Raw genomic sequence first — 55906 nt, forward strand, 5'->3', positions numbered from 1 at the left:
CCCTGATTAATGAAGTACCCCTTATTTTCAAAAAGGAGATCTATGCTACTGCCTGTTTATCAGGGGCAGCTATCTTTGTATTATTAAAACTGCTTAATGTTAATGATAATATGAACTCATTTATCAGTGTTGCGGTAATCATTCTGATACGGACATTTGCAGTCAAGTATCAACTTACACTTCCCAAGGTCGGTTCTAAAAAATCAGCTTAAGATTTCCTCTATATCTTTAGCGGTTAAAGATTTAACAAAACTTTCTTCTGTGGTAATCAGAGATTCAGCTACTTTGCGTTTACGGTTTTGTAAGGCAAGGATCTTTTCTTCGACCGTATCTTTAGTGATAAACTTGTAGATAAATACATTTTTATTCTGCCCAATTCGATGTGTACGGTCAATTGCCTGCTGTTCAACAGCTGGGTTCCACCAGGGATCCAGAATAAATACATAATCTGCCTCTGTCAGGTTAAGACCAACACCACCTGCCTTTATTGAGATCAGAAAAAGCTTGATATCTTTATCAGACTGAAACTTCCTCACCACCTCTCCGCGTTTGGATGTAGCCCCGTCAAGGTAGGAGTACGGAACATTGGTCGAATTAAAATATTGCCGGTAGATATCAAGATGCTTTACAAACTGCGAGAACACAAGCACTTTATGGCCTCTGGAAAGCACGTTTTCAAGCGTATGGATTACATTTTCGAATTTTCCGGAATCACCTTCATATCCATCATCGATCATTTGCGGGTGATTGGCAATCTGCCTTAACTTGGTGAGCCCCTGCAATACCTGGATCTGGGATTTTTTGAATGAGCCATCCTCCAGATTCAGCAGAAGCACATTACGATACTCTGATTTGATCTTTTCATAATACTCTTTCTGTTCCTCGCTCATCTGGCAGTAGAATAGGTTCTCGGTTTTTGGAGGCAATTCTGTAGCTACCTGTGATTTGGTGCGTCGCAATACAAATGGTTTGATCAGGGCTTGCAGCCTGGCAGCCTTCTCTTCATCCTTTTTCTTTTCAATCGGTATCACAAACTCTGAATAGAACAAACTCTGGCTTCCCAATAAACCAGGATTGATGAACGACATCTGGGTCCAAAGATCATTGACTGTGTTTTCTACAGGAGTACCACTCAAGATTAATTTATGTTTTGATTTCAGGGCTTTAACCGCTTTGAATGATTTTGAAGACGGATTCTTTATATTCTGACTTTCATCAAGAATAATGTAATTGAAATAAAAGGTTTTTAATGATTCGATATCGACCCTGCAAATTCCATAAGTCGTGAATACTATATCATAGGCTGTAAACCTTTCTACATCCTTGTTTCGGAAACTCCCGGTATGCACATGAATTTTGAGTTTAGGGGCGAATTTTTTGGCTTCATTCAGCCAGTTATAAACCAGTGAGGTAGGCATTATGATAAGAGATGTAGTATGAATACCTTCTTCCTGCTTATCCTCCTTGATCTTTTGCATCAGGGCAAGAGTTTGTACGGTCTTGCCAAGACCCATATCATCGGCAAGGCATCCACCAAAATTATATTTCTTTAAAAAATGGAACCAGTTATAACCGGCTTTTTGGTATGGACGTAATATGCCATTGAATGCTTTTGGAACATCAAATTCTTCAATTTCTTCAAAATCAGCCAATTTTTGAAGCTTTCTGTCCATTGTGACGGTAGCCAGATCACTATTACTAAAATCATTAACTAAACCGATATGATATTTCTTAAGCCTTAGCTGTTTACCACTTTCTGTAAATTGAAGCAGATTACTGTACTGTGCAAACCATTCTTCAGGAATTACAGCAATTTCTCCGGATGGTAGTTTGAACTCCCTGATCTTGTTCAGGATATGATTTTTGAGATCTATGAACGGAATCTGGTATGGTCCGAAATGTACAACGGCATGGATATCAAACCAGTCGTTGTTTTCACGGATCTCAAGATCTAATTTGCTTCTGCCAATCACATACCGTTTTGAACCCTCTGTTTGTTCAAATGAAAAGCCTCTTTCCCCCAACTCATCATGATGCTGATTTAGCCAGTTCATCACACTGAATGAAGATGCTTCTGCATCCTGATAAATAGCTTCCGGACTAAAAACATTCTGAAATAATGATCCGGAAGATTTTAGACCAAGCTCCTGGAGGATATTGATTTTATTTTTTTCCCAGCTTAATGAACGTTTGATCCTATGAAAAATATAATCATTGTCCTTTTTCTCCATTCTGACAGTTACCCTTCTGTCACTTCCTGCAGGGAAGACATAATCGCCATACCTGAAGTAAAGCTGCAGGAGCGGACTTTCAGTTCCGGAATGAAGTAATTTCAAAATCGGAACGGCTTCAAATTTCTCGGTGCGGATCTCAAAACCTTCTGCATAAACGGCATGTTTTTCAATCAAAGGGGCAACAAACTTCTCAAAATATGTTTTTTCTGAGGATTTTGGAATCGAGATATAGCGTTTATTGAGAAAGGGAAGCAGTTTTTTTCCTTCCACATCTTCTTCGAAATAATAAAGTACATCTTCAAGCAGGAGCCAGGCGGGATGATTGCAAATAATCTGTGCATCTTTAAACATAAATTCAATGCGCTGTCCCTGAAATTTAATTGTTGGAAAATATCTTGTTTCAGTAACACTGCGCCTGAAGTGGAATAAAACTGAGGCAGGTTCTGATGCGATAATCAGCTTACGCTCAACCGGCCAGCCTTCTTTACTCATCTGAAACAGATCCTTACCACCGATCAGTCTTAGTGCTTCAACAAGTTTTTTTTCAATTTTTGGCCGGATTACCTCATAGATTTTTTCGTCAAAGATTGTTCTGAAATACTCAACCGGACGAATGGCTTTTTTATGAAAACGTTTAATGATATGACTCTGCTCTATTTCTTCAAGCAGTTTGATCAGTCTGAAATCGGTTTCATCTAAGATGGATGAAAACTCTTCTGCAGTTGTGCTGAACAGGCGCTGATAGGTAAGGGAGAATCCCTCATCAGAGTTCAGTTGTACAACATGTGGTTCGATGAGGTAGCCAAGAAAATCATGCTTGCATATAGAATATACAATTTTGCATGGTTTATTACTGTCAACTCTCAACATAGCTTGTTTGAAAAATATAAGAAAGCTGACTATTAAAAAATTCTAAATCTAAATAGAATTTTCTTTTTTATCCTAAATACCGCAACAAATATGAAATTTTAAAATGGAGGCAATTATTTCGAAAATTTCATAAATAAATGGCCCGACAGATTGTTTTTATTGCCAATATTGAAATTGTACGATAAAGAAATACTTAGGTTTCAATTCTCTGAACCAGATGATGCAGAGGGATGCGGAATCAGATATTAATTGCACCCAGAAAAACAAAGGTAGCCGGTCCTTCTAAAAACACTTCGCTGAAAGAGTTGCCATCGTATTTGAAATCTACACTCAAATCCCCGCCTCTTACTTTGATTGCTGAATGTATTTTACCGCTTAGCCCTTTTTTCTTAGCCATGCTCATAGCAACAGCTGTTACCCCTGTTCCGCAGGCGTATGTTTCATCTTCAACACCTCTTTCATAAGTTCTGACGAAATAGGAATCGCCAAGATCCTCCACAAAGTTGACATTGATGCCCTGTGTTTTATAGGTTTCGTTATAGCGTATATTTTTGCCATCAAGATAGACATCTTTTTTATCAAGATCCTTTACGGGAAGAACATAATGAGGTGAACCGGTATTGAGGATATAGGCTTCCCCATCAGACCGTATGGATTGAACATCAATCATTTGTAAGCTGACCCAGGTTCCTTTTTCTGAAATTTTGGCATAATGCGGGCCATCAACTGCCAAAAAGTTAGTTTCATCATTAATGATTTCCAGGTGTTTTGCAAAAGCCACGATACATCTTCCTCCATTGCCACACATACTCCCTTCGCGGCCATCGGCATTAAAATAAAGCATCTCAAAATCATAACCCTCTTTAAGCTGAAGAACCATCAGTCCGTCTGCACCAATTCCAAAATGGCGATCACAAAGTTTTTTTATGGCCTCAGGTTGATTAACTAAAGGAAATGTTTGATTTCTGTTATCTATGAGGATAAAATCATTTCCGGCGCCCTGGTATTTGAAAAAGTTAAGATGCATATAAATAATGTCATAAAAGCCGTGTTGGCTGCAATGTTCAATCTTATTAATTAAACATTTTATAAATTTCGGTATTTAAATTGAAAATGCCTTGGATTGAGAGGCAGAATTAAAACCAGGGTTAATATCTTTAACATTTTTTAACATAAAATGGATACCCTCCTTTAATGATTTGCGTTTAAGTGGTATTAATTTTGAGTATAGTTTAACATTAAAGAAAAATAGTATAATTAACATATGAAAAAGATAGGTGTAACTTTTTTAGCGGCATGTCTGGGTGGGGCTGTTGCTATCGGATCTTATAAGTTTTTTGAGAGCAGATATGGTGATGGGATGTCTTTTGAAGACAAACAGAAAGTATATTTCACAAATAATCCAGGATCTGTAATCAATTCATCCACCGGTGCTTTGGATTTTACACAGGCTGCTGCTACAGTTACTCCGGCAGTTGTACATATCAAAACTACGTATAACACTAATGCGAGCGGGGGGTATCCCGGCCGTGATCAGATGCAGGATATGTTTGAAGATTTCTTTGGTGGTCGCCGTCGTCAGCAAGGTCCTGCTCAGGGTTCAGGTTCAGGAGTAATTATTTCGGATGACGGATATATTGTAACCAATAACCACGTTGTAGACAATGCCGACAAAATTGATGTAATCCTTCCTGATAAACGTTCACTGGTTGCAAAAGTTATTGGAAAAGATGCAAATACTGACCTTGCCCTGCTTAAAATTGAAGGATCTGGTTTTCCGATCGTAAAACTTGGAAACTCTGATGATGTCCGTGTTGGGGAGTGGGTATTGGCAGTTGGTTATCCATTTGCTCTGAATACTACAGTTACTGCAGGTATTGTTAGTGCTAAAGGAAGACAGATTGGAATTCTCGACCAGGGTATTGAGCCTGATGAAGATGGCAGGCCTCAGGCCAGGACGGCAATCGAATCATTTATTCAAACTGATGCTGCAATCAATCGTGGTAACAGCGGTGGAGCATTAGTGAATACGAAAGGCGAATTAATCGGTGTGAATGCTGCAATAGCTTCACAAAGCGGAAGTTACGAAGGATATGGTTTTGCGATTCCGATTAACCTTGCTAAAAAGGTGCTCAATGATTTCAAAGAGTATGGTTCTGTAAGGAGAGGGTATATAGGTATCAATTTCACCGGGCTTGATGCTGAGCAGTCCAAGCGTCTTGGGGTAAATGAAATCAACGGACTTTATGTGAATGAAGTTTTGCCTGGCGGTGGTGCAGCACAGGCAGGCTTGAAAGAAGGAGATATCATTACCAAAGTTGACGGGAATCAGATTATATCCCCATCTGATCTTCAGGAACGCATTGGTCGTTTAGGCCCTGGTGATAAGGTTCAGCTTTCTTACCTGAGAGATGGAAAGACCTTAACCTCAAGTGTGACTCTGAAAGGTGAAGAATCTGTTAAAACAGCAAAAAATTCATCAAGTGTGGTTACAAAAAATCTTGGGGCAAGCTTTGCCCCTGTATCCGAAGCTGTTAAAAAGAAATATAAGATTAGTTCTGGTGTACTGGTAACAAGCGTTAAATCTGGAGGTTTCTTTGATCAGCTTGATCTTGTTCAGGGGACAATAATTACTTCAATTAATGGCCGTCCAATCAATAAAACAGAGGATATTGAAAGCGCAATTACAGCCGGCAGAAATAATATGGCTACTGTGAATGCCATTAGTCCTGACGGAATGCAGATTAGATATCAGTTTCAGGTGAGGTAAACGTAACAGATTATACCAATGAAAGCCTTTTCAATTAATTTAAAAGGCTTTCATGTTTTTAATATATGCCTATCCAGTTCTTTCCTATGAAAAGCCTTTAGCCGCATCAAAAGGAATATTTAGTTTTGAATAAGGCTTTCTATGCCGGCCCGGGTTCGGGATATAAAACTCCTAATATCTCCCAAAAAAATTTAGATTGTTTCTAAATAGATAAAATCACTTGCTCCCTGACTTGGATCTGCGTGATTTTTAGCATATAATGATAAATTTGCTTCCTGAATAATTAAAATAATTAGAACAAGGTAATGAGCAATTTCGCAAAAACGTTCTCATCCTCATTGGGGAAAAAGCTGGTAATGGCCTTAACAGGCTTATTCCTGTGTACTTTCCTTATTGTGCACTTAGTTGGGAACCTACAGTTGTTTAAGGATGATGCAGGCCAGGCTTTTAATGCCTATGCCTATTTCATGACACATTTTACACCAATCAAGGTGGTTTCTTATTTGTTGTATGCCTCAATTATTATCCATGCACTTTATGCATTAATCATAAGCTTAGGTAATAAAAAGGCTCGCCCAATCGCCTATGCAGTACAGGCTGGGAATCAAAATAGTCCGTGGACCTCACGAAATATGGGTATCCTGGGCACTATTTTGTTGGTTTTCATTGTGGTTCACATGGGTGATTTCTGGTGGAAATACCATAATGCCGACTTGCCATATGCTAAGTATGAGATCAGTCTGGATAACCCGAATGATATTCAGGTTTCAGAATTACCTTATGATGCGAACCGACTCGTGCATTCAGAGATAACTGACTTGCAGGCCGGCAAAAAAATTGTTGTTTCTAAGGATCTTTACAAGATTGTAAACAATGCATTTCAAACCTGGTGGTATGTTTTATTATATGTAATTGCAATGGCCGCATTGTCGTTCCACCTGATTCATGGCTTCAGAAGTGCGTTCCAAACTATTGGCTGGAACAATAACAGGTATTTGCCGCTTGTTCGCTTTATAGGTGTCTGGGTATTTGGGGTCTTGGTTCCACTTGCCTTCGCTGCAATGCCATTATATTTTTTCTTTAAATAGGATTACACAATACCCGGGAAACTGGGGTTAAAATAAATTTCTGAGATGAAATTAGATGCTAAAATACCAGAAGGCCCATTAGCCGAAAAATGGTCTAAACATAAATTCAACCTTAAGCTGGTTAATCCGGCAAATAAAAGGAAATATACGGTTATTGTCGTAGGTACTGGCTTAGCAGGTGCTTCAGCAGCTGCATCACTTGCGGCACTTGGCTATAACGTAAAGGCTTTTTGCTATCAGGATAGTCCACGCAGAGCACACTCAATTGCTGCTCAGGGTGGTATTAACGCTGCAAAGAATTATCAGAATGATGGTGACAGTGTGCATCGTTTGTTCTATGATACGATAAAGGGAGGTGATTACCGCGCCCGTGAAGGTAATGTTTACCGTCTGGCAGAGGTTTCCGTCAATATTATTGATCAGTGTGTGGCACAGGGGGTTCCTTTTGCAAGAGAATACGGAGGTTTGCTGGATAACCGTTCATTTGGTGGTTCTCAGGTATCGCGTACATTTTATGCGAGAGGTCAAACCGGGCAGCAATTATTGCTGGGAGCTTATTCAGCATTGAATCGTCAGATTAACCTAGGAAAAGTAAAGATGTTTACCCGTCATGAAATGATGGATGTGGTAAAGATTGATGGCGAAGCTAAGGGTATTGTTACCCGTGACCTGATCACTGGTGAGATTGAAACTCATGCTGCTCATGCTGTGCTTTTATGTACAGGTGGTTATGGTAACGTATTTTACCTTTCGACCAATGCAATGGGCTGTAACGTAACGGCTGCCTGGAAAGCACATAAGCGTGGGGCATTTTTTGCAAACCCATGTTTTACTCAGATTCACCCAACCTGTATTCCGGTAAGCGGAGATCATCAGTCGAAACTGACCCTGATGTCTGAATCATTGCGGAATGATGGACGGGTTTGGGCACCAAAGACTGTTGAATTAGCACAAAAGCTAAGGAGTGGTGAAATAAAAGTGACCGATTTGAAAGAAGAGGACCGCGATTACTTCCTGGAGCGTAAATATCCTGCTTTTGGTAATCTTGTTCCACGGGACGTGGCATCCCGTAATGCTAAAGAAATGGTGGATGAAGGTCGTGGAGTTGGTGCTTCAGGTATTGCAGTTTACCTTGATTTTGCAGAGGCAATAGGACGTTTGGGAGAGGATGCAGTACGTGCAAGATATGGTAACCTCTTTGATATGTACCAGCAGATCACTGATGAGAATCCATATAAGCAGCCGATGCGGATCTATCCTGCAGTACATTATACTATGGGAGGCCTTTGGGTTGATTATAATCTTCAGACTACTGTAAAAGGACTTTATTGTCTGGGAGAAGCAAACTTTTCAGATCATGGTGCGAACCGTTTGGGAGCATCTGCCCTGATGCAGGGACTTGCTGATGGATATTTTGTTATTCCTTATACTTTAGGTGATTATTTAGCTACTATCGGCCCGAAAGCAGTTGATGTAAAACATCCTTCATTTGAAGAGGCAAAAAAGAACGTTGTCGATAGAGTAAATCAGTTATTATCCTTAAAAGGAACCAAAACAGTGAACGAATATCACCGTGAATTAGGTCATATCATGTGGGAGTACTGTGGGATGGCCCGTACTGAAGAGGGTTTGACCAAGGCAAAAGGGATGATCCGTGAGCTTCGTGAAGATTTCTGGAAAAATGCAAGGGTTTCAGGTTCAAATAATGAGTTTAATCAGAGCCTTGAAAATGCTGGCCGCGTGGCCGATTTCCTTGAGCTGGGTGAGCTAATGATTGATGATGCGTTGAACAGAAAGGAATCATGTGGTGGTCATTTCCGTTTGGAAAGTCAGACCGAAGAAGGCGAGGCATTACGTGATGACGAAAATTACGCCTATGCAGCTGCATGGGAGTATAAAGGTGATAACCAGCCAGAGGTTTTACATAAAGAAGAGCTGGTTTTCGAGAATGTTAAATTATCACAGAGAAGTTATAAATAATCAGATGTGAGACATGAGATATGAGACATCAGAACTTCAGTTCCCATCTCTTATCTCAGACCTCTTATCTCAAATCTCAAAAAAATGAGTAAAAATATGAATTTGACGTTAAAGGTTTGGCGTCAGAAAAATGCCGATACTAAGGGTAAATTCGTTACCTATCAGGCTGATCATGTATCTCCGGATATGTCATTCCTGGAAATGCTTGACGTTGTTAATGAAGACCTGACCAAGAAAGGCGATGATCCGATTCATTTTGATCATGATTGCCGTGAAGGTATTTGCGGAGCCTGTTCACTTCATATCAACGGCAGGCCACATGGTCCGAAGCATGGTATTACTACCTGCCAGTTACATATGCGTTCTTTTAATGATAATGATACAGTTGTAATTGAGCCATGGCGTGCTGAAGCATTTCCTGTAATCAGGGATCTGGCAGTAGATCGTGGTGCTTTTGATCGTATTCAGGCTGCAGGCGGGTTCGTTTCAGTAAATACAGGTGGCGTTCCTGATGCGAATGCGATTCCAATTCCTAAAGTTATTGCTGATGAGGCATTTAACTCTGCAACCTGCATCGGATGTGGAGCCTGTGTGGCAGCTTGTAAAAATGCTTCTGCAATGCTGTTTGTTTCAGCAAAAGTTTCACAGTTAGCTTTGCTACCACAAGGTCAACCAGAACGTTATCGAAGAGTCCAGGCCATGGTTGCACAAATGGACGCCGAAGGTTTTGGAAGTTGTACCAATACGGGTGCTTGTGAAGCTGAATGCCCGAAAGAAATTTCAATAACCAATATCGCAAGAATGAACCGCGATTATTTTACCGCTAAATTAATTAAGCAGGAAGAAGTATAAAGTAATTCTGATATAAAGCAAAAGGCTCAAACGCAATTCTGTGTTTGAGCCTTTTGCTTTATATGAATTATCAATTACGAATTACGGATTCCCGGTTACCTTTAGTAGTGTTGCATTTCAGTTCCTTTTTTTGGTAATAGGAAATGGGAAATAGGGAATGGATCTAAACGCTGCACTATTACCTGTTCTCCATTTCCTATTTCCCAATCGAACCTGTATCAAATCTCAAACTCAATACCCACTACAACTTTGAGTATCCCATTCCCCAATCGGGAAAAATTATCCCATATAATTCCCACATTTTAGTCAAAAAACGCTCTTTTTAGCCTTTCTGGCGCTTGGTCTGCTATTTGTCTATGTATTATCAAACATTGATAAAATTAAAACAGACATAAACAAAACATGAAAAAAGTAATTATAACATTCGCAATTGCAGCAGTATCATTATTAAGTACCAAATCATTTGCACAGACTGCAAATTTGAACATCACCATTTCTGATGTTTTATCATTCAGTGTAACTCAGCCTGCATCGTTGGATGTGAACTTTGATACAGAGACAAAATATACGAATGGTATTACTGCATTGGCAACAGACCACGTGAGTGTAACCAGTTCAAGAGGATATGTGGTTAAGGCAATTGCAGGAACGGTAACAGGTTCGGCAGCAATCGCACCAGGATCAGTAAAGATCACTTCAGCAGTAGGAGCAACAAACAGTGGTAATACAGCAGGTATTACTTACGGTTCAGCAGTAACTTTGCCGGTATCGGGTGGAACAGCAGCAACAGTTATTACAGCAGCAAACACTTCATGGAGTGGTTCAAACTCTACGAACAAATTCAATATTTCTTACCTGATTGGTGCAGGCGGTGCATACGCAGGAAAAGCAACAAGTTTAAATGTGGTACCGGTAGTATATACAGTAACACAACAATAATTTTATGTTTGTTTTTGGTTGAAATGAGGCTCTTCGGAGCCTTTTTTTGTTTTAATAATTATTGAATGCGGTTCTTTCTTTTGCTATGATATAGCGGGATATTGACTTTATTAAATTAATTTTGGCTATACCCTTTTATTTAATATCTGATATATGCGTATAAGTTTTCATGGTGCTGCAAGGAATGTAACCGGGAGTAAGCATTTAATTTCTCTGGATAACGGAATAAAAATTTTACTTGACTGCGGAATGTTTCAGGGCATGGGCGAAGAAACCGATCAGCTAAATGAGCATTTTGGATTCAACCCTTCAGAAATAAATTATCTTATTCTTAGCCATGCTCATATAGATCATTGTGGACTGATTCCCAGAGTAATAGCTCAGGGATTTAAAGGCGAGGTGCTCTGTACCGCAGCAACCATGGATCTTGCTAGGATTTTACTTATGGATTCTGCAAGAATTCAGCAGCAGGATTCAGATTATAGCAATAAGCACCGGAAACGAAAAGGATTGCCTTTGCTTAAACCTTTGTACACAGAAGAAGATGCCATGCACGCATTGCATCAGTTTAAGATTATAAAGTACAATACAGAGCATCAGATAAGCGATGATATCAGTGTTCTTTTAACGGATGTGGGTCATATTATCGGTAGCGCAGCTGTTCACCTTTCAATAAAGGAAAATGCTAAGACAACGCGTTTAACCTTTAGTGGTGACGTTGGTCGTTACGGTGATCTGATTCTCAAATCTCCCGCGACCTTCCCGCAATCGGATTATATCCTTCTTGAATCAACTTATGGGGATAGTTTGCATGAGGATGCTGAACCAGCGGAAAATTTACTCAAAGAGATCATTCATCAGACCTGCATTTTAAGAGGCGGCAAGGTAATTATTCCGGCATTCAGTGTTGGCCGTACTCAGGAATTACTTTATTCATTGAATCATCTTGAAGAGCGGGGAATTCTTCCTGATGTAAAATACTATGTTGACAGCCCGCTATCCATCAAAGCTACAAATGTGGTTAAAAGCCATCCTGAGAATTTTAATAAACATGTTCAGGATGTCATGCTGCACGATGACGATCCTTTTAATTTTAAAAATTTGAGCTTTATTCAGGATACTAGTGCTTCTATAGCTTTAAACACTGATCCGGAGCCTTGTGTAATAATTTCTGCATCCGGAATGGCGGAAGCAGGAAGGGTTAAGCATCACATAAAAAATAATATTGCCGATGAAAAGAATACCATTCTGATGGTAGGATATTGCGAACCAAATTCTTTAGGGGGAAGGTTAATAGCCGGATATAATACTGTGACTATTTTCGGAGAAGAGTTTCCTGTCAGGGCTGAAATAAGGTCTGTTCGATCCTTGAGCGCCCATGGTGATTATAATGATTTGTTACAGTTTATCGCTTGCCAGGATCCATCAAAGGTTAAAAAGATATTTTTAGTACATGGCGAATATGACGTTCAACAAAATTTCGTAGAAAAGATCCTGGCCAAAGGATATAAGAATATAGAGATCCCCGAAAGACATCAGGAATTTATTCTGGATTAAAAGCAGGCCAAATCATCCGTTTTCAAAATTGTTAGATTAATACGATGAAATACCTTTTACTAAGTTTATTTATTTTCTCTGCATTTTCCTGCTACTCACAAACTGTAGTAATCAGGCAGGATCAACAGATTAAAAAGATGGTGGATGAAGTATCTGCACAGAATATAGAGATGATCGTCAGAAAACTGGTGACTTTTGAAACGAGGCATAGTCTGAGTGATACAATAAGTACTGCTACCGGCATTGGTGCCGCCCGAAACTGGATTAAATCAGAGTTAGAACGTTATTCTAAAGCATCAGGAGGGCGTTTAAAGGTCGAATTCGATACGTTTACACAACCTGCCGACGGCCGGAGAATTGCCAGTCCGACTATCATGAAAAATGTTTTGGGAATACTGCCAGGTACAGATCCAGCTGATGACAGGGTATTTATAGTTTCAGGTCATTATGATTCAAGGGCATCTGATGTGAACGATTCTAAAATATTTGCTCCGGGTGCAAACGATGACGCTTCAGGGACTGCTGCTGCTATGGAACTGGCCCGGGTGATGAGTCAATATAAATTTAACAGCACCCTGATCTTTGTAGCCATGGTTGCAGAGGAACAAGGCCTTTATGGGGCAGCGAATCTTGCGAAAAGAGCAAAAGCTGAAAATTGGAACCTGGCGGGGATGATTACCAATGATATTGTTGGTAATACTTATGGGATGGGAACAGGTATTAAGGATAATAATAGTGTTAGAATCTTTAGTGAGGGGGTATCAGTTGCAGAAAGCCCTGAGGAGGCTGCCCGCAGAGTCAGTACCGGTTCTGAGAATGATGGACAGGCCCGGCAATTTGCCCGCTATTTGAAAGAAATTGGGGAAAGATATGTAGATCAGTTGAATGTGAAGCTGATTTATCGCCGCGACAGATATCTGAGAGGCGGTGATCATACTCCATTTTCACAGCTGGGCTTCGCAGGTATCCGAATTACTGAAATGAATGAAGATTTTGACCGTCAGCATCAGAATGTAAGGAAAGAAAACGGTGTGGATTATGGAGACCTCCCTGAATTTGTGGATTATAATTATACTCAAAAAGTAACAAGAATGAATCTTGCTTCCCTTGCAAATCTTGCTCTTGCTCCTCGAGAGCCTTTAAATGTGGGTGTTGTAACCAGCGGTCTGACCAATAAAACGGTACTTAAATGGGAGAATCCTGTTGGAGAGAAACCTGCCGGATATTATGTAGTGATGAGAGAGACTACAAGTCCGGTTTGGGAGAAGAAATTTTTCATTACAGGAACTACAGCCAGCCTCAATTACTCAAAAGACAATTATTATTTCGGAGTTCAATCGGTAGATGCTGATGGACATGAAAGTCTGGTGGTGATTCCGAAGTCGGTTCGTTAATTATCTGACACTACGTTTGTTGATTACAAAATAGCCAATGATGAATGTTATGGCCGCTACAATAAGGCTCACATAAATTTCCTGACTCAGCAGGTCGAACTCCATTTGTTCATTCGTATTATTCAGAACCTGCTTCATCATACTTTGCAATGCAAGCATCGGATGGGTATAAGGAATTGTGAATGCGTATTTCCAGCCCAGATTCGCAGTGATTATTCCGAAAACAGTTAGTACGAATCCTATGCCCATGGGCTTCAGGAAATCGGCCCAAAGCAGGCTAAATAAAAACTGAATGGATAAGATCCCTAGGGAGGCCAGGAAAAGTTTAAGGTGTAATTTGAACAGGATTGCTGAAATATCAAACTGATTGAACTTCAGCTCAGGATTCAGGACATTCAATAAATGCCCTGAGGCAATAATAAAGCTGGCAAACAATGCTAAACAAAGTGCATTTAAAAATACCACATAAATATATTTCGCTGAATAAATGCTCCACTTTGGTATAGGAAGAGAAAACAGGCTTTTCCACATTTCAGCCCGGTGTTCAATATTATTGACAGAAAAGGTTTGGAAAATGATCAGGATTGGAAGAATAAGGCTACCCATCACCCCTAAAAATGCCCCGCTGAATCTGAACCACTGCATTTTGGCAGAAAGAAACATTATTCTATCGGCATGGGTATAAAAACCGGCTGTGATGAGAATACATAAAATCAGCGGAAGTAATATTGCTGAAAGAAAAGCAAGCGTTTTTCTTGTTTTATAGAATTCAGATTGAATTGAAAGTAAGAATCCCTGCATTTTATATTTGAGTAATGGATAGGAATAAATTTTCCAGATTTTGTTTACTCATTGTTAAGCTGTAAACTTTGTGATCATGCTTTACAAGCAAGCTATTTATCTCTGCACTATGATTTTCTGATAGGTAGGGTATGAGAATTGTATCTGATAAAATTTCAGCCTGATAACCATTCCTGCATAAAAGCTCCTTCGAGCTGATCAGATCATTGGTTTGGATCTCTAGCTGTTTCTTGCTTACATTATGCAGTTCCTCAATAGTTCCTTGAAAAAGTAATTTTCCACGGTTTATAATTCCAATATGAGTAACCATTTTCTCGACCTCCGAAAGGAGATGACTTGAAATGAAAACGGTTTTTCCCTGTTCTTCTACCAGTCTGCGGATAAGCTGTCTGATTTCGATGATTCCATTTGGGTCAAGTCCGTTGGTTGGTTCGTCCAGAATCAGCAATTTTGGATCATGCAGAAGCGCAAGGGCAATTCCAAGCCGCTGTTTCATGCCCAGAGAATACTGGCCGGCTTTTTTATCTGCATGTTCCGTCAGATTTACCAGATCTAGCATTTTATGAACCTTTACAGAATGCACCTGTAGCAGCAAGGCCCTGTTGAGTAAATTTTCCCTGCCGGATAGATGAGAATATATTGCTGGTTGCTCAATTAATGAGCCGATTCCTGAAAGTATTTCTACTCGATTTTTATTCAGGTCTTTACCAAAAAGAAATACTTTACCTTCATCGGTCTGGAGCAGATTGAGTAATACTTTAATAGTTGTAGTCTTCCCGGCCCCATTAGGCCCAAGAAATCCGTAAATACTTCCCTCTCTGACACTCAGGGAAACCTGATCAAGAACCAGCTGATTACCAAATCGATAGGATAAATTCCTGGTTTCAATAATCAACTCAGGCCCCATTTATTATTTGAGGACAGTGCTGACAAGGCTCTTGAGTGAAGGTACCTGAAACTTTAATCCGGCGCGCTGTTTTTCAACCGGAATTTCATTATTAAGATTGGAAACCAGTAATCCGATAAGCAGGAATAATGGGACAAGTAACATTATGAATGGAGATACGCAATTGGTTAACTTTTTCATATTTTCCTTTTTTGATAGAACAAATAAATACCAAAAAAAATTCTTGATAAAATCTATTAGACCAAGGGGCAATTTTTACAGACCAACGGTACTTTTTATACATCCTGTTATTGATAGCTTGTATTTGCTTGTTGGCAGATTGATTTGGCCTGTTGGTCGAAACTGAATACTTTAAACCGAGGGAAAAGCTATTTTCGATTATGAATAAATCAATGCGGGTTCTTACTCATATCATTGTTTGGATCGCAATACTACTACTCTTTATGTTTATGGGTAGTAATGGTAAGATTGTGCATAAGACTGTGGTAGTTTTTGTATACTTCGGATTAATTAATATCACGATTTTTTACATTAATTATCTGTTCATACTTCCCACATTTCTGAACCGTAAGAAATATTTGTGGTGTGCAATTGTCATACTTTTTCTGGTACTCATTGCATCTTTTGTGAAATGTGGTTTAGCCTATTATTATTATGATATAATAATTAAGCGCGATTCTGGAAAGCATATTATGGCATTCTGGGACTATTTTATGAGTGCCGCATTTGTAAGTTGTCTATTCATCTTCCTCAGCGCTGTTTTAAAATTCGTAACAGATTGGTTTTTGAATGAAAAAATTAAGAGTAATCTCGAGAATGAAAAGCTGATTTCTGAACTGGCTTTTTTAAAATCTCAGATCAATCCCCACTTTTTGTTTAATTCATTAAATAATATTTATTCACTGGCATATCAGAAATCAGAAAAAACCCCTGAGGCTATTTTAAAACTCTCAGAAATCATGAGGTATATGCTATATGAAAGTAATGAAGATAAAGTGGCTCTTGCAGATGAGATACGCTACCTTGAAAATTATATTGAACTTCAGAAATTAAGATTTAAAGATAATAGTTATATCAAATTTGATATAACAGGGGAGGTAGGGGCGCAAAAGATTACACCTCTGGTACTTATTTCCTTTGTTGAAAATGCTTTTAAACATGGAGTAGCTACTGATAAGGATGTGCCAATAAGTATACTTTTGAACATAGAGCCCGGTAAGATATTTTTCAGGACAATTAACAAAAAGAGCAATCAGAACAAGGACGAAACCGGAGGAATAGGTTTGCAAAATGTTCGCAGGAGGCTGGATTTATTATACAAAGACAATTATGAACTGCATATTCAGGATAAGAATGATATTTATAATTGCGAATTATATCTAAATTTATAGAATGATACGTTGCCTGGTAGTTGATGATGAGCCTCTGGCTTTGGATATTCTTGAGGATTATATCAAAAAAGTTCCATTTTTGACATTGGTAAAAACCACAACCAGCGCTATTGAAGGTTTATCTTTAGTTCAGAGCGGTGCCGTTGATCTTGTTTTTCTAGATGTTCAGATGCCCGAACTGACAGGAATTCAGTTCTTGAAAATAATAAATGGCAAATGCGATGTTATACTCACCACTGCCTATTCGCAGTATGCATTAGATGGATATGAGCTGGATGTAGTGGATTACCTTCTTAAACCAATTGCCTTCGATCGTTTCTACAAAGCAGCCCAAAAGGTTCTTCAGAATAAGGGCAATAATCATTCACCTGTTCCCGAATCACCGGTTGTTCAACAAAACAATCATGACTTTATTTTTGTAAAAACCGAACATAAGATCCAGAAAATATATCTTGATGATATACTTTACATTGAGGGCCTGAAAGATTATATATCCATTTTTACAGGAACAGAAAGGATTATAACTCTGCAGAATATGAAGAAAATGGAGGAGTCGCTGCCACCTAAATCCTTTATCAGGGTTCATAAGTCCTATATCATTTCTTTAGGTAAGATTGAAAGTATCGAACGAAGCCGAATTCAGATTGGGGATAAGACTATTCCTATCGGTGATACCTACAGAGATTATTTCTTTAAACAGATTGAAGACAAGAATATCGGATAGACAGATTTGCTTAATATCAGAGCGCCTTTTTTATAGACTCTTGTGCATAGTTCATAATTTCTTCCATCGATTTGCCTTCAGGTTCCAGGGGTTCCAGAACCTCCCAACTCATTTTTTCGCCAAAACTTAATGGGAATGAACCGTATTGCACAAGTTTCCAGGAGTTCCGGATTACAATAGGTACGACAAGTGCATTGGGAGCCTTTTTCAAAATTGTAGCCACACCACCTATGGCAAAAGGTTTTAATTTACCATCTTTTGATCGTGTTCCTTCGGGGAAAATAACAGTCGACCAATTGTTGGCTTTCATTCTTTCGGCCAGCTTTAGAATTTCTACAACCGCCTGTTTACTGTCCTTTCTGTCAATATTAGCACCACCTCCATATTTCAGATTGAATGAAACACTTGGTATTCCCTTTGTTAATTCAATTTTAGATATAAACTTAGCATGATACTTCCTTAGAAACCAGATAAGCGGTGGAATATCATACAAACTTTGGTGATTGGATATAAAAACAATTGGACGTTGCTCAGGTAATTGGTAGAGATTTTTAAAACTTAATGAACTTCCCAGAAGATAATAAGTACTCACCAGGAAGAAATTCAGCAGGTCGACTGATTTTTTGTGTGCTTCCTGTCCCCCCCAATTATAACATACCCATTGTATCGGATGAAAGAGACAGACAAAAAATCCAAAAAATAAATAGTGTATCGGTGAAAAGATATAGCCTAAAAATTTATTCATATAATTATATTAAACATATGGGAAACCATCAATTAAACCAGTTCATTACTTAAAAACATGATTTTCAACTTTAAAATTGCTGCTACACTTAGTGAATCTGTTATTTCTCCATTTAAAACCATTTGATATGTGGTTTCAAACGGTAATTTACGAACGATCAGGTCTTCGCTTTCTTCCGGACATGATTTGCCAAAGCTGAGTTTTCTTGCAAGATAGATGATACCCAGCTCATCACTCACGGAATTCGATAGATGAATTTTTTGAATCTCTATCCATTCTTCTGCTTTAATTCCTGTCTCTTCCAAAAGTTCCCTTTGGGCACTTAAAAGCGGATCATTATTAAGTAAACCACCTCCTTCCGGGATTTCCCAGCTGTATTGTTTCAGGGGAAAGCGATACTGTCCAACAATCCAGGTATTATTTTCCTCATCCAGCGGGATAATACCAATAGCGAGGTTTTTAAAATGTACTTCACCGTAAATTCCATTCCCGCCACCCGGGTTAATTACCTGATGTTCAGTTAGACTAATCCATGGATTTTCATAGATCTTTTCACTCGAAAGGGTTTTCCAGGGGTTTAAGCTCTGATTTTTCATCAGTATCTAATTGTTATATGTACCACATTTGCGGGATTGCATAAACTTATACTCATTGCGCTGTGTAAGTGGTAAGCTCGTCCAGGTTTCATCGATACAATATTAAACAAAAAAGCCTTCTTTCTGTAAAGAGAGAAGGCTTTAAAGTGTAATTATTGGGTATTAAGCCAGGTTGAATGCTTTTTTAACCTGATCAATATAATCCAGTTTTTCCCAGGTAAACAGCTCCACTTCTAAAGTTTTACTATCTCCGTTATTTCCTAAGAATGTTTTAGTTACCACTTCACTTTGACGTCCCATATGGCCGTAAGCTGCGGTTTCAGAATAAATTGGATTACGAAGCTTTAAGCGGGTTTCGATTCCGTATGGAGTCATATCAAAAATAGCTGAGATCTTTTGTGCAATCTCACCATCGTTAAGTCCAACTTTAGCAGTTCCATAAGTATCAACAAATATTCCCATTGGATCTTTAACACCAATGGCATAAGATACCTGTACCAGGATTTCACTGCAAACTCCTGCGGCAACCAGGTTTTTAGCAATATGGCGGGTTGCATAGGCTGCTGAACGATCCACTTTTGAAGGATCTTTTCCTGAGAATGCACCACCACCATGTGCGCCTTTACCACCATAGGTATCAACAATGATCTTACGACCTGTTAATCCTGTGTCTCCATGTGGGCCACCTATCACAAATTTTCCTGTAGGATTGATGTGATATTTGATCTCATCAGTGAAAAGTACCTGAAGCTCTGGTTTAAGTTGTGCTTTTATTCTTGGAATTAAGATAGAGATGATATCCTCCTGAATCTTTTTCTGCATGTTTACTTCTGTATCGAAGTCATCATGCTGAGTGGATACCACGATCGCATCGATGCGAATTGGTCTGTGATCATCACTATATTCAATAGTTACCTGTGATTTCGCATCCGGACGAAGATATTTAATTGCAGAATTCTCTCTGCGAAGTGCAGCAAGTTCTGTTAATATCTTGTGTGCCAGATCTAATGCCAATGGCATATAGTTATCAGTTTCGCCTGTAGCATATCCAAACATCATTCCCTGGTCACCTGCACCCTGATCTTGTTTTTTAACTCTGTCTACTCCCTGATTGATATCAGCAGATTGCTCATGAATTGCAGAGATAACACCACAAGAATCAGCCTCGAACATATATTCAGATTTGGTATAGCCAATTTTACGAACCACTTCACGGGCAATTCTTTGCACATCAAGGTAAGTTTGCGACTTAACTTCACCAGCTAATACAACAAGACCTGTTGTAACTAAGGTTTCACAGGCAACTTTTGAATCAGGATCCCAGGCTAAGAAGTTATCAATTAATGCATCTGATATCTGATCAGCCACTTTATCCGGGTGACCTTCTGATACTGATTCGGAGGTAAATAAATAAGGCATAGAGTTTTAATTAATATTTAAAAATAAGAGATTTCGTAAAATGCAGAAAGCAGATGGAGTGTTTTGATCGATGTAAAAACCAGCAGAATGTTTTAGCACTTTTTTTTACGTGGTTGCAATCAACGCAAATCGATCCACTTTTTTGCAAGGCAAAAGTAGGATAAATATTATGTTCTAGAAAATTTAAGAGTATTTTTGGAGTTAAAATCTAAATTTAATTGAAAAGAAAAATTTTATTCGTTATCAATCCGATTTCAGGTGGAAAAGCCAAATATAATTTCCCTGAAAAGATTGATAAATATCTGGATAAGAGCAAATTTGATTATGAATGTGTCTTTACAGAATATCATGGTCATGGATCTCTGCTTGCAGCTGAAGCGATCAGAAATGGGGTAGATATACTGGTTGCAGTTGGAGGTGATGGGACCATAAATGAGGTAGCAACTGAAGTTGAGGGAACTGACAAGTTAATGGGTATTATACCGTTCGGATCAGGGAATGGCTTGGCCAGATCTTTAGGTATTCCTCTTGGTGATGTTCAGGCTATAAAAAGAATAAATAAGCTTCATGTAAGTAAAATTGATTCCGGTACTTTTAACGGCAGAAAATTCTTTAATATGGCTGGTATCGGTTTTGATGCACAAATCAGTGCTCGTTTTGCTGAAAATGTTAAGCGCGGCCTTAGTAGCTATGTTAAAATAGCTTTCTCAGAAGTTTCCAATTATCGTTCACAGAATTATCATCTTAAAATAGATGGAAAAGAATATGAGCACAAGGCCTTTATGATTAGTGTTGCAAACTCATCTCAGTATGGGAACAACGCGCACATCTCTCCTTTTGCATCCTTGAATGATGGTTTGTTGGATATTTGTATCCTAAGACCATTCCCGTTATATAAATTTCCTGCAATAGCACTTAGAATGTTCAGAAGGAATTCTCATAAATCAAATTACCTGAAGATAATTCAGGGCAGTAATATCACTATTAAGAGAGAGTGTGATGCGGCTGTTCATCTGGATGGAGATCCCTTTAATATGGGGACAGTACTGAGTATTGGAGTTAACCCAGGTTCTTTAAATATCCTTAATTAATTATGTCTAAAAAGAATAAAGGTCTTCAGGGGGTTGTATATTCTACTGAGCCTGATTTTGGTTATATTTCCGATGATCCTGAAATCCTTGAAACTCCCGAACCCCGGCTCCAGGATTTGAGAGTGCAACTCGACAGGAAACAACGCGGTGGTAAAGCGGTTACACTGGTTACGGGTTTTGTTGGAAAGCAAGCAGATCTCGAGCAGCTTGGTAAAAAGCTTAAACAGAAATGCGGGGTTGGCGGATCTGCAAAGGATGGTGAAGTTATTATTCAGGGAGATTTTCGTGAAAAGGTTTTGGCTTTACTTTTGACTGAGGGTTATAAAGCTAAAAAATCCGGGGGCTGATTGGAGCCTTTATAGTATTGAAATTAAGGGCTTTATGCCTTAGTGTTAAAGTTACAATTAGCTGATTTTGAGACAGTTTTATTGTAATGATGAAAATTTTACTCCGTACCTTCGTAAAAATCTTGTTATAAAAGGATATGGATACCAATAAAATTTCGGCCGAAAGGTTAGATCTTGCATACCTGAAACTTAAGCAGGAAAAATCAGTTTATTATCAATTATCCCCGGCAGCTCTAATTGAACAGGCTATCCTGAACGGAGAGGGTAAACTTGCTGAAAGCGGGGCTTTTGCGGCAGATACCGGTGAGTTTACCGGCAGGTCTCCTAAAGATCGTTTCATTGTTTACGACGATATTACCTCAGATACAGTGTGGTGGGGAGATATTAATATCCCGATGAGTCCTGGTAATTTCAATTCCCTGTATACCAGGGTGAGTAACTACTTGTCTGATAAAGATATTTATGTTCGTGATTGTTATGCATGTGCTGCCGAACAGTACAGAATGGATATCAGAATAGTTTCTGAAACTGCCTATCAAAATCTATTTGCAAATAATTTATTCCTTAGAGCAGAGCAGGTAAATCCTGCTTCTCAGCCTGAATGGACTATTATTACTGCGCCCGGATTTTTGGCCGAACCTGTAAGAGACGGAACCAGACAGCATAATTTCTCGATCATAAATTTTTCAAGCAAGATCATTTTGATCGGTGGAACCGGTTATACAGGAGAGATAAAGAAAGGAATATTCTCTGTTTTGAATTTCATCTTACCTCTGCAGCACCAGGTTCTTTCAATGCATTGTTCTGCCAATATGGGCAAGAAAGGTGACACTGCTCTGTTTTTTGGTCTCTCAGGTACCGGCAAAACAACTCTTTCTGCAGATCCTGACAGGGCACTTATTGGTGATGATGAGCATGGTTGGGATAAGGAGACAGTATTTAACTTTGAAGGTGGTTGCTATGCCAAATGTGTAGATTTAAGCCAGGAAAAGGAACCCCAGATTTTCAATGCTGTAAAGTTTGGGGCATTATTGGAGAATATTATTTTTTTTGAGAATACAAGGAAGGTTGATTTTAGCAACACACATAAAACAGAAAACACAAGGGTAGCTTATCCCATTGATTATATTGATAATGCCCTTATCCCTTCAATAGCATCCGGGCCCAGGAATATCTTTTTTTTGACGGCTGATGCATTTGGAGTGCTGCCTCCGATATCCCGATTAAGCAGATCGCAGGCTATGTACCATTTTATCTCGGGTTATACAGCCAAAGTCGCCGGTACAGAAGCTGATGTTGCTGAACCCCAGTTGACCTTTTCAGCTTGCTTTGGAAAGGCCTTTTTACCCCTTCATCCGGCTAAGTATGCAGCGCTTATGGGAAAGAAAATAGTTGAAGGAGATGTAAATGTATGGCTAATTAATACCGGATGGACCGGTGGGGCATATGGAATTGGTACAAGAATGAAGCTTTCATATACCAGAGCAATGATCAGCGCTGCCTTAAATAACGATTTGAATTTAGTTCAATATGAACAACATCCGGTCTTTGATTTGGCCATGCCCTTGTCCTGCCCCGGTGTCCCTTCAGAAGTTTTAAACCCGCGTAATACCTGGAATGATAAACAAGCCTATGATCAGAAAGCTTTAATTTTGGCACAGGCATTTGTATCAAATTTTAAACAATATGAGGAATACGCTGATAATGAGATAATTAGTGCTAATCCTAAAGTATTTTTAAATGTTTAGCATTTAAAATCCTTCAGCAAATTTGCAATTGCAATAAAAAATAGTTTTCATTGTAAAATGATTATCGGGTTTTGATGATAATCATTTTTTAGAACGGCACGTTTCTTGCCACATTCTAGGGATGGCTTTGACAGGATTGAATAAATAGGATTAATAAATTCACAAAAAATTTTTTATTAACTCGAAAATTATATTTTTGTTATCCCGATTAATTGGGAGACAAGTAAATGATATTTTTAAAAATGATAGAAAATTAACATTAACATAAAAACACCAAACAAAAAATCAATTAACTTATATTATCTAATCAACAACTAAAACTAAATTTTAAAAAAATGGCGAACGCACCAAAACCAACAACAGCTAAGAAAGAGAGCTCTGGTTCAAGCATTTTTGCAAGTCTATCTATTGTGATGTGTATTCTTGTCGGAGTACTGTTATGGAAATTCGTAATGGGAGATCCTTCTAATTTTGAAGGTGGAGATCCTGAGAACGGACACCCACTACCAGGTAACTACTTCGGGATGGTTTATAAAGGAGGATATGTTGTACCAGTACTGATGGGTTTATTCCTTATGGTGATCGTATTTTCATTCGAGCGTTTCTTTGTTATCGGAAAAGCAACTGGTAAAGGAAATGTTGACCAGTTTGTAAAAAAGATTCAGGGATTCATCGGTGCCGGTAATATTGATTCAGCTATTTCAGAATGTGATAAACAAGCAGGTTCTGTTGCGAATGTTATCAAATCGGGATTGAAGAAATACAAAGAAATGGAAGTTGAACCTAAGATGGATACTGAGCAGAAATGTCTTGCAATCCAGAAAGATATTGAAGAAGCAACTGCTTTAGAGATGCCTATGCTGGAGCAAAACCTGACAGTTATAGCAACTCTGGTATCAATCGGAACTTTGATGGGACTATTGGGTACGGTAACAGGTATGATTAAGGCCTTCGCGGCATTGTCAACTGCAGGTTCTCCGGATCAGGCAGCTCTTGCAAATGGTATTTCTGAAGCCTTGATCAATACTGCAACTGGTATTGCTACTTCTGCTTTGGCAATTATTATGTACAACCTATTTACTTCTAAAATTGATAAACTGACATATGCTATCGATGAGGCAGGTTTCTCTATCGTTCAAACATATGCAAGTACTCATAAATAATAGTTATTGAAAATTTATTCCGGGTTTTATGGAAAACCCGGAATATTTTCATCTCTATAGTAAATAGTTAATAATTAAAAAATAAGCAATGCCTAGAATTAAAGTTGCCAGAAAGAGTACAGCTATCGACATGACAGCAATGTGTGATGTGGCGTTTTTGTTGCTTACCTTCTTTATCTTAACAGCAACAGCGCGCCAGCCTGAACCGCTTCCTGTCGATACTCCTGCATCGACAGTAAAGTTTAAATTGCCTGATTTGGATATAGCAACGCTGACTATTGGTCAGAAAGGTAAAGTATTTTTTGGAGTACCAGGTCAACCTATCCGCAAGCGGACTCTTGAATTGATGGGCGAAAAGTATCAGATCCAGTTTACAGAGGAAGAAAAGACTCGTTTTGCAGTAATGGAAAGTTTTGGGGTTCCGATTGGTAATCTGAAACAGATTATTATGATGAAAGGTGACGACCGGAATAAACCTGGATTGCAGCCTGGAATCCCTACAGATTCAGTAGGTCTGCGCCCATCTGAATTACATGACTGGTTATTATCGGCCCGTTATGCTACCAAAGAGCTTAACAATGTTGATATGCGTGTCAGTATTAAAGGTGATTCAAAAGAAGAATACCCTTCAATTAAGAAAATATTGGGAATCCTTCAGGATCAGAATATAAACAAATTTAGTCTGATCACCTCATTGAGGACAGGCGAGGAATAATCGTATCATTAATATAAAACACGATGGCAGAATTAGACACCTCCGGCGGGGGTAAGAGTAAAGGTGGTAAAGTTAGAAGTAAAAAGCAATCAACACGTGTGGATTTAACCGCAATGGTGGATTTGGCTTTCCTTTTGATCACTTTCTTTATGCTTACCACTACACTGGCTAAACCTCAGGCAATGGATTTAGCCATGCCTGATAAGGAAAAACAAGATCAGCAGGAATTAACGATCGCTGATAACAGAACAATGACCATACTTCTTGGTGCAAACAATCGTCTGGAATGGTATATGGGACTTGTTGATAAACCTCTGACTCCTCCCCAGGTTGATAACTATGGAAGAAATGGAATCAGAAAGGCCCTGGTTGAGAATGCTAAAAAGGTTATAGCAGCAACTGGGGATCCAAGTAAAGGATTGATCGTATTAATTAAACCGAGTGATCAGTCAAATTATAGAAATTTTGTAGACATCCTTGATGAGATGAAAGTTTCAAATATCGATAGATATGCGATCGTTGAAATCTCTGATCCTGATATTGAATTATTGAAGCGCGATGGTATCTACAAATAGTTTTTTAATAAATATTAACCCTTTAAAGAATTAAATATGTTAGGGTCTAAAATAGATTTATTCAACCCGCAATGGCTGGATGTTGTATTTGCCGGGAGAAATAAAAGCTATGGAGCTTATGAGTTAAGGAAAGGTAATTCCAAGACGACAAGCCGAGCAGTGATTATTGGCTCTCTGCTATTTATAACATTGGTTTCATTGCCATTGATTATCAGGTATATCTCCGGAATACTGCCGGAAGAAGAGAAAGTCAAGATTACTGAAGTAGTTTTGGCACCTCCACCTCCAATTAACAAGGAAGAATTGCCTCCGCCTCCACCGGAGCCGCCTAAACCTAAAATTGATCAGGTTAAATTCCCACCCCCTGTAGTTGTTCCTGCGGAGCAGGTAAGGGATGAGGAACCTCCAACGGTTGAAGAACTGAAGGTTGCTGATCCTGGTCAGAAAACAATTGAAGGTGATCCGAATGCAGATATCGTGATTGATGAGCCAGTAGGTGAAGCACCTAAAGAAGTTGCTGTCATCGAGGATAACAGTATTAGGGATTTTGCAAGCGTAGAAGTACTTCCTGAATTTCAAGGTGGTATGGCCGGATGGGGAAAATATCTTCAGAAAAATCTGAAATATCCTCCAATGGCGCGTGAAAACAACATAACTGGCCGTGTAATTATGAGCTTTGTGGTTGAGAAAAATGGTCAGTTAACAGATATCAAAGTATTAAGAGGTATCGGTGGCGGATGTGATGAAGAAGCTATAAGGGTATTGAAAAATGCACCGGCTTGGAAGCCAGGTATACAAAATGGTCGTCCGGTTCGTGTTGCTTACACTATGCCTATCTTCTTCCAGTTGGCAGGACAATAATTGTCTATGTCTTTCTCTAAAGAAGAAAAGAAAATACAGAAATCGCCCGCAAAGCGATTTCTGTTTATTTTAGGGCTCGGGATGTTCGCTCTTTACTTTGCACTGGGGGTCGCGATTATCTTCTGGAAAGATTTTCCAATTAATCTTGATTTCGGTTACAGAATAGCTTTTGCATTACTTCTGATTATTTATTCTTTTATCAGGTTTGTGCGATTACTGCGCTCTTAATGGTTAGTATGAAAAGAATCAGGTATATTTTTACGGCAGGTTTTCTGTGCGTTCTTTTTTCATGTCAGAATAATACCGCTTCAGTTCAGCAATCATATACAAGTGGTTATGAGCAAATTTTGGTTGATGAGTCGTTTGCACCAATCATTGAGGATCAGGAGTATTTGTTTGAAAGCACCTATGCAGATGCTAAGCTGGATCTGGTAATGAAATCTGAAAATGAATTATTAAATTTGTTTTTAAGCGATAGTATTCAGGTAGCAGTTTTATCCCGGCTTTTGACTCCTGAAGAGACTAAACATTTTGAGGGACGAAATATAAAGATTCGTATTAATCGCTTTGCGATAGACGGTATAGCACTAATTACAAAGAATCCTTCAAAAGATTCTACTGTTCTTGTTGAGGATATCATCAAAGTTTTGAAAGGCACAGATTCAGCAATTCAGAGTTTGGTGTTTGATAATGCAAATTCGAGTACAGTGAGATACTTTAAGGAATTAGCAGGCGTTAAAGAACTTCCGGTGGAAGGTGTTTATGCGCTTAAATCCAATGCTGAGGTAATCAGGTATGTTCATGAGAACCCCGGATCAATTGGAGTAGTAGGTGTCAACTGGATGGTACAGCCTCCAACTGATCTCGAGAAGATTGTTGAAGGTTTGAAAATATTGGGAGTAAAGAATTTAGATGGGCAGGCAGGATCTGATGCCTTCTATAAACCTACTCAAAATGACATTGCATTGGGATTATATCCTTTAACAAGGTCATTGTACATAATTAACTGTGAAGGTGGTGCAGGTTTAGGCACAGGTTTTGCATCATTCATTGCAGGTGAACGTGGACAAAGGGTTGTACTTAAATCCGGACTTTTGCCGGATAGCATTCCTTCACGGGAGATAAATATTGTAAACTAAATTAAAATTGTAACATGATGAACAAGGCAGTAAAAATAACCTTGGGGTTGATATTAGTTGGTTCAGCAGTTTTTGCTCAGAGTTTAGCTGATGCCCGTAAGGCAATTGATGCGGAACAATACCAGAAAGGAAAGGCTATTTTAAATACCTTAACCAGTGCTGATCCTACAAATGCTGAAAACTTTTTCTTTTTGGGTAATTTGTATTTAACAACCAGCCCTATCTATGTCCGACCTGACTATATTGATTCAGCGAAAGCAGCATTTAGTAAAGGGATTGCAGCTGATGAGAAATATGCATTAAATTATGTCGGTTTAGGCGCGGTGGATCTTGCAAATAATGGCAATCCAAAAGCAAATTTTGATAAGGCGATTGAGCAAACTAAAAGAAAAGATCATGAAACCGATTTGTATATCGGAAGGGCATATGTCCATGCTCCTAAGCCAATGATTGCGGAAGGTTTGGTTCATCTGGAGAAAGCAAAATTGCTGAATGATAAAGATGCCCAGCTATTTCTCGTCTTGGGAGATGCTTACCGCGAACAACAAAAGAACGGCGAAGCCTTTAGTGCATACAGAAGTGCTTTTGAGCTTGATAAAACTTTTTTAAGATCTAAGGTTGAATTAGGCAAAATCAACAAGTTGTCTAAAGCCTATCCAGAAGCAATCGAAGAATTTAACAGTGTAATTGCTCTTGATGCAACATACGGACCAGCTTATCGTGAATTGGCTGAGACCTATTTTGGCTGGGCCTGGACATCTCAAAAGGAGTATGCTGGTCGTATTCAGCAGGCATTGCAATATTATGAGAAATATATGGATCTGACGGATCGTTCATTGGAATCCCGTTTACGTCATGCAGACTTTTTATTCCTGGCGAAAGACTTTAAAGCGCTTGAGGCTGAAGCCAATGAAATGGCGAAGCTTGATAAAGTAAATCCAAGGGTTTTGAGATATCTGGCTTATTCTGCTTTTGAAAATGGAAATTTTGAATCTAGTGCTCAGGCTCTTAAAGATTTCATTTCAAAGGTTGAGCCTGGCCGTTTGATCTCTCAGGATTATCTATACCTGGGGAGGGCCCAGATGAAGGATACCACCAAGCTTGATGAAGGTATGTTAAATATAACTAAGGCAGTTGAGATGGATTCTACTAATGCAGCTGTTATGAGTGAGGTGGGACTTGAGTTATTCAAGGCAAAAAAATATGAAGATGCTGCAAAAGCATATGAAATATCTATTTTGAATCCTGAAAGAGCTCTTCTCGATTATTATTACTTAGGTTCATCATATTACTTTCATTATGGGGCATTAAAAAATGCTAATTTGAGCCCTGAAAAGGACCTTTTGGTGAAAGCCGACAGCGCATTTAGCTATCTGGTTCAGCGTTCTCCAACCACACAGATTGGCTGGCAGTACAGAGGGCGTATCAATCGTTTGCTGGATGATGAAAACGATAGTCAGGGTCTGGCGGTGCCGTTTTATTTAAAATATATAGAATTGGTAACAGTTGAAAAGCCTGAACTTGCTGCAAAGAGTGCTGCAGGTCTTATTGAGGCATACAATTACCTTGGTTCTGTTGCAGCCAGAAAGGATGGAGACAACGTAAAAGCCAAGGAATACTTTGATAAAGTTCTTGCTTTAGACCCTGCTAATGTCACTGCGACACAGGCAGTGAAAGCAATAGACGGAAGTAAGTAAAAAATTCATTAATATTTAGAGAGAAGTCCCTGAACATTGTTTAGGGACTTCTTTTTTTTTATATTTGCCCAGCAAAAAAGAACAATGGAATCACAAAGTACTGCCGTAAACTATCTCCCCATCATATTTCAAATGCTTGTTGCTCTTGGCTTTGTGGGTCTGACAATGACTATTACCCATTTGGCGGGTCCTAAGCGTAAAACGAAAGATAAACTGGTTGCTTTTGAGTCTGGTATAGAGTCAATTGGAAATGCGCGCCAACCTTTTTCCATTAAGTATTTTTTAGTCGCAATTCTTTTCGTTCTTTTTGACATAGAAGTTATTTTCATGTACCCCTGGGCTGTTAACTTCCGCGATTTTGGAGTTAATGGTTTGCTTGAAATGTTTGTATTTATGGGCACACTTTTGCTTGGGTTTATTTATATAGTGAAGAAGAAGGCATTGGATTGGGAGTAGCGTTTAGACTGTTTCTAAATAATGGTTTAAACAATTGAAAACATTAAATTTCTTAAATTTGGGCTCATTTTAGACTTGTCTGAATTGGGCTTTTTCGTTTGAAGAATTATGACTGAAGTAAATTTAGTAGAAGCGCCTCCGGGTCTTGAGGGATCAGGTTTTTTTGCTACCTCCATGGATAAGGTAGTTGGATTGGCCAGATCTCATTCGTTATGGCCATTACCTTTCGCAACTTCCTGCTGTGGAATTGAATTTATGGCAACCATGGGATCGCACTACGATTTCGCCCGTTTTGGATCAGAGAGGCCCAGCTTTTCACCACGTCAGGCAGATCTTTTGATGGTTATGGGAACTATTGCCAAGAAAATGGGGCCAGTATTGAAGCAGGTTTATCTTCAGATGGCAGAACCACGCTGGGTTATTGCAGTAGGTGCATGCGCCAGCAGTGGTGGAATATTTGATACTTATTCGGTGATGCAGGGGATTGATGAGATTATTCCGGTTGACGTTTACGTTCCGGGTTGCCCGCCAAGACCGGAAGCAATAATCGATGGGTTTAATAAAATACAGGAACTGGTAAAAAATGAGTCACTTCGCAGGAGAGACTCGCCAGAATATAAGGAATTATTAGAAAGATACGGAATCCAGTAATGGGCAAACTCAATAATCAGCAAGTTATACAAAGTTTAACATCTGCGTTTGGGGACAGGATTTCTGTTCCTTCAGAACCTTATGGGTTTTTAACTTTTGAAACTTCTGCTGAAAATATCAGCGAAGTGCTTCGTTTTCTAAAGGAAGATAAGGAGCTCAAATTTAATTATCTAACTGACATAACCGGTATACATTATCCTGAACAGAAGCTTTCAATTGGTGTAATATATCATTTGCACAGCCTGTCAAATAATATAAGGGTCAGGATTAAAGTTTTTATTGATGGAGATGCACCTCACATCCCAACTGCCACTAAGCTTTGGGAAGGTGCTAACTGGATGGAACGTGAAACTTACGACTTTTTCGGAATCATATTCGATGGGCATCCGAATCTGGTAAGAGTTTTAAATGTTGATGATATGACGGTTTTCCCGATGCGTAAAGAACATCCACTGGAAGACCCGAATCGTGTTGATAAAAAGGATTATTTCTTCGGAAGATGACGAATCACCCCATATTCACAGATAACGACCCTCAGAAGGAAACGTTTATATTAAATCTCGGTCCAACCCATCCGGCGACGCATGGTGTTTTTCAGAATGTTCTGGAAATGGATGGAGAACGCATTATTAGTGGTGTTTCAACCATCGGCTACATTCACCGTGCATTTGAAAAAATTGCTGAACACCGTCCCTTTTATCAGATCACCCCGCTTACTGACCGTTTAAATTATTGTTCCTCACCGATCAATAACATGGGATGGCATATGACAGTTGAAAAATTGCTCGGTATTGAAACCCCCAAGCGGGTTGATTACCTTAGAGTGATTGTTATGGAGCTTGCCCGTATTTCTGATCATTTAATATGTAATGGAATTTTAGGGGTAGATACCGGCGCATTTTCAGGCTTTCTCTACCTGATGGAAGAGAGAGAACATATTTATGAAATATACGAAGAGATTTGTGGTGCCAGGCTTACCACTAATATCGGCCGTATCGGCGGATTTGAGCGGGATTTTAATGATATCGCCTTTGCCAAAATCAAAAAATTCCTTGTCAAATTCCCACCTATTCTGAAGGAATTTGAAACCCTGTTTAACCGGAACAGAATCTTTATTGAGCGTACCTCAGGTGTTGCTGCAGTAGATCCTGAAACCGCACTCAACTATAGCTGGAGCGGTCCGATTTTAAGGGCAACCGGTGTAGATTATGATGTGAGGGTAAATGAACCTTATTCTTCTTATCAGGATTTTGATTTTGAGATCCCTGTAGGTACAAGTGGCGATGTTTACGATCGTTACATTGTACGTAATGAGGAAATGTGGCAGAGCCTGAGAATTATTGAGCAGGCATTACAAAAGATTGAGAAAGAACCAAAGGGTATTTTTCATGCAGATGTACCTGAATTTTATCTGCCTCCAAAAGAAGAGGTCTATAATAGTATGGAAGCTTTGATCTACCATTTCAAAATTGTGATGGGTGAGATTGATACTCCCAAAACTGAGGTATATCATGCAGTTGAGGGGGGTAATGGCGAACTTGGTTTCTACCTGGTTAATGATGGAGGACGTTCTCCTTACCGTCTGCACTTCAGAAGGCCAAGTTTTATTAACTACCAGATGTATGCTCCAATGAGTGCCGGAATGTTATTATCCGATGCCATTATCAATATGAGTAGCTTGAACGTAATCGCAGGAGAATTAGATGCTTAGTGTAACTGAACATAAGGAAATTGAATTTTCATCACAACTGATTAAACAGTTTGATGAGATTGTAACACGTTATCCTCAAGGAAAACAAAAGTCAGCATTGTTGCCTGTGCTTCATTTGGTTCAGGCAGAATACGGCTGGGTAAGTCCGGAGGCAATGGATAAAGTAGCAGCCTATCTTCAGATAAAACCAATTGAGGTTTATGAAGTTGCCACTTTTTATACGATGTTTTTTCTCCGTCCACAGGGCAAATACGTTCTGGAAGTATGCCGTACCGGGCCATGTTGTCTGGTTGGCGCCGAGAAGATCATGACTCACATTGAAAAAACTTTGGGAGTTAAAGAAGGTGAAGTGACAGCAGATGGAAAGTTCAGCTGGAGAGGGGTAGAGTGTCTGGCGGCCTGTGGTATGGCTCCGGTTTTACAGATCGGCCCTGAATACACTTTTTATGAGCATTTAACAGAAGAGAGTGTAGATAAATTGATTGAAACATTAAAGAATAAGATATGAGAAATGAGGTGTGAGAAATGAGATATGAGACTGAGTATATTCTTACGGCCGGGTCTCCCATCTCCCATCTCCCATCTCTCATCTTGATTTAACATGGCGCGCAAGTTATTATTAGAGAATATTAATGTACCAGGAATTCATACTTTCGATGTTTATCGTCAGAATGGAGGATACCGTTCAGTAGAAAAGGCCTTAAAGACCATGACTCCTGATGCTGTAGTTGAAGAAGTGAAAACTTCCGGACTACGCGGACGTGGTGGTGCCGGCTTCCCCACAGGTATGAAGTGGAGTTTTTTGGCCAAACCCGAAGGCCGTGAGCGCTATTTGGTTTGTAATGCAGACGAATCTGAACCGGGAACATTTAAAGACCGTTACCTGATGACTCATATCCCTCATCTTCTTATCGAAGGAATGATTGTTGCCAGTTTCGCTTTAGGGGCAAAAACATCCTATATCTATGTGCGGGGCGAAATGATGCCCCAGATCAGAATTCTGGAGCGCGCAATTGCTGAAGCAAAGAGTGCCGGTTTCCTTGGAAAAAATATTTTGAGCTCAGGTTATGATCTTGAATTATATGTTCAACCCGGTGGCGGAGCTTATATTTGTGGTGAAGAAACTGCGCTGATCGAATCTCTCGAAGGCAAACGTGGTAACCCTCGTATAAAACCTCCTTTTCCTGCAATCTCAGGTGTTTGGGCTTGTCCAACAGTAGTAAATAACGTAGAAACAATAGCCGCAGTAGTTCCTATTATTAATGATGGTGGCGAGGAATATGCAAAGATTGGTAATGGCAGAAGTACAGGAACAAAGCTGATTTCTGCTTCTGGTAATCTGAAAAAGCCGGGTGTTTATGAAATTGAATTAGGTGTACCTGTCGAAGAGTTTATTTATTCTGATGAATATTGCGGCGGTATCGCAAATGGAAAAAGATTGAAAGCTGTTGTTGCAGGAGGTTCTTCGGTACCAATTCTTCCGGCTAATCTTATTCTCAATACTGTTAATGGTCAGCCTCGCTTGATGAGTTATGAATCTCTTTCTGATGGGGGCTTTCAAAGCGGAACAATGTTAGGTTCTGGTGGGTTTATTGCTTTTGATGAAGACCAGTGTATTGTTAGAAATACCTGGAATTTCTCGCGCTTCTATCACCATGAGAGTTGCGGACAGTGTTCCCCATGCCGTGAAGGAACCGGCTGGATGGAGAAAGTGCTTCACCGTCTGGAATATGGTCATGGAAAAATGAGTGATATCGATCTTTTGGTAGATGTTTCTAAAAAAATCGAAGGAAATACAATTTGTCCGTTGGGAGATGCTGCTGCCTGGCCTGTTGCCAGTGCGATCCGCCATTTCCGTGATGAATTTGAATGGCATGTCAGCAATCCGAAGGAAGCAATGGAGCGGAATTATGGTTTGGCAAAGTATGCAGACCCCTTGCCAAAATTAGAAGAAGTGGCAAGTCAAAATTGAAAAGTCAAAAATTTGGACGGAAAGCCCTTTGATATTAAGCACAGGTTTTGAATTTTAAACAATGAGCGATAAAGTTAAAGTTACAATAGACGGGATCACGGTTGAAGTAGAACCGGGTACAAGTATTCTCAATGCTGCGCGTCAGATTGGGGGAGATATTGTACCTCCTGCTATGTGCTATTATTCTAAACTGGAAGGTAGTGGCGGAAAATGCCGGACTTGTCTGGTTAAAGTAAGTAAGGGTTCTGAAAAGGATCCCCGACCGATGCCAAAGCTGGTCGCATCCTGCCGTACCGGGGTAATGGATGGAATGGAAGTGCAGAATATCACTTCTCCTGAAGTGATTGAAGCAAGAAAGGGCGTAGTTGAGATTTTACTGATCAATCATCCGCTCGATTGTCCGATTTGTGATCAGGCCGGAGAATGTCATTTACAAGATTTGTCTTTTGAGCATGGTGTAGGTAATACGAGATATGAATTTGAGCGCCGTACTTTTGATAAGATCGATATCGGTGATAAGATACAGTTACATATGACCCGTTGTATTTTATGCTACAGATGTGTTTATGTTGCAAATCAGATCACTGATAACCGCGTGCACGGTATTTTAGGCCGGGGTGATGCATCAGAAATTTCAACTTACATTGAAAAAGCCATTGATAACGATTTTTCGGGTAATGTAATTGATGTTTGTCCGGTAGGAGCACTAACTGATAAAACATTCCGTTTCAAGAACCGGGTTTGGTTTACAAAACCTGTGGATGCTCATCGCGATTGCCCTACCTGTAAAGGAAAAGTAACTCTTTGGTATAAGGGAGATGAGGTTTTAAGAGTTACAGGCCGTAAAGATCAATATGGTGAGGTTGAGGATTTTATTTGTAATACATGCCGTTTCGAAACTAAAAATACCAGCAGCTGGATCATTGAGGGGCCGCGTCATATCGCGCATACCTCAGTAATATCCTCTAATCATTATGAATTTGTTCCATTACCCGTGATTAAAGAGAATCCGGTTTTAATTGAAGCAAACAAAGTAGAATTTGAACGAGCAACCAAGATCTGATGGAACTAGCATTTATAATTGAGAAATTCGCTTTAATCCTGGTCATATTCCTGATCAGCCTTACAGTTGCAGCCTACTCTACACTTGCAGAAAGAAAGATCGCAGGTTTCCTTCAGGATAGGGTTGGGCCCAACAGAGCCGGACCCGGAGGAATGTTTCAGCCGCTTGCTGATGGACTCAAAATGTTTTTCAAAGAAGAAATCATTCCTACTGATTCAAGTAAAGCACTTTTTATTCTGGGGCCATCGCTTGCATTGTTTACATCATTTCTTGGAAGTGCGGTAATTCCATGGGGTCAGGATATTGAGATAGCCGGACGCCAGGTTAGTTTGCAGATTACCGATATCAATGTTGGAATGCTTTATATTTTCGGAGTTGTTTCACTGGGTGTTTATGGAATTATGATTGGAGGATGGGCTTCAAATAATAAATTCTCCCTGATGGGTGCTGTAAGAGCTGCATCCCAAAGTATCAGCTATGAAATTCCAATGGGTCTATCTATTATTGCGTTGCTTATGGCCACCAATACCTTGAGTATGAAGGAAATAGCCGAGCAGCAGCATGGTATTAACTGGAATATTTTTTATCAGCCTCTGGGATTCATTATTTTCCTTATTTGTTCTTTTGCTGAGACCAATCGTACTCCCTTCGATTTACCTGAATGTGAGACCGAACTTGTAGGTGGTTACCATACCGAATATTCAGGCTTCAAAATGGGTGCATACATGTTCGCAGAATATCTGAATATGTTTTTGGCTTCAGCAGTAATGTCAACATTGTATTTTGGGGCTTATAATTATCCGGGAATGGATTGGGTTAATGAAATGACCGGTCCTGTAATCGGACCACTGCTGGGAATGGCCGTCCTGATGCTGAAGATATTTGCATTCATCTTCCTGTTTATGTGGGTGAGGTGGACAGTACCGCGTTTCAGGTATGACCAATTGATGAATCTTGGCTGGAAAATATTAATTCCTTTGGCAATAGCCAACATAGTAATTACCGGTATAGTAATTACTATTATTGATAAATTATAATCGGTCTGTAAACGACTGATTTACTATAAATAAAAACCCTTTTAGGAGGATTTAGGGTCTATGGAACCATTAAGTAACAGAAAAAAAGTTTTAGAACAGAAACCAATGAATTTCTGGGAGCGATTATACCTTCCGGCAATTTTTCAGGGGATGGGAATAACTTTCAGACATATGTTCAAAAAGAAGGAAACTATTTTTTATCCTGAGGTTGAACGCGAATTTTCTGAGAACTGGAGAGGTATGCACTCTCTTAAGAGGGATGAACAAGGTCGTGAGCGTTGTACTGCCTGTGGACTTTGTGCACTTTCATGTCCGGCGGAAGCAATTACAATGATTGCTGCCGAGCGTCAGAAGGGTGAAGAAGCTTTATATCGTGAAGAGAAGTATGCTGCAGTTTATGAGATCAATATGCTTCGTTGTATTTTCTGCGGATTGTGTGAAGAAGCTTGTCCGAAAGAAGCAATCTATCTGGATGGCCCGATCGTTCCTGCAGATTACCTGAGAAAGGATTTCATCTATGGTAAAGACAAGCTGGTTGAAGAGCCTATGAAGCTTCAGCAGGACTAATATTTTTAAAATTGAGGTAGCCGGAGCCTGTAATTATTTCGGTAGAAATTATACCTTTGCCCAAATTCGGAGCAAAGATTAAATTACTGTATTAATGAGTATATCTCTTTTTTATTTTGTTGCTTTCTTAACCATATTCTTCGCCCTTTTGGTGATATTTTCGAAGAATCCGGTGCATAGCGTGCTTTATCTCATTGTCACATTTTTTACATTTACCCTGCACTACATCATGCTCAATGCACAGTTCCTTGCTATTGTGAACTTCATTGTATACATGGGTGCGATAATGGTACTCTTCCTTTTTGTCCTCATGCTGCTTAACCTGAATGAGGGTTCAATCGGTTCGAAATCCAACCTTCTTAAAATGGTAGGCATCATTGCAGGTATGTGTCTGGTTATAACATTGGTTGGCTCGGTAAAGGCATTAAATGCTTCCGATCCCCTGGTTCTGCAAACCCAGGATCTTGGCCTTGTAAAAAACCTCGGAAAGGTATTATTCAGCAAATTCCTTTTACCATTTGAGATATCATCTATTCTCTTACTTTCTGCGATGGTTGGAGCCGTTCTATTAGCTAAAAAAGATATAAAACAGGGATAGATCATGGAAAATGTAACTCAGGCAATTCAAGGTGTTCCTTTAAATCACTATATCCTGTTAAGCACGATTATTTTTGCGATTGGTGTAATTGGCGTGCTTATCCGCAGAAATGCAATCGTGATTTTCATGTCAATTGAATTGATGCTTAATGCTGTGAATCTTTTACTTACTGCATTCTCGGTTCATCATAATGACCCCTCAGGGCAGGTATTTGTATTTTTTATAATGGCATTAGCGGCTGCTGAAGTGGCAATCGGTCTGGCCATCATTGTGATGGTTTACCGAAACACCAATTCAACGGATGTTAATATTTTGAATAAACTTAAGTGGTAATCCTTTACTGAGGCTCAGTCGACAGGCATGAGAAGGTGTATAATATGATAATTAGCATATAGTAATGATAAATTTAGTCTGGTTAGTTCCTTTATTTCCACTTTTAGGTTTCCTCATCAACGGGTTAGGCCGTAATACTTTGCCTAAGGCTGTTGTAGGTTTCATAGGTTGCCTTACTGTACTTGCCTCTTTTGCGGTTAGTTTGGGGATATTCTTTGAACTGAATTCAGCAGAAACAAAATCTTTCATTGTTCCAATTTTCGATTGGATAAGTGCAGGAAATGTGAAAATTCCTTTTTCTTTTTTGGTTGATCCCCTTAGCGCCTTAATGCTGCTAATCGTTACCGGAATAGGGTTTCTGATCCATGTATATTCAACCGGGTATATGCACCATGATGCAGGCTTTGCCAAATTCTTTTCCTATCTGAACCTGTTCATATTTTTCATGCTGCTATTGGTACTTGGTTCCAATTATGTAGTTATGTTTATCGGATGGGAAGGCGTAGGTTTATGCTCCTATCTGCTTATTGGATTCTGGTTCACTAACTCATCTTATGCAAGTGCGGCAAAAAAGGCTTTTGTGATGAACCGCATCGGTGATTTAGGTTTTCTGATTGCTGTTTTCCTGATCTTTACTACTTTCAATAGTGTAGAATTCGCCAGTATTTTTCCTCAGGCGGCAAATATGGCCTCAGGAGATTCAGTTTTGATCCTGATCACGGCTTTATTATTTGTTGGAGCTATTGGAAAGTCTGCACAAATTCCATTGTTTACCTGGTTGCCTGATGCAATGGCGGGGCCTACTCCTGTATCAGCCCTGATTCATGCTGCGACAATGGTTACAGCGGGTATTTACATGATCGCCCGTTCTAATATTTTATTTACACTGGCTCCCGAAACTCTCGGAGTTGTAGCTATTATCGGACTTGCCACACTATTCCTTGCGGCAGCCATTGCTGTAACTCAGACTGATATTAAAAAAGTATTAGCTTATTCAACCGTCTCCCAGTTGGGATATATGTTCCTTGGATTGGGAGTTGGAGCATATACCGGTGCTTTCTTTCATGTAATCACACATGCGTTTTTTAAAGCATTACTTTTCCTTGGTGCAGGATCCGTCATTCATGCCATGAGCAATGAACAGGATATGAGAAATATGGGCGGACTAAAAAAGAAATTGCCGGTTACTTATCTTACCATGATGATCGGAACCATTGCAATTGCCGGACTTCCTCCTTTTTCGGGATTCTTTTCGAAGGATGAGATACTTGCGCACGTTTATGAAAACAACAAAATGTTCTGGCTGATCGCTGTTATTGGTGCCATGTTCACCGCATTTTATATGTTCCGGATGATGTACCTTACCTTTAATGGAAAGTTCAGGGGAACTACTGAGCAGGAACACCATTTACATGAATCACCTGCATCCATGACGGTTCCTTTGATCTTATTGGCAATTCTTTCTGCTCTGGGCGGCTTGATTGGAATTCCTGAGGTATTCGGCGGCGGTCATTGGCTGGCTGCATTCCTTGCTCCGGTTTTTGAAGCTTCCGCTTCTAAATCGGGTCACCTGACTTTAGACCATACTACGGAATACATTCTTATGGCTGTTTCTGTTGGGGCTGCCATCATTGCAATGCTTTACGCTTATAATCGTTACGTGAAACAAGCTCATATTCCTGCAGATGAAATTACTGGACGCAGCGGATTAGCACGCCTGTCGTACAATAAGTTTTTTATAGATGAGATCTACGACGCACTTATTACCCGTCCGCTAAATACATTGTCCGGATTCTTTTTCAGAACTGTGGATAAAGCAGGTATTGATGGCTTGGTGAATGGCTTTGGAAAGGGAGCGGTAGAAGCAAGTAAAACTTTCAGATTACTTCAATCCGGTATGGTTGGCTTTTACATCTTTATGATGGTTGCCGGAATCCTGGCCCTACTGGTTTATAGTATGTATAAAATTTAATATTAAGGAGTAGAACAATTTAAATGGAAATCTTACTGTTACAAATTTTTATTCCGCTTATTGCTGCACTGGTCATCCTCCTTTCGGGTAAAACTATAGTAAAGGGGCTTGCAGGTGTATTGTCTTTAGTATCCCTCGCTATTACACTTTATTTATATCTGAATTTTATTCCGGATGCCAGCACCCAGTTTCTTGTTGATCTGGCCTGGATTCCACAGTTCGGAATACATTTTAAGGCCGGGGTTGATGGTATAAGCATGGTTCTTTTATTACTTACCAATCTCCTTATTCCGATCATTGTTTTATCAAGTTTCAAGCATGATATAAAGAATACCAATGCTTTTTACGCGCTGATATTCTTTATGCAGACTGGTTTATTGCTTGTTTTTACAGCTTTAGATGGCTTTCTTTTTTATATCGGATGGGAAGCAGCATTGATACCGGTTTACTTCATTTGTGCATTATGGGGTGGTGAGAATCGTATAAAAGTCAATTTGAAATTCTTTATTTATACTATCGCGGGAAGTTTATTAATGCTTTTGGCAATTATCTACTTGCATTTACAGACGCCGGGCAACAGTTATGATATAGCAGAGTTTTATAAACTTGACCTTGATACACTTACTCAGGCATGGATATTCTGGGCATTCTTTATTGCATTTGCAATTAAAATGCCTGTTTTCCCATTTCATACCTGGCAGCCTGATACTTATACTGAAGCTCCAACTGCCGGAACCATGCTTCTTTCAGGAATCATGCTGAAGATGGGTATTTATGGTGTAATTCGCTGGTTAATTCCTGTTGCACCACTTGGCTTTGATGCATGGGGAGAAACAGCATTGATCTTATCGGTAATAGGTGTTGTTTATGCATCAATTATTGCATTTACTCAGAATGATATTAAACGCCTGATAGCTTACTCATCAATCGCACACGTCGGACTTATCTCTGCTGGTATTTTTGCCTGGAACCTGCAAGGGCTTCAGGGAGCAATGATACAAATGCTGAATCACGGTATCAATGTGGTTGGGATGTTCTTTATTGCAGATATTCTTATTCGCAGGATGAATACCCGTGAAATGTCTCAGATGGGTGGAATCGCAAAACCCGCACCAATTCTCGCAATTACTTTTCTTATCGTTTTACTGGGTACTGTAGCCTTGCCCCTTACCAATGGCTTTGTTGGAGAGTTCTTGCTGTTAATGGGTGTCTACAATCATAATATCTGGTTAGCCGTCGTTTCGGGCTTGACCATTATCTTCGGTGCGGTCTATATGCTCAGAATGTATCAGAAGGTGATGCTTGGTCCGGTAAATTCAAGTACCTCAATTTTTAAAGATCTTGATGGAACAGAAAAATCAGTTTTAGTGGTTATTTCAGTACTTGTTATCTTAATCGGGGTTTACCCTCAACCAATCCTGCATATTTCAGAAGCTGCAGTTATTAACCTGTTAGATCAGGTAAATCAAAAAATATTAGTTAAATAAAAGCATGAACGCATTAATAACCCTATCTATTTTAGCCATTCTGGTTCTTTACTTAGGCTTGTATAAGGCAAAAAATGCTTTGCTGCCTGTTACTTTGCTAGGCCTGGCTGCCGGACTAGTTCTTGCTTTATTTGAGTGGAATTCTGGGGCTGCACCAATTTACAGCGGGATGATGCAGTTTGATAATTTTGCTGTAGCCTTTACTTCGATAGGTATTGTATCAACGATGCTGATCTTACTGATTTCCAAAGACTATTTTGAGCACATCAGTGATAATGTTGCTGAATACTATGCGATCATACTTTTCGCATTGATTGGGATCCTGGTTATGGTGTCATTCAATAACCTTTCTATGCTGTTCATCGGTATTGAGATCATGTCAGTTAGTCTTTATATTCTTGCTGGTATCCGTAAAAATGATTTTAAATCAAATGAGGCTGCTTTGAAGTATTTTCTGACAGGTGCTTTTTCTACAGGATTTCTATTGATGGGAATTGCATTCCTGTATGGATCAACCGCAAGTTTCGATCTGGGCGTCATCAAAGAGTACGTCATCTCAAATCCCACTCAGGTCTCTCCGCTTTTCTATACCGGCCTGACTCTAATGATTATAGGACTTAGTTTTAAGGTAGGTGCCGCTCCGTTCCATTTCTGGACTCCTGATGTTTACGAAGGTTCACCGACAATCATTACAGCTTTCATGAGTACTGTAGTTAAGACTGCCGGATTTGCTGCTTTCTTACGCTTATTCATGATTTGCTTTGCACCGCTTCATGACTTCTGGATGCCTGTATTGCTGGTCATCTCCGTTTTAACACTGTTCATTGGGAATGTCACCGCTCTATATCAGCATAGCTTTAAAAGAATGCTTGCTTTTTCGAGTATCTCGCATGCCGGCTATATGTTATTTGCAATTATAGCTTTAGGCCCGGGTTCTGGCAATTCGGTCTTTCTCTATGCCAGTGCCTATTCAGTAGCTTCAATCATCGCATTTGCGGTTCTTATACTCGTTAAGCGGCAAACCGGATCTGACAATTTTGATAGTTTTACAGGACTTGCTAAAAGAAATCCTTTTATTGCGTTCACGCTAACTGTAGCAATGCTTTCTTTGGCGGGAATACCTTTAACTGCTGGCTTCATCGGGAAATTTATGATGTTCTCAACTGCTTTGTCAGAATATCATATCTGGCTTGTAATCCTGGCAGTTATTAATGCTGTAATTGGTATCTATTACTATTTAAGAGTTGTGGTGGCCATGTATTTTAAATCTGCAGAGCGTTCAGAGATCCCGTCATCTCCTTACTTTAATTTTGTTCTCGGATTTTCAGCTCTGCTAACGATTATTGTAGGGGTATATCCAGGCTTCATATCCAACCTTTTCTAAGCCAAATTATTACATAAATATTGTAGCTTTACGCATATTGATTTTATGCACGAGTTCTGGGACTATTTTCAACATCTTATTGATCCTGTGAAATTGCTTCGGGAAGGAGGTTTTTACTTACTTCTCTTTGTAATATTTGCAGAAACAGGCTTGTTTTTCGGCTTTTTCTTACCTGGAGACTATCTTTTATTCCTTGCCGGAATGTTCGTTGCTACCAATAAACTGGATGTATCAATTTATATACTTATAGCCGGTTTAATAGCTGCTGCAGTTGGTGGTAATTTTGTAGGATATTGGTTTGGTAAAAGGACCGGGCCAGTCTTATATCAGCGTGAAGACTCCTTTTTCTTTAAGAAGAAGTACCTGAAGTCTGCCGAAATTTATTACAGAAAACAGGGTGCTTTCGCTTTGATCATGGGGCGATTCATACCGATTGTCCGGACTTTTGCTCCAATAATTGCAGGAATTGTCAGGCTCGATTTTAATAAATTTGCATTTTATAATATATCTGGTGCTTTTCTTTGGATTACATCCTTAACTTTGCTGGGATTTTATCTTGGCAGGAGTTTTGAGAAGGAGATAAATGACTATCTGTTATATATAATTATTGGTTTCATACTGATAACAGCTATACCGTTAATTGTAACCTATTTAAAAAGGAAAATTGAAGGCGACAGGAGTGAAGCAGAAGAGCAAAATCCTTAAATAAAATGAATAAAGACCATCCCTGGCACAACGTTTCACCCGGTGAAGATATCCCTTCACATGTTAATGCAATTATTGAAATTCCTAAGGGCTCAAAAGCAAAATATGAGATTGATAAGGAGTCGGGCCTGATTAAATTAGATCGAGTACTTTTTTCATCCGTTATGTACCCGGCTAATTACGGCTTTATTCCTCAGACATATTGTGATGATAAGGATCCTTTGGATATATTAGTCTTATGTTCTGTTGACGTTTACCCTATGTCTATTGTTGAAGCGAAAGTTGTTGGGGTAATGCATATGGTAGATAATGGCGAGCAGGATGATAAAATTATTGCTGTTGCCAGAAATGATATGTCTGTTAATTATATTGAGGATCTGAAAGAATTGCCCCCACATACTATGACGGAGATAGTGCGTTTTTTTCAGGATTATAAAGCATTAGAACGCAAAAATGTTAGTATTGAACATTTACTTGGCAAAAATTATGCATATAAAGTCATCAAGGAAAGTCTTCAATTATATAAGACCACATTTTTAAATAAATAATTAACATGGGCCTCGCGCTGTTTTTTACATTTTTCCTTGTTTTTCTTAACGGCTTCTTTGTTGCTGCTGAATTTGCATTGGTTAAAGTGCGTGCTTCACAGATTGAAATTAAAGCCAAAACCGGTAGCCGGGTAGCAAAGATTGCCAAGCACATGACTCAGCATCTGGATGGTTATCTTGCCGCAACCCAGTTGGGAATTACTCTTGCCTCATTGGGATTGGGTTGGGTTGGAGAAGAAGTGATGACTAAAATTGTCAGCAATTTCTTCAATTTGATAAATATTGATATGTCCTCCTCGGTTGCCACAAATATTGGTCATGTTCTCGCATTTGCAATAATTACAGTATTGCACATCGTATTTGGTGAGTTGGCTCCGAAATCTCTTGCTATTCAGCGCCCTATCGGTACAACCATGGGAATTGCTTTACCACTTCATTTCTTCTATTTGCTGTTCAGACCTTTTATCTGGCTGCTTAACGGCTTCGCAAATTTCATACTTAAGATAATGGGAATCAGTACAATAGGAGGTCATGAGGCGCACCATAGTTCTGAAGAACTCCAGTATTTGCTTGATCAGGGTAAAGAAAGTGGTGCACTTGAAACTAATGAACATGAACTAATAAAGAATGTATTCGATTTCAACGATCGTGTCGTTAAGAATATCATGGTACCCAGGACCAAGATATCCGGAATCGAACTGAATACTCCTCATAAAGAAGTGTTGGATATAATTATTCGGGAAGGATATTCCAGAATACCTGTTTATGACGAAACGATTGATAAGATTGTAGGAATTGTTCATGCTAAAGATATTCTGCCTCTTTTAGCAGAAAATAAGGAGTGTGTATTGAGAGATATCATCCGTAAACCTTATTTCATTCCCGAGACTAAAAAGATTAATGATCTGTTAAGTGAATTGCAATTGAAGCGTATACAGATCGCTATTGTTCTGGATGAATTTGGTGGTACAGCAGGTATGGTGACCGCCGAAGATATTGTTGAGGAACTTGTTGGTGATATTCAGGATGAATACGATGAGGAAAAGCCAATTGTCGAAAAAGTATCGGCGAACGAATTTATCATCGATGCGACAGCCTCAATTTATGATGTAAATGAATACCTTCCGCACGATCTTCCTGAAGATGGCGATTATGATACCGTTGCTGGTCTTGTGAGTGAGATTTTTGGAAAAATACCGGATGTTGGGGAAGCCAGCGATTTTAATGGATATGTGATTACTATCTTAAAGAAAGCGGATCAGAATGTTGAATCGGTTAAGCTTGAGTTAGTAATTAACAGTGAGGATGCAGTGGATATTCATTAATCCGGAGGGCTTTCCATGCACATCTTCTATACACCTGATATAAATTCTGATACTTATATCCTGAGTGAAGAGGAAAGCAAACATTGCATTAAAGTTTTAAGATTTCAAAAAGGAAGCCTGCTTAATCTGGTTGATGGCAAAGGTGGCTTTTATGATGCAATCGTAGAGGAGGCACATCCTAAAAGAACAAGGATCAATATTCTGCGTGTTCATCAAAATTATGGCAGGAGGAATCATTACCTGCATATTGCCATTGCCCCAACAAAGAATATTGAGCGTTTGGAGTGGTTTTTGGAGAAGGCTACTGAAATTGGAATAGACGAGATTACTCCAATCATTTGCGACCGTTCTGAGCGTAAAGAGGTCAAAACAGAGCGTCTGAACAAGGTGATAACCACTGCAGTTAAGCAATCAATTAAAGCTTTTCATCCAAAGTTAAATGAAACCGAACGCTTTTCTGATTTCATTCTGAAAAGTAAGCAAAGCAATAAATTTATTGCTCACTGTATCGAAAGTAAAAAATTAGCTATCAAGGATCAATTCAAGCTCAATTCTGATTATCTTGTAATGATAGGCCCGGAGGGAGATTTTACTTCTGCAGAAATTGATTCAGCTATGACGCAGAATTTTGTGCCGATTAGTCTGGGAAATTCCAGATTAAGGACTGAAACCGCCGCATTGGAAGCCTGTTTCGAGATAAATTTTTTAAACAGATGAAGTATTTAAAAAGCCTTTTTTTATTACTTGTGCTTTTTCTTTTAACTGGAATGTTTTTCTCATTTCAGGTTCCGACCTATAAGATTGCCAAAATGAAGTATAATGGAGGCGGGGATTGGTATGCAAACCGGACAGCTCTTCCCAATCTGATTAGCTTTTGTAATAAAAACCTCGGAACCAATTTTGATACGGAGGAGGCAATAGTAGAGGCAGGTAGCATAGATTTGTTTAATTATCCATTTGTTTATCTGACAGGCCATGGTAATATTGTGTTCTCTGATCAGGAAGCCCTGAATATCCGTAAGTATCTGACAGGCGGTGGATTTTTGCATATTGATGATAATTATGGCTTAGATCAATTCATCCGTCCACAGATGAAGAAAGTTTTTCCTGAGCTTGATTTTGTAGAATTGCCATCCAATCACTTGCTTTATAATCAAAAATTTAAATTTCCTGCCGGACTTCCAAAGATTCATGAACATGATGGAAAGCGGCCTCAGGGACTTGCAATAATTTTTAAAGGAAGAATAGTTTGTTATTATACTTTTGAATGCGATCTTGGTAATGGATGGGAGGATGCCGGAACTTATGCCGGCGATTCAGAAGATTCCCGCCAAAAAGCGCTAAAAATGGGCTCAAATCTGGTTCAATATGCCTTAACACAATGATATGCTTAAGATAAAGGTAAATGATAGGTTCAGTTTTGAAGTCACTTCAGAAAAGGATGTTAGCATGGTAAATGGTCATGCAATTAATGCAGACAAAGTCAGAATCAATGATCGTACCTTTCATATACTTCACAAGGGCAGATCCTATAATGCAGAACTTCTCGGAATAAGCAGGGATGAAAAATCCTGTTCGGTTAAGGTGGGCAATAATATTTATTCGATGCAGATGACTGATCAGTTTGATGAGCTGCTTCATCAGCTGGGAATGGATAATTTAAAAGTAGCCAGGGTTTCAGAAGTCAAAGCTCCTATGCCTGGTTTGGTGATCAGGATTCTGGTAGCTGAAGGGGATGAAGTAGAAAAGGGGGGTAATTTGTTTGTTCTTGAAGCAATGAAAATGGAAAATATTATAAAGGCTCCTGCCGATGTAAAAATAAAATCAATCAGAGTTAAATCCGGTGACAAAGTCGAAAAGAATCAGGTTATGATGATCTTTGCCTGATCCCGGGAATCCAAAGATTTTTCTTTAAGGAAACAAATATTCCTTGAACAATATTTCTTCCCGCAAATAAATATTGTTTATTTTCAAGAATATTTAAGCGTAATTAATTAGAATAGTCTGAATGGCAATAGAAATTAAAACCAAGGGTGAGCTTTATGATGTTTGTATCGTAGGTTCCGGTGCCGGTGGCGGAATGGCAGTGAAAGTGTTAACTGAAGCCGGACTGAAAGTGGCATTACTCGAAGCAGGTCCCGATTATGATCCTGCAAATCCTGAACAGAAAACTCAGCTTAAATGGCCTTATGAATCGCCCCGGAGAGGTGCGGGTACTAACCGTGCATTTGGTGATTTTGATGCTGCTTATGGCGGATGGGAAATTGAGGGGGAACCCTATACTAAAAAGAATGGAACTGAATTCGATTGGTTCAGATCACGGATGCTCGGCGGAAGAACCAATCACTGGGGAAGGATTTCCCTTCGTTTCGGTCCTAAAGATTTTAAGCGTCGTGATTTCGATGGTTTAGGTGATAACTGGCCTATTGGTTACGATGATGTAAAGCCTTATTACGACCGGATTGATAAAATGATCGGTGTTTTTGGCACAAAGGAAGGTATTTATAATGAACCGGATGGTTATTTTCTTCCTCCCCCTAAGCCAAGGCTTCATGAGCTGATGATTAAGAAAGCTGCAAATAAGATTGGAATTCCGGTCATTCCTTCAAGACTTTCTATTTTAACAAGACCCGTAAATAATGATCGGGGTTCCTGTTTCTTCTGTAATCAGTGTAACCGGGGTTGTTCAGTACATGCCGACTTTTCTTCATCAACATGTCTCGTTAAACCCGCAAGGAAGACCGGGAATGCTGATGTTTATGTCAATGCGATGGCAAGGGAGGTTCTTACCGACCGTGAAGGAAAGGCTACCGGCGTATCCTATGTTGATAAAACAGATATGCAGGAATATCAGGTAAATGCAAAAGTTGTTGTTCTTGCGGCAAGTGCCTGCGAATCTGCCAGATTATTATTGAACTCTAAATCCAGTGCCCATCCAAACGGTCTGGCCAATTCCAGTGGAATGGTGGGTAAGTACCTGCATGATTCTACCGGTGCATCACGTGGGGCATTTATCCCACAACTGATGGACAGGAAACGCTATAATGAGGACGGTGTTGGTGGCCTCCACCTTTATATTCCATGGTGGCTTGATAATAAAAAACTTGATTTTGCCCGCGGCTACCATATTGAATTCTGGGGTGGTTTGGGCATGCCTTCATACGGTTTCGGTTTTGGAATGGAAAGAATGAATGGTATATATCCAGGAAAGGATGGTAAAATGAAGGCTGCAGGAGGTTATGGAGCTTCTTTGAAAGATGATTACCGCAGATACTATGGATCCACAGTTGGCTTTGCCGGTCGTGGAGAGAGCATTCCCAGAATAGAGAACTATTGTGAAATTGATCCGGATGTAGTTGATAAATATGGAATTCCTGTTTTGAAATTCAATTATAACTGGACAGATCAAGAGATAAAGCAGGCTAAGCATATGCAGGATACTTTTGAAGAGATTATCGATTCTATGGGAGGTGTTGCCAGCGGAGTAAAACCCGGAGAAGATAAAAAGTATGGGTTGGAAGCACCCGGAAGGATTATTCACGAAGTTGGGACAACCCGGATGGGTGATGATAAGAATAAGTCGGTTTTAAATAAATACAATCAGGCTCATGACGTAAAAAATCTGTTTGTAGTTGATGGTGGTGCATTTGTTTCTCAGGCTGATAAGAATCCAACCTGGACAATCCTTGCTCTATCATTGCGAGCATCAGAGTATATCGTTGATCAATTAAAAAAGCAAAATATTTAATCAGATGAACAGAAGAGATTCACTCAAAGCACTGGCTGTTGGAACAGTAAGTGTCGGTACCTTGCTAACATCATGCGATAAAAAGGATGGAGCGCAATCTGCCGCAGAAGGAAAGGCAGGAGTATACGGCCGGACAGCTGAAGAAAAACTGATTGATGAAAAACTGATGGCTGAAAAGTTCTTTAGTGCGGCTGAGATGAGCACAATTACAGTATTATGTGATATCATCATCCCCCGCGACGAAAAGTCGGGGAGTGCAAGTGATGCCAAAGTGCCCGAGTTCATTGAGTTTATTGTGAAAGACCAGCCCCGGTATAAGATCCCGGTGAGAGGTGGCTTGAAATGGCTGGATGTAAAGTCACTTAAACTTTTCAAAAAGTCATTTACTGAGGCTTCTAAAGCACAGCAGATCGAACTCGTGGAACTTATCGCATTTCCTGAAAAAGCAGCACCCGAGAATGCTGCAGGAGTTAGCTTTTTCAATACTATGCGCAACCTGACAGCTACCGGGTTTTTCACAAGTAAAGAAGGTATAGAAGATATGCAGTATAAAGGAAATCAACCTAATGCATGGGATGGTGTTCCTGATGATGTACTGAAACAGTATGGGCTTGAATATGATGAAAAGACTCTTGCAGAATGTCTCAAGGCAGAGGATCGGGGGAAAATTATGACATGGGAAAGTTGAGTTGTAAGTATTAAGTTATAAGTGTTATTCATCGTAGATTCCTGTAATTACTAAACAGACCGTTGCGTTTAATTTATGCTTAATTCATAGTTTTCTTCAACAAATTAAGCCTCGATTCTGTATTAAAATGAACATGTTTTAATGGTCATATTCACTTAATGTATTGTTCACATTAACTGAGTTCTTTTATAGAATTAAGAATTAACAATTTCTTGTTTTTACAAAATAAAAAAATACATTTTGCTATGATTATTATAAAAAAAAGCCCCGGCTTATTCCTATATAACCTGTTGATTATCTGTCTATTACTTCTTTCGAATAAGGGTATAACCCAGACTATTCCCAACAGTAAGAACCCTTCAAAAGTGCTCCTGCCAAATGGCTGGTCATTAAGTCCGGCAGGGCGTTCACTTCAATTAGGTGATCTGCCATTGAACATTCAGATATCCCCATCTCAAAAATTGATGGCTGTAACCAATAATGGGCAGAGCAAACACAGTATTCAGTTGATTGATCCACAAGGGGAAAAAATATTCCATGAGCAGCCTATTGGAAAGGCCTGGTACGGACTTAAGTTTAGTGCTGATGAAAAAAAGCTATATGCTTCGGGGGCAAATGATAATATTATACTGGTTTATCCAATAGTTAATAAAAAATTAGTCGTTGCGGATACAATTGTACTTGGTAAGGCCTGGCCGGCAGAAAAAATAGGTCCCACGGGTTTGGAGGTTGATGATGCCGGCAAACGATTGTACACTGTAACGAAGGAGAATAATTCGCTTTACGTTTTTGATCTCTCAACAAAGAAACTTTTACACAGAGTTAATCTTGGTGCAGAGGCTTACGATTGTCTTTTATCACCTGATAAAAGCAAATTATATATCTCGCTTTGGGGATCAGATAAACTTGCTGTTTATGATACCAAAACAAATCGTGTGACCAATGAGATATTTACTGAGAATCACCCTAACGAAATAATTCAAAACAGAAGCGGTAAATACCTTTTCGTAGCTAATGCAAATGATAATTCAGTGTCTGTTATTGATACTCAGGCCGGAAAAGTAATTGAAGTAATTTCTACGGCTCTTTATCCAACCAGACTGACGGGTTCAACTACCAATGGCCTGGCACTTTCTGAAGATGAAAAGATACTTTATGTAGCAAATGCCGATAATAACTGTCTTGCTGTTTTTAATGTATCTACCCCGGGGAAAAGCAGATCAAAAGGTTTTATTCCTACAGGTTGGTATCCAACGAATGTTCGGGTGGCTGGAAAAAAAATATTTGTATCAAATGGAAAGGGGTTCAACTCAATGGCTAACCCATACGGTCCGCAACCAGTTAAAAAGACCGATAATAGCGGAGTACATGTCGGTATCACTGAGCAAAGAGAGGTACAATATATCGGAGGCCTTTTTAAAGGAACACTTTCGATCATCGATCAGCCGGATGATTCAAAACTTGAGTCATTTTCAAAGCAGGTATATGCCAATAGCCCCTATAACAAGCAGACTGAAACTCTTTCCAGGGGCCTTAAAGATAATCCCGTACCCAATATTCAGGGGGGTAAATCACCGATTAAATATGTTTTTTATGTGATTAAGGAGAATCGTACCTATGATCAGGTTTTTGGAGATATAAAGGAAGGCAACGGAGACCCTTCGCTTTGTATCTTCCCCGAGAAAGTAACCCCTAATCATCACGCATTGGCCAGAGAATTCGTTCTGCTTGATAATTTTTATGTAGATGCTGAGGTAAGTGCTGATGGGCATAACTGGAGCATGGCTGCTTATGCGACTGACTATACCGAGAAAACATGGCCGACCAGTTACGGCAGCAGGGGTGGTACCTATGATTATGAGGGTAGCCGTAAAATTGCTTATCCGCGTGATGGATATATCTGGGATTATTGCAAGCGTGCAGGTGTGAGTTACCGCAGTTACGGGCAATTTGTTACCAAAGATGGTGCAACAACAGAATCACTTATTGGTAAAATCGCAGCAAAATTTCCGCCTTATAATCTGGACATTATGGACATTGACAGAATCACTGCCTTTAAATCTGATTTTGATTCATTACTCGCAATTAATGCGGTAGCACAATTCAATACCATCCGTATAGGGAATGATCATACCAGTGGACAAAGAATTGGGAAACTTACTCCTACAGCTCAGGTGGCCGATAATGATCTGGCTTTAGGTCAGCTTGTGGAACATATTTCAAACAGCAGTATCTGGAAGGAATCAGCAATTTTTGTTTTGGAAGACGATGCACAAAACGGTCCTGATCATGTAGATGCACACCGCTCACCTGCTTTTGTGATCAGCCCCTATACAAAACGGAATTCAGTAAATAGTAATATGTATTCTACTTCCGGTATGCTCAGAACAATGGAGCTTATATTGGGTTTACCTCCGATGAGTCAGTACGATGCTGCTGCTGTTCCAATGTCTGAGTGTTTTACTTCTACACCTGATTTTAGACCCTATAAGGTGAAACCTTCTAATGTTGACTTAAAGCAGCGTAATATTGCATGGAATAAAAGTGCAGAACGTTCACAGGAATGGAATTTCGCAAGAGAAGATGCTGCTCCTGATCTGGATTTGAATGAAGTAGTTTGGAAATCAGTTAGGGGTGAAGATTCTGTAATGCCAGCTCCCCGCAGAAGTGCATTCCTTAAACTTGAGCAAAAAGACAAAGCTGATGACTAGTTGTCTTTAAATAATATATTATTTCTTTTTTAGTCAATTTTATTAACCATGTCAAAAATTTTAATATTTCTTTCTTTGTTATTTCTTTCCGCAGGTCTTTCCGGTCAGAGTATCAAAGGAAAAATATATTCACAGAATACAAAAGATGCATTGATTGGGGTGAGCATCAGGCTTGAAGGGCCAAGCTCAATGGGTGGAGCAACGGATGAGGAGGGTATATTTAATTTCCGCAACATCCGGCCAGGCAAATACACCATTACAGCAAGCTATGTTGGTTATGAGACCTATCAAACTACTTTGATCCTGGATAATGAAGATATCAGTTTGGATATATTTCTTATTTCTCAATCAGGTTCCCTTCCGGAAGTGCAGATTTTATCCGCCTCGCGTCGCAATACTTCTTCAGTCCATCTACCTTTTGCCTCCAGTGTATTAAATCTGCCTGCTCAATCTGAGAATATTCCACGTACCGTTCCTGAATCATTAAATATTATCCCGGGTGTATTTGTTCAGAAGACGAACCATGGCGGTGGTTCTCCTTTTATTAGGGGTTTAACGGGTAACCAAACATTGATCCTTATTGATGGAATCAGATTAAATAACTCCACCTTCAGATATGGTCCAAATCAGTATTTGAATACAATTGATCCTTTTTCGGTCAATAAAATTGAGGTTCTGAGGGGGAGTGGTTCAGTTCAGTATGGGTCTGACGCCATGGGCGGAGTTATACAGATTTTTACAAAAGATCCTGGATATACTCCTGAAAATTCCTTCAAGGGAAGCGTTTCAGGAAGATTTGGCAGCAGTAAAATGGAGCAATCAGGCAGTACAGAATTGTCTTATTCTACAAGCAAGATGGTTCTTTCAGGAATTTTGGGAATAAAGAATTTTGGAGATTTGATTGGCGGAGACACAACCGGAAGACAGTCCCCCTCAGGGTATTCCCAATCGGATGCGAGTTTAAAATTCAAGCTCAAGGTTTCCAACAATTCTGAACTTATTCTTGCCAATCAGTTTGTGCAGCAAAAGGATGTCGATGTTTATCATAAAGTGCAGCTTGAGAATTTCAATATTAATAAGATGGGCTTGCAGGGCAGGAATCTAAGCTATCTGAAGTATAGTATTGACCAGAAATCTTCAATTTTCAGAAAGATAGATTTAACAGGTTCCTTAAATGCAACAGTGGAAGAGCGAAACAGTCAAAAGAACTCCAGTCAGTCGCTTGGTTTGGAAAGGGATAAGATCAAAACTTCTAATCTGGGAATTGAGATATTTTCTGACCTGAGTAAAAAGTGGATGGTCAACAGTGGTCTGGAATATTACAGAGACAAGGTCAACAGTATCAAGAATACAACAAATCTTCAGAGCGGAGAAGTTAGCATGCAGAGAGGTTTATATCCCGATAATTCTCTCTATTCAAATACTTCAGTTTATTCACTCCATCACCTTGCTCTTGGTAATTTTAATCTTGAAGGTGGATTAAGGTACAATTGGTTGCAGGCAAGGATTGCAGATAAGGATTTGGGTCGGATGAAAATAAATCCCGGAGCATTTGTATGGAATTCGGGACTTAACTATTCGATTGGTAAGAATCATATTTATACCTCATTTAATACCGGTTACCGTGCTCCGAATATCGACGATATGGGAACCTTAGGTATTGTGGATTTCAGATATGAGATTCCGGCCTATACCTTAAAACCAGAGAAGAGTTACAATTCAGAAATCGGTTATAAATATTTTTCTGAGCATCTTAGTTTTGGTGCTGCTCTATATCGAAATAAACTTAGTGACCTGATTACCAGGGTTCAAACAGGTCAGGTAATTGATGGGTACAAGGTTTACATGAAGGAAAATACAGAAGAAGCAGTTATTAAAGGAATTGAAGGTTTCGCTGAATTCCAGGTATCACAAAATTTGTTCTTTGATTTATTCGCTTCATTTAATCATGGACGAAATATCTCTAAAGCAGAGCCGCTTAGAAGAGTTCCTCCCTTTAATGGAAATATTTCAATGAAATATAAAATGAATAAATTTTATATGAAAGCTGAGATGGGCTGGGCTGACAAACAAGACCGCCTGGCTCAGGGTGATAAAGATGATAACAGGATTCCTGCTGGCGGAACACCAGGTTGGAAGGTTCTAAATTTCTATTCAGGATATTCTTTGAAGTATGTACAATTACGTTTAAGTACTCAAAACCTATTCAATGCTGATTATCGGACACATGGCAGTGGAATAAATTCTGTTGGAAGAAGCCTTTGGATGAGTCTTTCATTTGATTTCTGAAAACTATTGAATCGGGCTTAAGCCCAAAAGCATAAAATTTATAAGAATTTCTGCTAAAGCCGATTCATCTTTCATTTTAGACTAGGGGCCTGACCCCAATGTCATTATTTAGGCTGATTTCATATTAAAATCATCTAACATATTAATTTCTTCTTTTTTCGTTTTCGACGTACGATTTCAAATTATGGGATGTATTGCCCGCTCATGGCCGCGGGGCCTAGTCCTTTTCCTGCAGCAGAAAAGGACCAAAATGCCGCCGCTGCGCCTGATGCTTTGAAGGGATCTGCTTAGGCCTGGCCAGTAGTTGCCGCACCAGCCAATGCGGAAGAAAGGTTATTAAAGGGGGCTGCTAGCGTGGCGTATAATAAAATATTTGGTATCATTAGCAGTAGCCTAGGCGTGTCGTCATTGCAAGAACATTCATATACTTTTTTTTGCGGCATTGGACAGGGCGGTAAATTCAACTTTGCCATAGCACTGACTTTCATAGCCCTGTACGCAGCCGTTGATGGATGAACATTCCTAAACCTCTAACGTTAATCTTAGTAATCTTTAAATCTCGATAAGGAGAAATTAATTTAAAATGAAGCAGGATTTTCCGAGCGGGGGGAGGACAAAACGACGGGCCGGGTGTATGGCCTTTAGTGGTGGGAGCGAAGCCTGCCCTGACCTTTAGGAAGGGTCATGTCTTGATTTTACTCAGTTTTAATTACTGTTTTCTATTGGTCTTCGTGGTCTCACCGCAAGGGCGGTTCGGCATTGGTTACTTTTTCATCAAGGAAAAAAATAGGCCTCCGCGGCTATGAGCGGTATAAATTTTAAATCACACGGAATAATCATAATCCTGAATGAATACAAAATACTGAATATTAACTATTTAAATCAATAAATAATTACATTGGGCTTGGTTTTGGCAGGTAGGCCAGACTAATTTTAAAATTAGTCCTTGATTTGTGTTTTTACTGAACAATTATAATGAACAAATCAGTAAATCAAAGTCACCATCCCCGATACCACCTGCTTCCCCGACCGAACTGAAATCTTATAATAATAGGTCC

General features: G+C 39.4%; 50 protein-coding genes and 1 pseudogene. 43 read left to right on the forward strand and 8 right to left on the reverse strand.

Translation table 11 applies throughout. The annotated features are described in order from the left end of the window. Positions 1–212, forward strand: a pseudogene (locus VGE44_RS07560) (trimeric intracellular cation channel family protein); the annotation flags it as partial. Here VGE44_RS07560 and VGE44_RS07565 read toward each other — a convergent pair. Continuing rightward, the gene (locus tag VGE44_RS07565; RefSeq protein WP_331077557.1) at positions 204–3104 is read right to left on the reverse strand and encodes a DEAD/DEAH box helicase; all 2901 of its coding nucleotides are present in this window, start codon (positions 3102–3104) and stop codon (positions 204–206) included. The pseudogene VGE44_RS07560 and the gene VGE44_RS07565 sit on opposite strands and share 9 nt — an antisense overlap. A gap of 238 nt (positions 3105–3342) precedes the next feature. Next, a complete protein-coding gene (gene dapF / locus VGE44_RS07570) occupies positions 3343–4131 on the reverse strand; it encodes a diaminopimelate epimerase (protein ID WP_331077560.1) in 789 nt (262 codons plus the stop codon). 237 nt (positions 4132–4368) lie between these two features. Here dapF and VGE44_RS07575 point away from each other — a divergent pair, with 237 nt between their 5' ends. The 7 genes from VGE44_RS07575 to VGE44_RS07605 all read left to right on the forward strand — a co-directional run bounded on the left by VGE44_RS07575 (position 4369) and on the right by VGE44_RS07605 (position 13684). Further along, a complete protein-coding gene (locus VGE44_RS07575; protein WP_331077562.1) occupies positions 4369–5874 on the forward strand; it encodes a Do family serine endopeptidase in 1506 nt (501 codons plus the stop codon). Positions 5875–6179: 305 nt separating this feature from the next. Then, positions 6180–6962: a succinate dehydrogenase cytochrome b subunit gene (locus tag VGE44_RS07580; RefSeq protein WP_331077564.1), complete on the forward strand. Its 783-nt coding sequence runs from the start codon at positions 6180–6182 to the stop codon at positions 6960–6962. Positions 6963–7007: 45 nt separating this feature from the next. Beyond that, positions 7008–8942, forward strand: coding sequence for a fumarate reductase/succinate dehydrogenase flavoprotein subunit (locus VGE44_RS07585; RefSeq protein ID WP_331077566.1), 1935 nt, complete (start codon positions 7008–7010; stop codon positions 8940–8942). Positions 8943–9026: 84 nt separating this feature from the next. Then, positions 9027–9794, forward strand: coding sequence for a succinate dehydrogenase/fumarate reductase iron-sulfur subunit (locus tag VGE44_RS07590; protein ID WP_331077568.1), 768 nt, complete (start codon positions 9027–9029; stop codon positions 9792–9794). 402 nt (positions 9795–10196) lie between these two features. Then, the gene (locus tag VGE44_RS07595; RefSeq protein WP_331077570.1) at positions 10197–10733 is read left to right on the forward strand and encodes a hypothetical protein; all 537 of its coding nucleotides are present in this window, start codon (positions 10197–10199) and stop codon (positions 10731–10733) included. 153 nt (positions 10734–10886) lie between these two features. Next, a complete protein-coding gene (locus VGE44_RS07600) occupies positions 10887–12290 on the forward strand; it encodes an MBL fold metallo-hydrolase (protein WP_331077572.1) in 1404 nt (467 codons plus the stop codon). A gap of 44 nt (positions 12291–12334) precedes the next feature. Further along, entirely contained in the window at positions 12335–13684 is a 1350-nt protein-coding gene (locus VGE44_RS07605) for a M20/M25/M40 family metallo-hydrolase (RefSeq protein WP_331077574.1), read from the forward strand. Here VGE44_RS07605 and VGE44_RS07610 read toward each other — a convergent pair whose 3' ends face one another. The 3 genes from VGE44_RS07610 to VGE44_RS07620 are packed head-to-tail and all read right to left on the reverse strand — an operon-like array spanning position 13685 to position 15572. Then, positions 13685–14485 (reverse strand): ABC transporter permease, encoded by an 801-nt coding sequence (locus VGE44_RS07610; protein WP_331077576.1) that lies wholly within the window; start codon positions 14483–14485, stop codon positions 13685–13687. Between the two features lies 1 nt (position 14486). Then, positions 14487–15392, reverse strand: coding sequence for an ABC transporter ATP-binding protein (locus VGE44_RS07615; RefSeq protein ID WP_331077578.1), 906 nt, complete (start codon positions 15390–15392; stop codon positions 14487–14489). Between the two features lie 3 nt (positions 15393–15395). Continuing rightward, on the reverse strand, positions 15396–15572 hold the full coding sequence (locus VGE44_RS07620) for a hypothetical protein (RefSeq protein WP_331077580.1): 177 nt from the start codon (positions 15570–15572) through the stop codon (positions 15396–15398). A gap of 200 nt (positions 15573–15772) precedes the next feature. Here VGE44_RS07620 and VGE44_RS07625 point away from each other — a divergent pair, with 200 nt between their 5' ends. Together VGE44_RS07625 and VGE44_RS07630 are read left to right on the forward strand one after the other, a co-directional pair. Next, complete coding sequence (locus tag VGE44_RS07625; protein ID WP_331077582.1) at positions 15773–16783, forward strand: sensor histidine kinase; 1011 nt, start codon at positions 15773–15775, stop codon at positions 16781–16783. 1 nt (position 16784) lies between these two features. Then, on the forward strand, positions 16785–17507 hold the full coding sequence (locus VGE44_RS07630) for a LytTR family DNA-binding domain-containing protein (RefSeq protein WP_331077584.1): 723 nt from the start codon (positions 16785–16787) through the stop codon (positions 17505–17507). Between the two features lie 16 nt (positions 17508–17523). Here VGE44_RS07630 and VGE44_RS07635 read toward each other — a convergent pair whose 3' ends face one another. The 3 genes from VGE44_RS07635 to metK all read right to left on the reverse strand — a co-directional run bounded on the left by VGE44_RS07635 (position 17524) and on the right by metK (position 20267). Then, positions 17524–18252 carry a lysophospholipid acyltransferase family protein gene (locus VGE44_RS07635; protein ID WP_331077586.1) on the reverse strand — a complete coding sequence of 243 codons (729 nt, stop codon included), beginning with the start codon at positions 18250–18252 and terminating at the stop codon, positions 17524–17526. A 32-nt stretch (positions 18253–18284) separates the two neighbouring features. Further along, on the reverse strand, positions 18285–18848 hold the full coding sequence (locus tag VGE44_RS07640; RefSeq protein WP_331077588.1) for an NUDIX hydrolase: 564 nt from the start codon (positions 18846–18848) through the stop codon (positions 18285–18287). A 162-nt stretch (positions 18849–19010) separates the two neighbouring features. After that, positions 19011–20267, reverse strand: a complete 1257-nt coding sequence (gene metK / locus VGE44_RS07645) for a methionine adenosyltransferase (protein ID WP_331077590.1) — start codon at positions 20265–20267, stop codon at positions 19011–19013. Positions 20268–20485: 218 nt separating this feature from the next. Here metK and VGE44_RS07650 point away from each other — a divergent pair, with 218 nt between their 5' ends. The 33 genes from VGE44_RS07650 to VGE44_RS07810 all read left to right on the forward strand — a co-directional run bounded on the left by VGE44_RS07650 (position 20486) and on the right by VGE44_RS07810 (position 54848). Then, positions 20486–21358, forward strand: coding sequence for a diacylglycerol kinase family protein (locus VGE44_RS07650; protein WP_331077592.1), 873 nt, complete (start codon positions 20486–20488; stop codon positions 21356–21358). Positions 21359–21360: 2 nt separating this feature from the next. Further along, positions 21361–21705, forward strand: a complete 345-nt coding sequence (locus tag VGE44_RS07655) for a translation initiation factor (protein WP_331077594.1) — start codon at positions 21361–21363, stop codon at positions 21703–21705. Between the two features lie 137 nt (positions 21706–21842). Beyond that, the gene (pckA, locus tag VGE44_RS07660) at positions 21843–23453 is read left to right on the forward strand and encodes a phosphoenolpyruvate carboxykinase (ATP) (RefSeq protein WP_331077596.1); all 1611 of its coding nucleotides are present in this window, start codon (positions 21843–21845) and stop codon (positions 23451–23453) included. 335 nt (positions 23454–23788) lie between these two features. Further along, positions 23789–24616, forward strand: coding sequence for a MotA/TolQ/ExbB proton channel family protein (locus VGE44_RS07665; RefSeq protein ID WP_331077598.1), 828 nt, complete (start codon positions 23789–23791; stop codon positions 24614–24616). An 88-nt stretch (positions 24617–24704) separates the two neighbouring features. Next, the gene (locus tag VGE44_RS07670) at positions 24705–25331 is read left to right on the forward strand and encodes a biopolymer transporter ExbD (protein WP_331077600.1); all 627 of its coding nucleotides are present in this window, start codon (positions 24705–24707) and stop codon (positions 25329–25331) included. A gap of 23 nt (positions 25332–25354) precedes the next feature. Beyond that, a complete protein-coding gene (locus VGE44_RS07675) occupies positions 25355–25906 on the forward strand; it encodes a biopolymer transporter ExbD (RefSeq protein WP_331077602.1) in 552 nt (183 codons plus the stop codon). Positions 25907–25942: 36 nt separating this feature from the next. Continuing rightward, positions 25943–26767 carry an energy transducer TonB gene (locus VGE44_RS07680; protein WP_324487858.1) on the forward strand — a complete coding sequence of 275 codons (825 nt, stop codon included), beginning with the start codon at positions 25943–25945 and terminating at the stop codon, positions 26765–26767. A 236-nt stretch (positions 26768–27003) separates the two neighbouring features. Next, the gene (locus VGE44_RS07685) at positions 27004–27906 is read left to right on the forward strand and encodes a substrate-binding domain-containing protein (protein ID WP_331077607.1); all 903 of its coding nucleotides are present in this window, start codon (positions 27004–27006) and stop codon (positions 27904–27906) included. Between the two features lie 14 nt (positions 27907–27920). After that, positions 27921–29603, forward strand: coding sequence for a hypothetical protein (locus VGE44_RS07690; protein ID WP_331077609.1), 1683 nt, complete (start codon positions 27921–27923; stop codon positions 29601–29603). Positions 29604–29687: 84 nt separating this feature from the next. Beyond that, positions 29688–30059 carry an NADH-quinone oxidoreductase subunit A gene (locus tag VGE44_RS07695; protein WP_331077611.1) on the forward strand — a complete coding sequence of 124 codons (372 nt, stop codon included), beginning with the start codon at positions 29688–29690 and terminating at the stop codon, positions 30057–30059. A gap of 108 nt (positions 30060–30167) precedes the next feature. Next, entirely contained in the window at positions 30168–30710 is a 543-nt protein-coding gene (locus VGE44_RS07700) for an NADH-quinone oxidoreductase subunit B (RefSeq protein ID WP_305365073.1), read from the forward strand. Continuing rightward, on the forward strand, positions 30710–31213 hold the full coding sequence (locus tag VGE44_RS07705; RefSeq protein ID WP_331077615.1) for an NADH-quinone oxidoreductase subunit C: 504 nt from the start codon (positions 30710–30712) through the stop codon (positions 31211–31213). Before VGE44_RS07700 ends, VGE44_RS07705 begins: the two co-directional genes overlap by 1 nt. Next, positions 31210–32421 (forward strand): NADH-quinone oxidoreductase subunit D, encoded by a 1212-nt coding sequence (locus VGE44_RS07710; RefSeq protein ID WP_331077617.1) that lies wholly within the window; start codon positions 31210–31212, stop codon positions 32419–32421. The genes VGE44_RS07705 and VGE44_RS07710 overlap by 4 nt, the downstream gene beginning before the upstream one ends. Further along, positions 32414–32929, forward strand: a complete 516-nt coding sequence (locus VGE44_RS07715) for an NAD(P)H-dependent oxidoreductase subunit E (RefSeq protein WP_331077619.1) — start codon at positions 32414–32416, stop codon at positions 32927–32929. The genes VGE44_RS07710 and VGE44_RS07715 overlap by 8 nt, the downstream gene beginning before the upstream one ends. Positions 32930–33022: 93 nt before the next feature. After that, the gene (gene nuoF, locus VGE44_RS07720) at positions 33023–34393 is read left to right on the forward strand and encodes an NADH-quinone oxidoreductase subunit NuoF (RefSeq protein WP_331077621.1); all 1371 of its coding nucleotides are present in this window, start codon (positions 33023–33025) and stop codon (positions 34391–34393) included. A gap of 61 nt (positions 34394–34454) precedes the next feature. Continuing rightward, a complete protein-coding gene (locus tag VGE44_RS07725) occupies positions 34455–35456 on the forward strand; it encodes a 2Fe-2S iron-sulfur cluster-binding protein (RefSeq protein WP_331077623.1) in 1002 nt (333 codons plus the stop codon). Continuing rightward, on the forward strand, positions 35456–36493 hold the full coding sequence (gene nuoH, locus VGE44_RS07730) for an NADH-quinone oxidoreductase subunit NuoH (RefSeq protein ID WP_331077625.1): 1038 nt from the start codon (positions 35456–35458) through the stop codon (positions 36491–36493). Before VGE44_RS07725 ends, nuoH begins: the two co-directional genes overlap by 1 nt. A gap of 60 nt (positions 36494–36553) precedes the next feature. Beyond that, a complete protein-coding gene (locus VGE44_RS07735; protein WP_331077627.1) occupies positions 36554–37060 on the forward strand; it encodes an NADH-quinone oxidoreductase subunit I in 507 nt (168 codons plus the stop codon). Positions 37061–37154: 94 nt separating this feature from the next. Then, the gene (locus VGE44_RS07740; protein ID WP_331077629.1) at positions 37155–37658 is read left to right on the forward strand and encodes an NADH-quinone oxidoreductase subunit J; all 504 of its coding nucleotides are present in this window, start codon (positions 37155–37157) and stop codon (positions 37656–37658) included. Between the two features lie 3 nt (positions 37659–37661). Continuing rightward, a complete protein-coding gene (nuoK, locus tag VGE44_RS07745) occupies positions 37662–37991 on the forward strand; it encodes an NADH-quinone oxidoreductase subunit NuoK (protein ID WP_305365082.1) in 330 nt (109 codons plus the stop codon). A 64-nt stretch (positions 37992–38055) separates the two neighbouring features. Further along, on the forward strand, positions 38056–39963 hold the full coding sequence (nuoL, locus tag VGE44_RS07750; RefSeq protein ID WP_331077633.1) for an NADH-quinone oxidoreductase subunit L: 1908 nt from the start codon (positions 38056–38058) through the stop codon (positions 39961–39963). Between the two features lie 23 nt (positions 39964–39986). Beyond that, positions 39987–41450, forward strand: a complete 1464-nt coding sequence (locus VGE44_RS07755; RefSeq protein ID WP_331077635.1) for an NADH-quinone oxidoreductase subunit M — start codon at positions 39987–39989, stop codon at positions 41448–41450. 4 nt (positions 41451–41454) lie between these two features. Next, positions 41455–42834 (forward strand): NADH-quinone oxidoreductase subunit N, encoded by a 1380-nt coding sequence (locus VGE44_RS07760; RefSeq protein WP_331077637.1) that lies wholly within the window; start codon positions 41455–41457, stop codon positions 42832–42834. 45 nt (positions 42835–42879) lie between these two features. Next, positions 42880–43539, forward strand: a complete 660-nt coding sequence (locus VGE44_RS07765; RefSeq protein WP_331077639.1) for a DedA family protein — start codon at positions 42880–42882, stop codon at positions 43537–43539. A 5-nt stretch (positions 43540–43544) separates the two neighbouring features. Then, positions 43545–44087 (forward strand): inorganic diphosphatase, encoded by a 543-nt coding sequence (locus VGE44_RS07770; protein ID WP_305365087.1) that lies wholly within the window; start codon positions 43545–43547, stop codon positions 44085–44087. A gap of 5 nt (positions 44088–44092) precedes the next feature. Then, positions 44093–45412, forward strand: coding sequence for a hemolysin family protein (locus tag VGE44_RS07775; RefSeq protein WP_331077641.1), 1320 nt, complete (start codon positions 44093–44095; stop codon positions 45410–45412). A gap of 15 nt (positions 45413–45427) precedes the next feature. Beyond that, positions 45428–46129 (forward strand): 16S rRNA (uracil(1498)-N(3))-methyltransferase, encoded by a 702-nt coding sequence (locus VGE44_RS07780; protein ID WP_331077643.1) that lies wholly within the window; start codon positions 45428–45430, stop codon positions 46127–46129. After that, complete coding sequence (locus VGE44_RS07785; protein ID WP_331077645.1) at positions 46126–46797, forward strand: DUF4159 domain-containing protein; 672 nt, start codon at positions 46126–46128, stop codon at positions 46795–46797. The genes VGE44_RS07780 and VGE44_RS07785 overlap by 4 nt, the downstream gene beginning before the upstream one ends. A 1-nt stretch (position 46798) precedes the next feature. After that, a complete protein-coding gene (locus tag VGE44_RS07790; RefSeq protein WP_331077647.1) occupies positions 46799–47299 on the forward strand; it encodes an acetyl-CoA carboxylase biotin carboxyl carrier protein subunit in 501 nt (166 codons plus the stop codon). Positions 47300–47420: 121 nt separating this feature from the next. Then, positions 47421–49160 (forward strand): GMC family oxidoreductase, encoded by a 1740-nt coding sequence (locus tag VGE44_RS07795; protein ID WP_331077649.1) that lies wholly within the window; start codon positions 47421–47423, stop codon positions 49158–49160. A 4-nt stretch (positions 49161–49164) separates the two neighbouring features. Beyond that, positions 49165–49848, forward strand: coding sequence for a gluconate 2-dehydrogenase subunit 3 family protein (locus VGE44_RS07800; RefSeq protein WP_331077651.1), 684 nt, complete (start codon positions 49165–49167; stop codon positions 49846–49848). Positions 49849–50093: 245 nt separating this feature from the next. Then, entirely contained in the window at positions 50094–52559 is a 2466-nt protein-coding gene (locus VGE44_RS07805) for a bifunctional YncE family protein/alkaline phosphatase family protein (RefSeq protein ID WP_331077653.1), read from the forward strand. A gap of 48 nt (positions 52560–52607) precedes the next feature. Then, positions 52608–54848, forward strand: a complete 2241-nt coding sequence (locus VGE44_RS07810; protein WP_331077655.1) for a TonB-dependent receptor — start codon at positions 52608–52610, stop codon at positions 54846–54848. Positions 54849–55906: the final 1058 nt, after the last annotated feature.

Source organism: Daejeonella sp. (assembly GCF_036405355.1).
GTDB lineage: Bacteria > Bacteroidota > Bacteroidia > Sphingobacteriales > Sphingobacteriaceae > Daejeonella.

Excerpts from the sequence above, each read along its gene's own strand:
- VGE44_RS07590 (WP_331077568.1), top strand. The coding sequence starts at position 9,027 with ATGAGTAAAAATATGAATTTGACGTTAAAGGTTTGGCGTCAGAAAAAT.
- VGE44_RS07615 (WP_331077578.1), bottom strand. The coding sequence starts at position 15,392 with ATGGGGCCTGAGTTGATTATTGAAACCAGGAATTTATCCTATCGATTT.
- VGE44_RS07800 (WP_331077651.1), top strand. The coding sequence starts at position 49,165 with ATGAACAGAAGAGATTCACTCAAAGCACTGGCTGTTGGAACAGTAAGT.
- VGE44_RS07805 (WP_331077653.1), top strand. The coding sequence starts at position 50,094 with ATGATTATTATAAAAAAAAGCCCCGGCTTATTCCTATATAACCTGTTG.
- VGE44_RS07690 (WP_331077609.1), top strand. The coding sequence starts at position 27,921 with ATGATGAACAAGGCAGTAAAAATAACCTTGGGGTTGATATTAGTTGGT.
- VGE44_RS07775 (WP_331077641.1), top strand. The coding sequence starts at position 44,093 with ATGGGCCTCGCGCTGTTTTTTACATTTTTCCTTGTTTTTCTTAACGGC.
- nuoK (WP_305365082.1), top strand. The coding sequence starts at position 37,662 with ATGGAAAATGTAACTCAGGCAATTCAAGGTGTTCCTTTAAATCACTAT.
- VGE44_RS07640 (WP_331077588.1), bottom strand. The coding sequence starts at position 18,848 with ATGAAAAATCAGAGCTTAAACCCCTGGAAAACCCTTTCGAGTGAAAAG.
- VGE44_RS07675 (WP_331077602.1), top strand. The coding sequence starts at position 25,355 with ATGGCAGAATTAGACACCTCCGGCGGGGGTAAGAGTAAAGGTGGTAAA.
- VGE44_RS07755 (WP_331077635.1), top strand. The coding sequence starts at position 39,987 with ATGGAAATCTTACTGTTACAAATTTTTATTCCGCTTATTGCTGCACTG.
- VGE44_RS07605 (WP_331077574.1), top strand. The coding sequence starts at position 12,335 with ATGAAATACCTTTTACTAAGTTTATTTATTTTCTCTGCATTTTCCTGC.
- VGE44_RS07620 (WP_331077580.1), bottom strand. The coding sequence starts at position 15,572 with ATGAAAAAGTTAACCAATTGCGTATCTCCATTCATAATGTTACTTGTC.
- VGE44_RS07740 (WP_331077629.1), top strand. The coding sequence starts at position 37,155 with ATGAGTATATCTCTTTTTTATTTTGTTGCTTTCTTAACCATATTCTTC.
- VGE44_RS07575 (WP_331077562.1), top strand. The coding sequence starts at position 4,369 with ATGAAAAAGATAGGTGTAACTTTTTTAGCGGCATGTCTGGGTGGGGCT.
- VGE44_RS07725 (WP_331077623.1), top strand. The coding sequence starts at position 34,455 with ATGAGCGATAAAGTTAAAGTTACAATAGACGGGATCACGGTTGAAGTA.
- VGE44_RS07610 (WP_331077576.1), bottom strand. The coding sequence starts at position 14,485 with ATGCAGGGATTCTTACTTTCAATTCAATCTGAATTCTATAAAACAAGA.
- VGE44_RS07780 (WP_331077643.1), top strand. The coding sequence starts at position 45,428 with ATGCACATCTTCTATACACCTGATATAAATTCTGATACTTATATCCTG.
- VGE44_RS07670 (WP_331077600.1), top strand. The coding sequence starts at position 24,705 with ATGCCTAGAATTAAAGTTGCCAGAAAGAGTACAGCTATCGACATGACA.
- VGE44_RS07700 (WP_305365073.1), top strand. The coding sequence starts at position 30,168 with ATGACTGAAGTAAATTTAGTAGAAGCGCCTCCGGGTCTTGAGGGATCA.
- VGE44_RS07585 (WP_331077566.1), top strand. The coding sequence starts at position 7,008 with ATGAAATTAGATGCTAAAATACCAGAAGGCCCATTAGCCGAAAAATGG.
- VGE44_RS07790 (WP_331077647.1), top strand. The coding sequence starts at position 46,799 with ATGCTTAAGATAAAGGTAAATGATAGGTTCAGTTTTGAAGTCACTTCA.
- dapF (WP_331077560.1), bottom strand. The coding sequence starts at position 4,131 with ATGCATCTTAACTTTTTCAAATACCAGGGCGCCGGAAATGATTTTATC.
- VGE44_RS07580 (WP_331077564.1), top strand. The coding sequence starts at position 6,180 with ATGAGCAATTTCGCAAAAACGTTCTCATCCTCATTGGGGAAAAAGCTG.
- VGE44_RS07795 (WP_331077649.1), top strand. The coding sequence starts at position 47,421 with ATGGCAATAGAAATTAAAACCAAGGGTGAGCTTTATGATGTTTGTATC.
- VGE44_RS07770 (WP_305365087.1), top strand. The coding sequence starts at position 43,545 with ATGAATAAAGACCATCCCTGGCACAACGTTTCACCCGGTGAAGATATC.
- VGE44_RS07695 (WP_331077611.1), top strand. The coding sequence starts at position 29,688 with ATGGAATCACAAAGTACTGCCGTAAACTATCTCCCCATCATATTTCAA.
- VGE44_RS07810 (WP_331077655.1), top strand. The coding sequence starts at position 52,608 with ATGTCAAAAATTTTAATATTTCTTTCTTTGTTATTTCTTTCCGCAGGT.
- VGE44_RS07665 (WP_331077598.1), top strand. The coding sequence starts at position 23,789 with ATGGCGAACGCACCAAAACCAACAACAGCTAAGAAAGAGAGCTCTGGT.
- VGE44_RS07600 (WP_331077572.1), top strand. The coding sequence starts at position 10,887 with ATGCGTATAAGTTTTCATGGTGCTGCAAGGAATGTAACCGGGAGTAAG.
- nuoH (WP_331077625.1), top strand. The coding sequence starts at position 35,456 with ATGGAACTAGCATTTATAATTGAGAAATTCGCTTTAATCCTGGTCATA.
- VGE44_RS07685 (WP_331077607.1), top strand. The coding sequence starts at position 27,004 with ATGAAAAGAATCAGGTATATTTTTACGGCAGGTTTTCTGTGCGTTCTT.
- nuoL (WP_331077633.1), top strand. The coding sequence starts at position 38,056 with ATGATAAATTTAGTCTGGTTAGTTCCTTTATTTCCACTTTTAGGTTTC.
- VGE44_RS07765 (WP_331077639.1), top strand. The coding sequence starts at position 42,880 with ATGCACGAGTTCTGGGACTATTTTCAACATCTTATTGATCCTGTGAAA.
- VGE44_RS07710 (WP_331077617.1), top strand. The coding sequence starts at position 31,210 with ATGACGAATCACCCCATATTCACAGATAACGACCCTCAGAAGGAAACG.
- VGE44_RS07595 (WP_331077570.1), top strand. The coding sequence starts at position 10,197 with ATGAAAAAAGTAATTATAACATTCGCAATTGCAGCAGTATCATTATTA.
- VGE44_RS07565 (WP_331077557.1), bottom strand. The coding sequence starts at position 3,104 with ATGTTGAGAGTTGACAGTAATAAACCATGCAAAATTGTATATTCTATA.
- VGE44_RS07705 (WP_331077615.1), top strand. The coding sequence starts at position 30,710 with ATGGGCAAACTCAATAATCAGCAAGTTATACAAAGTTTAACATCTGCG.
- VGE44_RS07625 (WP_331077582.1), top strand. The coding sequence starts at position 15,773 with ATGAATAAATCAATGCGGGTTCTTACTCATATCATTGTTTGGATCGCA.
- VGE44_RS07785 (WP_331077645.1), top strand. The coding sequence starts at position 46,126 with ATGAAGTATTTAAAAAGCCTTTTTTTATTACTTGTGCTTTTTCTTTTA.
- VGE44_RS07635 (WP_331077586.1), bottom strand. The coding sequence starts at position 18,252 with ATGAATAAATTTTTAGGCTATATCTTTTCACCGATACACTATTTATTT.
- metK (WP_331077590.1), bottom strand. The coding sequence starts at position 20,267 with ATGCCTTATTTATTTACCTCCGAATCAGTATCAGAAGGTCACCCGGAT.
- pckA (WP_331077596.1), top strand. The coding sequence starts at position 21,843 with ATGGATACCAATAAAATTTCGGCCGAAAGGTTAGATCTTGCATACCTG.
- VGE44_RS07735 (WP_331077627.1), top strand. The coding sequence starts at position 36,554 with ATGGAACCATTAAGTAACAGAAAAAAAGTTTTAGAACAGAAACCAATG.
- VGE44_RS07715 (WP_331077619.1), top strand. The coding sequence starts at position 32,414 with ATGCTTAGTGTAACTGAACATAAGGAAATTGAATTTTCATCACAACTG.
- nuoF (WP_331077621.1), top strand. The coding sequence starts at position 33,023 with ATGGCGCGCAAGTTATTATTAGAGAATATTAATGTACCAGGAATTCAT.
- VGE44_RS07630 (WP_331077584.1), top strand. The coding sequence starts at position 16,785 with ATGATACGTTGCCTGGTAGTTGATGATGAGCCTCTGGCTTTGGATATT.
- VGE44_RS07655 (WP_331077594.1), top strand. The coding sequence starts at position 21,361 with ATGTCTAAAAAGAATAAAGGTCTTCAGGGGGTTGTATATTCTACTGAG.
- VGE44_RS07760 (WP_331077637.1), top strand. The coding sequence starts at position 41,455 with ATGAACGCATTAATAACCCTATCTATTTTAGCCATTCTGGTTCTTTAC.
- VGE44_RS07680 (WP_324487858.1), top strand. The coding sequence starts at position 25,943 with ATGTTAGGGTCTAAAATAGATTTATTCAACCCGCAATGGCTGGATGTT.